General features: G+C 61.3%; 46 protein-coding genes (2 of these 46 cut by a window edge). 17 read left to right on the top strand and 29 right to left on the bottom strand.

The genetic code is table 11. The features are described from left to right. A protein-coding gene (locus tag EA473_RS10150) for an amidase (protein WP_124195548.1) crosses the window boundary here: on the top strand, positions 1-259 show its 3' end. 1,286 nt of this gene lie to the left of the window's left edge; the window shows 259 of its 1,545 coding nt (coding positions 1,287-1,545); its start codon lies off the left edge, out of view; it ends in the stop codon at positions 257-259. 286 nt (positions 260-545) lie between these two features. Here the strand turns inward: EA473_RS10150 and EA473_RS10145 are convergent, their stop codons facing one another. Beyond that, positions 546-1,583, bottom strand: coding sequence for an LLM class flavin-dependent oxidoreductase (locus EA473_RS10145; protein ID WP_124195547.1), 1,038 nt, complete (start codon positions 1,581-1,583; stop codon positions 546-548). A gap of 128 nt (positions 1,584-1,711) precedes the next feature. Between EA473_RS10145 and EA473_RS10140 the strand changes: the two genes are divergently transcribed. Next, positions 1,712-2,092 (top strand): Rid family detoxifying hydrolase, encoded by a 381-nt coding sequence (locus EA473_RS10140; RefSeq protein WP_124195546.1) that lies wholly within the window; start codon positions 1,712-1,714, stop codon positions 2,090-2,092. A 123-nt stretch (positions 2,093-2,215) separates the two neighbouring features. Here EA473_RS10140 and EA473_RS10135 read toward each other — a convergent pair whose 3' ends face one another. The 7 genes from EA473_RS10135 to ilvA all read right to left on the bottom strand — a co-directional run bounded on the left by EA473_RS10135 (position 2,216) and on the right by ilvA (position 10,103). Then, positions 2,216-2,641 carry a hypothetical protein gene (locus EA473_RS10135; RefSeq protein ID WP_124195545.1) on the bottom strand — a complete coding sequence of 142 codons (426 nt, stop codon included), beginning with the start codon at positions 2,639-2,641 and terminating at the stop codon, positions 2,216-2,218. Between the two features lie 262 nt (positions 2,642-2,903). Further along, positions 2,904-4,334, bottom strand: a complete 1,431-nt coding sequence (gene lpdA / locus EA473_RS10130; protein ID WP_124195544.1) for a dihydrolipoyl dehydrogenase — start codon at positions 4,332-4,334, stop codon at positions 2,904-2,906. A gap of 25 nt (positions 4,335-4,359) precedes the next feature. Further along, positions 4,360-5,793, bottom strand: coding sequence for an aminomethyl-transferring glycine dehydrogenase subunit GcvPB (gene gcvPB / locus EA473_RS10125; protein WP_124195543.1), 1,434 nt, complete (start codon positions 5,791-5,793; stop codon positions 4,360-4,362). Beyond that, the gene (gcvPA, locus tag EA473_RS10120; RefSeq protein WP_124195542.1) at positions 5,793-7,166 is read right to left on the bottom strand and encodes an aminomethyl-transferring glycine dehydrogenase subunit GcvPA; all 1,374 of its coding nucleotides are present in this window, start codon (positions 7,164-7,166) and stop codon (positions 5,793-5,795) included. Before gcvPA ends, gcvPB begins: the two co-directional genes overlap by 1 nt. Positions 7,167-7,170: 4 nt before the next feature. Beyond that, positions 7,171-7,545 carry a glycine cleavage system protein GcvH gene (gene gcvH / locus EA473_RS10115; protein WP_124195541.1) on the bottom strand — a complete coding sequence of 125 codons (375 nt, stop codon included), beginning with the start codon at positions 7,543-7,545 and terminating at the stop codon, positions 7,171-7,173. A gap of 2 nt (positions 7,546-7,547) precedes the next feature. Further along, on the bottom strand, positions 7,548-8,657 hold the full coding sequence (gene gcvT, locus EA473_RS10110; RefSeq protein ID WP_124195540.1) for a glycine cleavage system aminomethyltransferase GcvT: 1,110 nt from the start codon (positions 8,655-8,657) through the stop codon (positions 7,548-7,550). Between the two features lie 228 nt (positions 8,658-8,885). Next, entirely contained in the window at positions 8,886-10,103 is a 1,218-nt protein-coding gene (gene ilvA, locus EA473_RS10105) for a threonine ammonia-lyase (protein WP_124195539.1), read from the bottom strand. A gap of 1,384 nt (positions 10,104-11,487) precedes the next feature. On the opposite strand from ilvA, the gene EA473_RS10100 reads away from it, so the two are divergent. Then, positions 11,488-12,933, top strand: coding sequence for an aldehyde dehydrogenase family protein (locus EA473_RS10100; RefSeq protein WP_124195538.1), 1,446 nt, complete (start codon positions 11,488-11,490; stop codon positions 12,931-12,933). A gap of 86 nt (positions 12,934-13,019) precedes the next feature. After that, the gene (locus EA473_RS10095; RefSeq protein WP_124195537.1) at positions 13,020-14,342 is read left to right on the top strand and encodes a bifunctional metallophosphatase/5'-nucleotidase; all 1,323 of its coding nucleotides are present in this window, start codon (positions 13,020-13,022) and stop codon (positions 14,340-14,342) included. A 169-nt stretch (positions 14,343-14,511) separates the two neighbouring features. Here the strand turns inward: EA473_RS10095 and EA473_RS10090 are convergent, their stop codons facing one another. The 5 genes from EA473_RS10090 to EA473_RS10070 form a co-directional block, all read right to left on the bottom strand. Next, the gene (locus tag EA473_RS10090; RefSeq protein ID WP_124195536.1) at positions 14,512-15,417 is read right to left on the bottom strand and encodes an ABC transporter permease; all 906 of its coding nucleotides are present in this window, start codon (positions 15,415-15,417) and stop codon (positions 14,512-14,514) included. Next, positions 15,417-16,379, bottom strand: a complete 963-nt coding sequence (locus EA473_RS10085; protein WP_124195535.1) for an ABC transporter permease — start codon at positions 16,377-16,379, stop codon at positions 15,417-15,419. Before EA473_RS10085 ends, EA473_RS10090 begins: the two co-directional genes overlap by 1 nt. After that, positions 16,369-17,523, bottom strand: a complete 1,155-nt coding sequence (locus tag EA473_RS10080) for an ABC transporter ATP-binding protein (protein WP_124195534.1) — start codon at positions 17,521-17,523, stop codon at positions 16,369-16,371. The genes EA473_RS10085 and EA473_RS10080 overlap by 11 nt, the downstream gene beginning before the upstream one ends. Next, positions 17,520-18,512 carry an ABC transporter ATP-binding protein gene (locus tag EA473_RS10075; protein WP_165875250.1) on the bottom strand — a complete coding sequence of 331 codons (993 nt, stop codon included), beginning with the start codon at positions 18,510-18,512 and terminating at the stop codon, positions 17,520-17,522. Before EA473_RS10075 ends, EA473_RS10080 begins: the two co-directional genes overlap by 4 nt. A gap of 198 nt (positions 18,513-18,710) precedes the next feature. Next, the gene (locus tag EA473_RS10070; protein ID WP_243645226.1) at positions 18,711-19,193 is read right to left on the bottom strand and encodes a VOC family protein; all 483 of its coding nucleotides are present in this window, start codon (positions 19,191-19,193) and stop codon (positions 18,711-18,713) included. Between the two features lie 87 nt (positions 19,194-19,280). Between EA473_RS10070 and EA473_RS10065 the strand changes: the two genes are divergently transcribed. After that, complete coding sequence (locus EA473_RS10065) at positions 19,281-20,054, top strand: SDR family NAD(P)-dependent oxidoreductase (protein WP_124195532.1); 774 nt, start codon at positions 19,281-19,283, stop codon at positions 20,052-20,054. 216 nt (positions 20,055-20,270) lie between these two features. Here EA473_RS10065 and EA473_RS10060 read toward each other — a convergent pair whose 3' ends face one another. From EA473_RS10060 to EA473_RS10040, 5 genes are all read right to left on the bottom strand, one after another. Next, positions 20,271-21,263: an alpha-ketoacid dehydrogenase subunit beta gene (locus EA473_RS10060; protein WP_124195531.1), complete on the bottom strand. Its 993-nt coding sequence runs from the start codon at positions 21,261-21,263 to the stop codon at positions 20,271-20,273. Then, the gene (locus EA473_RS10055) at positions 21,260-22,282 is read right to left on the bottom strand and encodes a thiamine pyrophosphate-dependent dehydrogenase E1 component subunit alpha (protein ID WP_124195530.1); all 1,023 of its coding nucleotides are present in this window, start codon (positions 22,280-22,282) and stop codon (positions 21,260-21,262) included. Before EA473_RS10055 ends, EA473_RS10060 begins: the two co-directional genes overlap by 4 nt. 263 nt (positions 22,283-22,545) lie before the next feature. Beyond that, positions 22,546-23,361 carry a 5'/3'-nucleotidase SurE gene (gene surE, locus EA473_RS10050; protein ID WP_124195529.1) on the bottom strand — a complete coding sequence of 272 codons (816 nt, stop codon included), beginning with the start codon at positions 23,359-23,361 and terminating at the stop codon, positions 22,546-22,548. Between the two features lie 216 nt (positions 23,362-23,577). Further along, entirely contained in the window at positions 23,578-25,311 is a 1,734-nt protein-coding gene (locus tag EA473_RS10045) for an ABC transporter substrate-binding protein (RefSeq protein ID WP_124195528.1), read from the bottom strand. A gap of 281 nt (positions 25,312-25,592) precedes the next feature. Next, the gene (locus EA473_RS10040) at positions 25,593-26,399 is read right to left on the bottom strand and encodes an SDR family NAD(P)-dependent oxidoreductase (protein ID WP_124195527.1); all 807 of its coding nucleotides are present in this window, start codon (positions 26,397-26,399) and stop codon (positions 25,593-25,595) included. A gap of 241 nt (positions 26,400-26,640) precedes the next feature. Here EA473_RS10040 and EA473_RS10035 point away from each other — a divergent pair, with 241 nt between their 5' ends. After that, positions 26,641-27,513 carry a sugar phosphate isomerase/epimerase family protein gene (locus tag EA473_RS10035; RefSeq protein WP_124195526.1) on the top strand — a complete coding sequence of 291 codons (873 nt, stop codon included), beginning with the start codon at positions 26,641-26,643 and terminating at the stop codon, positions 27,511-27,513. A gap of 131 nt (positions 27,514-27,644) precedes the next feature. Then, complete coding sequence (locus EA473_RS10030; protein WP_124195525.1) at positions 27,645-29,318, top strand: 2-oxo acid dehydrogenase subunit E2; 1,674 nt, start codon at positions 27,645-27,647, stop codon at positions 29,316-29,318. A 64-nt stretch (positions 29,319-29,382) separates the two neighbouring features. On the opposite strand, the gene EA473_RS10025 is transcribed toward EA473_RS10030, so the two are convergent. From EA473_RS10025 to EA473_RS10005, 5 genes are all read right to left on the bottom strand, one after another. Next, entirely contained in the window at positions 29,383-30,090 is a 708-nt protein-coding gene (locus EA473_RS10025) for a MarR family transcriptional regulator (protein WP_165875249.1), read from the bottom strand. Between the two features lie 1,422 nt (positions 30,091-31,512). Next, positions 31,513-31,983 carry a (2Fe-2S)-binding protein gene (locus EA473_RS10020; RefSeq protein WP_124195523.1) on the bottom strand — a complete coding sequence of 157 codons (471 nt, stop codon included), beginning with the start codon at positions 31,981-31,983 and terminating at the stop codon, positions 31,513-31,515. Beyond that, positions 31,980-32,843, bottom strand: a complete 864-nt coding sequence (locus EA473_RS10015; RefSeq protein ID WP_124195522.1) for an FAD binding domain-containing protein — start codon at positions 32,841-32,843, stop codon at positions 31,980-31,982. Before EA473_RS10015 ends, EA473_RS10020 begins: the two co-directional genes overlap by 4 nt. After that, positions 32,840-35,128: a xanthine dehydrogenase family protein molybdopterin-binding subunit gene (locus tag EA473_RS10010; RefSeq protein WP_124195521.1), complete on the bottom strand. Its 2,289-nt coding sequence runs from the start codon at positions 35,126-35,128 to the stop codon at positions 32,840-32,842. Before EA473_RS10010 ends, EA473_RS10015 begins: the two co-directional genes overlap by 4 nt. 115 nt (positions 35,129-35,243) lie before the next feature. Then, positions 35,244-35,711 (bottom strand): CoxG family protein, encoded by a 468-nt coding sequence (locus EA473_RS10005; protein WP_124195520.1) that lies wholly within the window; start codon positions 35,709-35,711, stop codon positions 35,244-35,246. 245 nt (positions 35,712-35,956) lie between these two features. On the opposite strand from EA473_RS10005, the gene EA473_RS10000 reads away from it, so the two are divergent. The 4 genes from EA473_RS10000 (at position 35,957) to EA473_RS09985 (ending at position 40,925) form a co-directional block, all read left to right on the top strand. Then, a complete protein-coding gene (locus EA473_RS10000) occupies positions 35,957-36,703 on the top strand; it encodes an SDR family NAD(P)-dependent oxidoreductase (protein WP_124195519.1) in 747 nt (248 codons plus the stop codon). 1,220 nt (positions 36,704-37,923) lie between these two features. Beyond that, complete coding sequence (locus EA473_RS09995) at positions 37,924-39,078, top strand: Re/Si-specific NAD(P)(+) transhydrogenase subunit alpha (RefSeq protein WP_124195518.1); 1,155 nt, start codon at positions 37,924-37,926, stop codon at positions 39,076-39,078. 123 nt (positions 39,079-39,201) lie between these two features. Continuing rightward, on the top strand, positions 39,202-39,486 hold the full coding sequence (locus EA473_RS09990) for an NAD(P) transhydrogenase subunit alpha (RefSeq protein WP_124195517.1): 285 nt from the start codon (positions 39,202-39,204) through the stop codon (positions 39,484-39,486). After that, the gene (locus EA473_RS09985) at positions 39,486-40,925 is read left to right on the top strand and encodes an NAD(P)(+) transhydrogenase (Re/Si-specific) subunit beta (protein ID WP_207890167.1); all 1,440 of its coding nucleotides are present in this window, start codon (positions 39,486-39,488) and stop codon (positions 40,923-40,925) included. Before EA473_RS09990 ends, EA473_RS09985 begins: the two co-directional genes overlap by 1 nt. Before the next feature lie 326 nt (positions 40,926-41,251). Here the strand turns inward: EA473_RS09985 and EA473_RS22255 are convergent, their stop codons facing one another. Continuing rightward, positions 41,252-41,620, bottom strand: a complete 369-nt coding sequence (locus tag EA473_RS22255) for a hypothetical protein (RefSeq protein WP_165875248.1) — start codon at positions 41,618-41,620, stop codon at positions 41,252-41,254. A 527-nt stretch (positions 41,621-42,147) separates the two neighbouring features. Here EA473_RS22255 and EA473_RS09975 point away from each other — a divergent pair. After that, a complete protein-coding gene (locus tag EA473_RS09975) occupies positions 42,148-43,311 on the top strand; it encodes a mandelate racemase/muconate lactonizing enzyme family protein (protein ID WP_207890166.1) in 1,164 nt (387 codons plus the stop codon). A 6-nt stretch (positions 43,312-43,317) separates the two neighbouring features. Next, complete coding sequence (locus tag EA473_RS09970; protein WP_124195515.1) at positions 43,318-44,403, top strand: NAD/NADP-dependent octopine/nopaline dehydrogenase family protein; 1,086 nt, start codon at positions 43,318-43,320, stop codon at positions 44,401-44,403. A 120-nt stretch (positions 44,404-44,523) separates the two neighbouring features. Here EA473_RS09970 and EA473_RS09965 read toward each other — a convergent pair whose 3' ends face one another. Next, positions 44,524-45,708, bottom strand: a complete 1,185-nt coding sequence (locus EA473_RS09965; RefSeq protein ID WP_124195514.1) for a M24 family metallopeptidase — start codon at positions 45,706-45,708, stop codon at positions 44,524-44,526. Positions 45,709-46,331: 623 nt separating this feature from the next. On the opposite strand from EA473_RS09965, the gene EA473_RS09960 reads away from it, so the two are divergent. Together EA473_RS09960 and EA473_RS09955 are read left to right on the top strand one after the other, a co-directional pair. Beyond that, complete coding sequence (locus EA473_RS09960) at positions 46,332-47,765, top strand: amidohydrolase family protein (RefSeq protein ID WP_124195513.1); 1,434 nt, start codon at positions 46,332-46,334, stop codon at positions 47,763-47,765. A gap of 214 nt (positions 47,766-47,979) precedes the next feature. Then, the gene (locus tag EA473_RS09955) at positions 47,980-49,521 is read left to right on the top strand and encodes an amidase (protein ID WP_124195512.1); all 1,542 of its coding nucleotides are present in this window, start codon (positions 47,980-47,982) and stop codon (positions 49,519-49,521) included. A gap of 21 nt (positions 49,522-49,542) precedes the next feature. On the opposite strand, the gene EA473_RS09950 is transcribed toward EA473_RS09955, so the two are convergent. Both EA473_RS09950 and EA473_RS09945 read right to left on the bottom strand, forming a co-directional pair. Next, a complete protein-coding gene (locus EA473_RS09950) occupies positions 49,543-50,973 on the bottom strand; it encodes a dihydroorotase (RefSeq protein ID WP_124195511.1) in 1,431 nt (476 codons plus the stop codon). Positions 50,974-51,372: 399 nt separating this feature from the next. Then, positions 51,373-52,800, bottom strand: a complete 1,428-nt coding sequence (locus EA473_RS09945) for an amidohydrolase family protein (RefSeq protein ID WP_124195510.1) — start codon at positions 52,798-52,800, stop codon at positions 51,373-51,375. Positions 52,801-52,984: 184 nt separating this feature from the next. On the opposite strand from EA473_RS09945, the gene EA473_RS09940 reads away from it, so the two are divergent. Beyond that, positions 52,985-53,497 carry a hypothetical protein gene (locus EA473_RS09940; RefSeq protein WP_124195509.1) on the top strand — a complete coding sequence of 171 codons (513 nt, stop codon included), beginning with the start codon at positions 52,985-52,987 and terminating at the stop codon, positions 53,495-53,497. Between the two features lie 237 nt (positions 53,498-53,734). Further along, complete coding sequence (locus EA473_RS09935) at positions 53,735-55,030, top strand: cytochrome P450 (RefSeq protein WP_124195508.1); 1,296 nt, start codon at positions 53,735-53,737, stop codon at positions 55,028-55,030. Between the two features lie 49 nt (positions 55,031-55,079). Here the strand turns inward: EA473_RS09935 and EA473_RS09930 are convergent, their stop codons facing one another. Both EA473_RS09930 and EA473_RS09925 read right to left on the bottom strand, forming a co-directional pair. Further along, on the bottom strand, positions 55,080-57,194 hold the full coding sequence (locus tag EA473_RS09930) for an ABC transporter ATP-binding protein (RefSeq protein ID WP_243645225.1): 2,115 nt from the start codon (positions 57,192-57,194) through the stop codon (positions 55,080-55,082). After that, positions 57,191-57,671, bottom strand: partial view of an ABC transporter permease gene (locus tag EA473_RS09925; RefSeq protein WP_124195506.1) — the 3' portion only. The gene runs 428 nt beyond the window's last position; 481 of the gene's 909 nt are visible here — the last part of the coding sequence; its start codon lies beyond the right edge, outside the window — the gene reads right to left on this strand; it ends in the stop codon at positions 57,191-57,193. Before EA473_RS09925 ends, EA473_RS09930 begins: the two co-directional genes overlap by 4 nt.

Genomic DNA, 57,671 nt, shown 5'->3' with positions numbered 1-57,671 from the left:
GCCGATGACCGCGTTCGAACTCGAGGAGGATTTGACCCGGATCGAGGCGGTCAACCGGGCACAGGGCAAGAAAGGCCGGACGCGAAACACGATGCCGTTCGACATGACCGGCCACCCGGCGATCTCGGTTCCGTGCGGGAAATCCGACGGGCTGCCGATCGGGTTGATGCTCGTCGGTCGCCACTTCGAGGAGGAGACGGTCATCAGCGTGGCCGATGCGTTCGAGCGTAACACGGACTGGGAGGACCGACACTACTGATTCCGGACGCGGCGGGACGGATATCGAAAATCGTGGTCCTGGCTTGCTTTTGGGACGGCGGCTCGGACGGGTGTGGGACGCTCTTTTCGGTCGACTTCCGGCTGTGTATGCTATTTCTGTCCCATCCACGAACGGATCGCGAGTGTCCTGTGAACGGGTAGATCTGACCGTCTCATACAGTCTGTTGTGGGTCTTTGCCAGCCGATTGCAGACCGGCTGACGATCGACCGGCAATCAGTCACATCAGGCCGTAACATCTACCAGGCGTATCATCGACCAGACCGTATCACTCGAGACGATCGATGACTTCCTCGGAGAACATCTCGAGGTTCTGTCCGTAGCTGTGGACGTCGTTTTCGAACGCGAGCAACCCGACGTGGTCGACCCCGATCTCGCGCAGCCGATCGACGTGGTCACGACACTCTTCGGGCGTTCCGGCGATCGAGAACTGTTCGGTGACGGCGGCGGGGACGTACTCGCGAATCTCGGCCGGTAACAGCTCGTGTGGTGCCTCGAGTTCCTTGACGCGACGGGCGTCCGCTTCGTCGATGCCGATCGCCGTGAGCGCTTTCAGCGGCGCTTTGTTGACGATCCGGGCCACCAGCGGGTTGACGCCGTCGATGGCGGTCTCGCGGTCCTCGGCGACCGAAAGAAACGCCCAGCAGACGACGTCGAGGTCGTCGACCTCTCGGTCGGCTTTCGAGGCCCCCTTCTCGATGTGTTCGTACGCGTACTCCATGCCGGCGACGGAGGCCAGCCCCGCCCCGGCGATGACGCCGTCGCCTCGGAAGCCGCCCAGGCCAAGTATCGCCGGACCCCGACCGGCGACGTACACCGGGACGTCGGAAACGGGTTCGACGTCGATTCCGGTGTCCTCGAGGGCGAACTCCGGTCGCGAGATCGAGGCTTCTTCGCCGTCCAGGGTATTCGAGATGATCTTTACGGCGTCTCTGACCGTTCCGATGGGATCGCTCTGGTCGTAGCCGAGCGGATCGAGGACGATCGGCGAGCCTGCCCCGAGTCCGAGCATCGCCCGGCCGTCGGAGAGTTCGTCGACCGTCGCGATCGCAGACGCGGTAAGGGCGGGGTGGCGAGTGTAGGGGTTCGTAACGCCCGTCCCGAGACCGACGCGTTCCGTGTTTGCGGCAGCGAGTGCGAGATAGGTGTACGTGTTGTGATACAGCCGCTCGTCGCCGACGAGCAGGTTGTCGTAGGCGAGTTCGCTGTCGACGAGACGAACGGTCTCGAGGAACGGTTCGGGCTCGATTTCGTTCGGGAGCCCGGCGGTAAACGTGACCGACGAGTCGCTATCGTGGCTACCCATGACTGTTCGACAGTAATCGTGCCGTCTCCTTAACTGTTCGTGACCGACCGGCGGCACCGACGGCGGTCGACCCGCGTGGAACCGGTTTACCAAAAATACTATCTGTCCGCCAGTCGGATCTCGGATCGATGTCCAATCCAATTTCGACGGACGACGCGCCGGCGGCCGTTGGTGCGTACAGTCAGGGAAAAACCGATGGATCGCTGGTCTTTACGGCGGGACAGATTCCGCTTACGCCCGACGGCGAGTTACTCGACGACGCCCCGATCGAAGAACAGACTCGCCAGTCACTCGAGAACGTATTCGGCGTCCTGGAAGCGGAGGGGCTGTCGGCGGACGACGTTCTCAAGGTTACCGTCCTGATGGACGACATCGAGGAGTTCGACGCGATGAACGAGGTGTACGCGGAGTTCTTCGACGACGAACCACCGGCACGAAGCGCGTTCGAAGTCGCCAACCTCCCGAAGGGCGTGGGTATCGAAATCGAAGCGATCGCGAGCCACGACTGATCCGAACGAGGTCCCACCCCGGTCACGATTTCGACGCTCCGTTGATCTGCTCGCGATTCTCTACGGTACCCGGCGACGCCAGCCAGCGGCCCGCTCTCTGGGGATCACTTCCGTCGGGCTGAACTAAAAACGTCCGCGGGAATCGCTCCCCGTGTCGCCCGACAGCTGTCGTTCACGCTCGAGGCGTTGACAGCCAACTACCAGTGAATCCGGAATCTCGCCTGCAACACCGTGTAACGCGTCGAACACGATCGCGACCTCCTCGAAGCGCGGACCGCGCGCGGCCACGAGCGGGTCGACGGTCCACTCGATGAACCCCGAATCAGCCAGTATCGGGAGGTGTTCGTGGTACAACTCCTGCTCGAGCGTTCCCGGATTCGCGGGGACGTTCGGATTTATTGCACTCTCCGGCAGGGGCACCGTCCCGTCCGGCGAGGCGTCGAGCAGCGAGACGAGGAGTTGTCGTCGCGGTTCGGCCGCCACTGCACTGAACACCGTATCCCACCGCTGAATGACCCGTTTTCCGTTTTCGAACCGAACGTCCGTCATAGTACATGGTCTTTCCTGAACGTACTTAAGGATATTGTTGAGATATTACACGAGCGTTGGGACTCAGCCGCAGAGAGGGTGTTTCAACCAAACAATTTTTAAACACGTTCGCAGTCCCCATCGTTGCCCGAATACCAGGGCGCGGACGCATCCGCTCCGGCTGAAAACGGTCCCAGTTTCGCTCGAGTCGATTCGTCGTCTCGATCCCCGGCGACTCGAGTGCTACCTTTCGTCAGAATTCGCCGTCACCGTCCGTTCCGTATCAGAGCATGTGAATGCCGGCACCCTCCGTGTCGAGTGCGGCTTCCACGATGCCTTCGGAGAGCGTGGGATGAGAGTGGACCGTGTTGACGAGGTCGGCGACGGTGAGTTCGTTGGCGACGGCGAGTCCGACCTCCGCGATGAGTTCGGAGGCGGTGTCGCCGACGATCTGGCCGCCGAGAATTCGACCGGTCGATTCGTCGGCGACGATCGTTATCGCCCCGTTGGCGCTGTCCGCGGTGAGCGCTCGCCCGTTTACCCGGAACGAGTACGAACCGACGACTGGATCGTACCCTCGGTCTGCCGCCTCCGATTCGGACAGCCCGACCGTCGCGATCTCGGGATCCGTGAACACGGCCGCAGGGATCGTCTCTATCGACTGGACCGGTTCCGATCCGGCGATCGATTCCGCGACGAGTTTTCCTTCTTCGCTGCCCGCGTGTGCCAACAGCGGTTCGCCGGCGACGTCCCCGACCGCGTACACGTTCTCCTGTTCCGTCCGGAACCCGTCGGTCGTCTCGATGAACCCCCTCGAGTCGACGCTAACGCCCGCGTTCTCGAGTTCCAGTGAGTCGGTGACCGGCTCCCGACCGACGGCGACCAGGACCTTCTCGCTGGTTACCGACTCGGGTTCCGCCGCGGGTTCGTCGGGCGCACTCAACTGCAGGGTGACGGAGCCGTCGTCGTCGATGGTCCCGTCGACCGCGCGTTTGCCGAACTCGAATTCGATGCCGAGTTCGGCGGCCTGCGATTCGACGGGCCTGACGAGGTCGTCGTCGTACGTCGGCAGGATGCCGTCTAACTCTTCGACGACCGTCACGCTGACGCCGAGTTTCGCGAGCGCCATCGAGAGCTCCATGCCGATGTACCCCGCGCCGATCACGACGAGGTCTTCCGGCAACTCCTCCATTCCGAGCACCGCTTTCGAATCGAGTATCGACTCGCCGTCGTACTCGAGGCCGGGGATCTCGATCGGCCTGCTGCCCGTCGCGACGATCGCGTCGTCGAAGGAGACCCGCGTTCGGTCTCCGTCTCGATTCCGCACGACGACCGCGTCCGACCCGGCGAACGTCGCCTCGCCCTCGAGCAGATTCACTCCGTTCGACGTACAGAGCTTCTCGACGCCTTTGGTCAGGCGACGGACGATCCGGTCCTTCCAGCGCTGGATTTCGTCGAAGTTCACGTCGACGTCGGTGTAAATTCCGATGTCGTCTGCCGTCCTGGCAGACTCCGCGACGTCGGCGGCGTGGATGAGCGCCTTCGACGGAATGCAGCCGTGATTGAGACAGGTTCCGCCGAACCCGTCGCGCTCGACCAGCGTCACGTCCATCCCGAGTTGGCCGGCGCGAATCGCCGCGACGTACCCCGCCGGTCCGGCACCGATAATCGCTAGTTCTGTCTCGCTCTCCTCGTCGTAGTCGTGTTCAGTCATGATGTAAACAATAGTTCCGATGGTGTTAGTCGTCCAGCCCGTGCCACGACAGAATCGGGTCCCGCGCGGCGATGGTCTGGTCGATTCGCTTCACGGAGGTCTGGTCGGGTGCCTGCTCGAGGGCGTCGTCGTCCTCGCCCGTGACGGCGTTGAACGCCTCCGCCAGTTGATCGAGCGTGGTCTTGCTCTCGGCTTCGGTGGGCTCGGTCATCAGCGCCTCCGAGACGATTCCCGGCCACTTCGTCGTCGGCGGGTGGACGCCGTAATCGAGCATTCGCTTCGCGAAGTCGGCGGCGTCTTGCTCCCCGCCGCTTGCGACGAACTCGTGGTGGAACGGTTCGAACGGGATCTCGAGGTCGATCTGGGAGGCCAGGTAGTTCGCGTTGAGGACCGCCTTCGCGCTCGCGTCCTGGAGCCCTTCGTAGCCGAGACGGCTGATGTAGGCGTGGGCTTTGAGGAGGACGAGCCAGTTCCCCTTCGCGCCGTGGACCTTCCCGACCGTCTTTTCGGGCGTGGCCAGTTCGTACCCATCGCCGTCGCCGCTTTCACGGACGTGTGGATCCGGCAGGAACCGCTCTAGCTCCTCGGAGACGCCGATCGGTCCCGCACCGGGACCGCCGCCGCCATGGGGCGTCGCGAACGTCTTGTGGACGTTATAGTGCATGATGTCGAACCCCATGTCGCCGGGTCGGCCACGACCGAGCAACGCGTTCAGGTTCGCTCCGTCGTAGTACAACAGCCCGCCGGCGTCGTGGATGAGCGACGCGATCTCCTCGATATCGCGTTCGAACAGTCCGAGCGTGTTCGGGTTCGTCAGCATCAGTGCGGCGGTCGAGTCGTCGACCGCGGCGTCAAGCGCGTCGAGGTCGACGCGTCCGTCGTCGTCCTCGGGGAGTTCGATTACGTTGTATCCCACCAGGGCGGCGCTCGCGAAGTTCGTTCCGTGTGCACTCGCCGGAATGATCACGTCCGTCCGTTGCTCGCCTTCCCCGTTTTCCTCGTGATAGGCTTTCGTCACGAGCAATCCGGCGTACTCGCCCGCAGCACCCGCTGGCGGCTGGAGCGTCACCGCGTCCATTCCGCCGATCTCCGCGAGATACCCCTGTAGCTCGTGGTACACCTCGAGGATGCCCTGGACGCTGTCGGCGTCTCGGTCCGGGTGAGCGGACGCCGTCGGGAGCGCGGCGATGTCCTCGGTGAACTTGGGGTTGTACTTCATCGTACACGATCCGAGCGGGTAGGGACCGCTGTCGATGCCGTAGTTCATCTGGGAGAGGCGAGTGTAGTGACGCGCCAGCTCGGGTTCCGACAACTCCGGCAACTCGAGGGAGTCCCGGGTGAGATCGTCGGGAAGCCCGGTGTCTTCGATTTCGACCGTCTCGAGTCGCTTCTCCGAGAGAAGCGGCTCGTTACCCTCGCTCTCGCTGTCGTTCCAGATCGTCTGGGTGTGGTGTTGCATTAGGCCATCACCTCCTCGACGGAGCGGACGAGATCGTCCACCGCATCGGCGTTCGCGTCGGTCACGCAGATCTGAATCGTGTCGGCGTCGAGCGCGTGGATCGCGAAGCCGTTTTCGTTCAACTCCTCGGCGACGTCCCTCGCGTCGGGCTCGAGGCGAGCCTGGAACTCCCGGAAGTGGTGTCGGTCACGAATCGGCGCGGTGACCCCGTCGATCTCGTCGAGGCGCGTCGCGAGCTGTTCGGGCAGTCGGTGACACTCCTCGGCGAGGGCGACGAGTCCGGACGGACCGAGATACGCCGCGTGAATCGCCGTTCGAAGCGCGACCCAGGCCTGGTTCGTACAGATGTTACTCGTCGCCCGTTCGCGACGGATGTGCTGTTCGCGCGTCTGGAGCGTGAGGGTGTACGACCGCGTCCCGTCCGAATCTTCGGAGACGCCGACCAGCCGCCCCGGGACCTGCCGAAGGAACTCCTCTCGACAGGCGAACAGGCCGAGCCCCATCCCGTAGGCCGCCGGCAGACCGAGGACGCTCGCGTCGCCGACGACGATGTCGGCTCCGACCTCTCCCGGCGACTGCAACACCGAGAGTGCGACTGGATCCGAACCGAGACAGAACAGCGTATCGCGATCCTCGAGAAGCGAACCGATCTCCGCGAGGTTTTCCTCGATGATGCCGTCCGGCGTGGGGGTCTCGAGGTGGACCATCACGACGTCGTCGTCGATGGCGCGTTCGATCTCTTCGACCGTCGTCACGCCGTCGTCCGTCGCGAACTCGGAGACGGTCATGTCGGCACCGTCGACGTAGTTCTCGAGGACGGAGCGTCGTTCGGCTCGAAGATAGTCCGGGACCAGTACGCGCGAGCCGGAGGTCTGGCGCAGGCGAGCGGCGAGCGTCGCAGCCTCGCCGAGGGCCGTCGCGGCGTCGTACATCGAGCAGTTCGCGATCTCGAGGCCGGTCAGTTCGGCGAGCAGGGACTGGTACTCGAACAGCACCTGGAGAAAGCCCTGTGTCACCTCGGGCTGGTACTGGGTGTACGACGTGATGAACTCCGACCGCTGTGAGATGTGGTCGACGATCGACGGGACGTAGTGTGCGTAGTACCCCCGGCCGAGGAACTCGGTCGGAGTCTCGTTTTTCGACAGCGTTTCGGTGAGTTGCTGTCGCGTCTCCTGTTCGGAGGCCGACTCGATGTCGAACTCACCGTCGTACCGGATCGACTCCGGGATGTCGAACAGTTCCTCGACGGAATCCGCGCCGATCGCCGAGAGCATCTCGTCGACCTGGGATTCCGTGTGCGGAGCGTACGGAGTCCCATCGGACTCCGCGTAAATCTCTTCGGCTCGGCTCGTGAGTGTCGTCTTGCGGGACATTGTCTTAGATCTGGTCGCGATACTCCTCGGGGGAGAGGAGATGGTCCGTCCCCTCGCTCGGCTCGAGTTCCATCATCCATCCGTCGTCGAACGGACTCTCGTTGATCAGTTCGGGTTCGTCAAATACGTCTTCGTTGACGGCCGTGACCGTCCCCGCGACCGGCGAATACAGGTCTGAGACGGCTTTGATGCTCTCGACGACGCCGAACTCTTCACCGCGATCGAGTTCGTCGCCTTCCGACGGCAGGTCGACGAACACGATGTCCCCGAGTTCGTCCTGTGCGAAGTCGGAGATACCGACGCGAACGTTGCCGTCCGTCGTTTCGATCCATTCGTGCGATTCAGCGTACCGTAGTTCGTCTGGGACAGTGAATTCCATTGTTATTCCTCGGATGTGGTTTCTAAGGTGTTAAGAAACCGTTGATCGGCGATCGTTGCGCTCTTTTCTCGACCTCGGATCTCGACGCTAATTTCTGTTCCGATCTCGGCAATCTCCGTCTCGACGTATCCGAACGCGATCGGGACGTCGAACGTCGGACTCATCGTCCCGCTCGTGACGTGTCCGACCTCTTCGCCGTCTTTGCAGATGGGATAGCCGGCCCGCGCGATCGCCCGCTCCTCGAGACGGATGCCGACCATCTCCTCGTCGAGGCCGTCGTCTTCTTGCTCGACCAGCGCCTCCTTTCCGACGAACTCAGCCTTCGAGAGGTCGACGACGAATCCGAGACCGGCCTCGAGGGGCGTTCGTGGTTCCGATTCGGGGTCGAAGTCCTGGCCGGACAGCAACAGCCCCGCCTCGAGGCGCAGCGTATCTCGCGCGCCGAGTCCGCAGGCCTGGACGTCGGAGAAGGTCTGCCAGATGTCTTCGGACTCGCTCGCCGGGAAGAAGATCTCGAATCCGTCTTCCCCGGTGTAGCCGGTTCGGGCGACGAGCGAGTCGACGCCGTCGATCTCGGTTCGTATCGTCGAGAACCGTCCGAGATCGCCGACCGACTCGGCAGCCACATCGTCGACCGTCTCGACGGCGTCGGGGCCCTGAACTGCGATCAGTCCCGTTTCCTCGGTGACGTTCTCCACGTCGGCGTCCAGATCACGGCGCGACGCCGCTTCCGACCACCGGTTTGCCATCCGTTCGTCGTTTCCCGCATTTGGGACAAACAGGTAGCCGTCACGGTCCGGATAGCGATAGACGACGGTGTCGTCGAGGAGGATCCCGTCGTCGTCGAGAATACAGGAGTACTGTGCGTCACCTGCGTCTAACTTCTCGACGTCGTTCGTCGTCAGTACGTTCATCAGCTCCGTCGCATCGGGGCCATCGACTCTCACCTCGCCCATGTGGCTCACATCGAATCGCCCGACCGACTCACGGACTGCCACGTGTTCGGTGCGAATACTGTCGAACTGCACTGGCATCTCCCACCCGTTAAAATCAGTGAGATCTGCATCGGCATCACAGTGTAACTGATGGAGCGGTGTCTTGTTCAGCGGCACGTCTTATCCTTTCTGAAAGATGAATAAATAGATTTCGTATGATCAAGCCCCACCCGCACTGTAATCCAACGCTCGTACTGTTCGAACGGTACGAGAATACCGTCGGGCGGGAGAAACGACGAGACTGCCCCCGTGTTCGAACGCGGATCGTCGCAGCCGAGAAGCGACCGGCGGATCGACCCGTCCGAGAAGCGACCGGCGGATCGACCCGTCCGAGAAGCGACCGGCTTAGCTCATTCGCGTGACGTCGTATCCTTCGTCGCGAATCGCGTCGACGATCCGGTCCGTCTGCGCGGAGCCGCTCGTCTCGATGCGAAACTCGAGATACGCGTTTTCGACGCCGAGTTCTTTGACCGACCGCTCGTGGTTTACGTCTCGAATGTTGGCGCCGTACTCGGCGATCAGCTCGGAGAGGGTGGTCATCTCCCCGGGCTGGTCGACGATGTGTACCTGCAGCTTCACGAGTTGGCCACGGTGGGTGAGTCCGTGGGTCAAAATTCGCTGGAGGTCGTTCATGCTCAGGTTGCCCCCGGACAGCAACGAGACGACGGTCTCACCCTCGACGTCGATCGCTCCGGACTGCAGCGCCGCGACCGGCACCGCTCCCGCACCCTCGGTCAGTTGCTTCGTTCGCTCGAGCAAGAACAGGACGCTTTCGGCGACTGCAGTGTCCGAAACCGTCACGACCTCGTCGACGTACGTCTCGATCGCGTCGAGTGTGAGCGACGAGATGCCGCCGGTCGCGATACCGTCCGCGATCGTCTGTACGGAGTCGATCGTCTGCGGTTCGCCCTTCTGGAGACTCTGTGGGACGGTCGACGCTCCGTCGACCTGGACGCCAATTATTCGCGTTTCCGGCGAGCGTTCCCCGATAGCCGTGGCGACACCTGCGATCAGTCCACCGCCGCCGATCGGAACGATCACCGTGTCCGCATCCGGAACCTGCGAGAGGATCTCGAGCCCGATCGTTCCCTGTCCCGCCACGATGTCCGGATCGTCGTAGGCGTGGACGAAGACGCTCTCCTCGGTGACGAGTGACTGTGCGTGGTCCATCGCTTCGCGGAAGTTCCGACCGTGGAGGACGACGTCCGCGCCGTAGCTCTCCGTCGCGTCGATCTTCGCCTGTGGCGCGTTCTTCGGCATGACGATCGTCGAGCGGAGTCCGGTTTTCGTCGCGGTGAGCGCGACGCCCTGTGCGTGGTTGCCCGCGCTCGCAGCGATCGCCTCCGTCGTCCTGGGCGACGATTTCGAAACCCGTTTGAGCTTGTTGTACGCTCCCCGGGTTTTGAACGATCCAGTGCGCTGGAGGTGTTCCATTTTGAGTCGGACGTCGGCACCGATTTCCTCGTCGAGCAGCCTGCTCGTTTCGATGGGCGTTTCCCGAACGACCGACTCGTCGTCGAACCGGTCGGAGGCCGCTTCGATGTCCGATACCGTTACCGTCATGGCGTCGCTGGCTCTCCCTCCGTGCCGGCCGATCCGTCGACGATCGTCGTGTCGACGGTTCGGTCGGCAGTCGCCGTCGTTTCGTCCACCCGGTCAGGTCGGGTAGTCCGTCCGTTTCCGCTCCGCAAGCTGGCCGGAGTACGGGCTGTCATACACACGCTCTAACTGTCCTCGTTTCGTGTATTTATATGTATACCCTGTCTCGAGGGGTTCCAGGTCCGGACGTCGGTGCGAACAGATTCGGTTTGATTCTCTCTAACCCTCGAGGGACCACTCGACACGACGATACCGACCGAGTGAGGCACTATCCGCCGAATTGACGCTGATACACCCTCCAACCGATGGCCCCGAAGACGACGCAATACCCAAAACGGGGAACGACGTATTCCCCAGACCGGGCCCTCCCGGAGGGCGGCTCTCGGGGGTCGAAACGTTGCGGTGAACCGATCTACCCGCTGGTCTGATGTCTTGATGTGCGGGCTGGTCTGGTGTCCCGATATGCCAGCGCCACCCCGAACGCACTGCGATCGTATCGGATAGACGATGGCAGACGCTCGGCCCGGCGGTATTGGCATCCCTCGGGAGTACCACGACCGGCTTCCCGGCGGATCGGTCGACCGCTCGTGCGACGGAGCCGACCCTCCTCTGAACCGACCGCCGGTACGCATGATTCGTCCCTGTCCCGACCGTCGGTACGCATGATTCGTCCCTGACTCGACCGTCGGTCCGCGTAGCGTTTTACAGGCGCGAGGTCGGTTCGTTCGTTGTTTCTAGAACGCAGGTGCGTGGTGTGAACGACTTCCTGCCGAGCGGCGGCCGTCGGGGCCGGTCTGTCGTCGTTGTCGTCCATCACTGCACTCCCGCTCGCGAAACGGCGGTTGGCAGTTCAGTGTCGGTCACTCGCAGTCCTGTGTCTGTCACTCACAGTTCAGTGTCGATCACTCGAGTGCGAGCAGTGAGTACCGAGAGACGCGAGCGTGTTCCCCACTTTGGGTAACAATTGTGAACGAGATCCGGCTTCGGTTCCCTGACCGACGGTCTGGACGCGGGAAAATTGGCTCCAAAATCGGTATCCTCCCCGATGTCGTTGCGATTCGATTCGACACCCGCATCTCGAGAGGGATCGTTTTGCTCCTTTCAAATCCTGTGTGGGTGTCTCACGAGCCCGAATTATCGAAAATTGTGGCCCCTGGTACCAACCAACTCTATTACGCGCGTATTATTGTAAATCTCCAGAATGGGGAAATCGAGCCGTGCACTATCGGCCGAAACCGACCGTACTGGGACGACGTACGCGTCTCGCACATGGTTTTTCACGTTGTGTTGGTGTAAGAAACGTGTCCCACAAATATAAGAGCGCGTGACCGGTAGTAGACGACGTAACATGGCACAACGCTCTCTTGGAGAACGAGGTTATATCGTCGGTGGTGAATCCCGGTTCAGTGACGAAACCGTTCCGGTGTACAACCCCGCGACGAACGAACAGATCGGGTCGGTGCCCGAGGCGGGTGCAGATGGCGTCGACGAAGCGATCGAAGCCGCGCAGTCGGTCCAGACCGAATGGGCGGAGTACGACGCCGTCGAACGCGGACAGATCCTGACTGCGATCGCCGAACGAATCCGCGAAGAGGCAGATCGCATCGCGGAAGTCGAGACCCTGGAGGAAGGGCGCCCGGTGACGGAGTCGTATCACCAGGTACACGGTGCGTCCCACTACTTCGAGTACTACGCCGGCCTTACGGACAAAATCGAGGGTGAGCAGATACCGCTTCCCGGCGAGACCAACCGACTCGATTACACCGTTCGCGAACCGTACGGCGTTACCGGCCACATCGTCCCGTGGAACGCATCGTTCGTCCTCGCAGCACGAAGCTTCGGCCCGGCGCTCGCGGCGGGGAATACGGTCGTGGCGAAATCCCCGTCCGCCGCACCGATCTCGCTGCTCGAACTCACGGAACTGGCACACGAGGCCGGCCTCCCCGAGGGTGTGTTGAACACGGTGACGGGACGGGGGTCGACGACCGGCGACGCGCTGGTCACCGACGACCGACTCGACGCGATCGAGTTCACCGGTTCCACGAGTACGGGAAAGCGAGTGATGAAGGCGGCTGCCGAACGCGTCAACCCCGTCCACCTGGAATTAGGTGGTAAAGGGGCGAACATCGTGTTCGAGGACGCGGACCTCGAGGACGCGGTCGAAAGCGTCGTCGCCACGTACCAGAACTCCGGTCAGATCTGCTACGCTCCGACCAGAATCTTCGTCCAGGACGGCGTCTACGAGGAGTTCACCGACCTTGCTGCGACGCGGGTCGACGACCTCGCACTCGGTCCCGGCATCGACGATCCGGATATGGGGCCGCTCATCGACGAATCGGCACAGAGCAACGTCATCTCCTACGTCGACTCGGCCGTCGAGAACGGCGCTCGCGTGCTGGCCGGTGGCGAGGCTCCCGACCGGGAGGGGAACTTCTACGAACCGACGCTCGTCGATCAGGTCGAGGACGAGTCGGCGATCGCCTGTGACGAAATCTTCGGTCCGGTGTTGACGGTCCACCGGTTCGAGACGGCCAGCGAGGCCGTAGAACGGGCAAACGATACGGAGTACGGTCTCAACAACGTCGTCTGGACGAACGACCTCTCGCGTGCACACAACGTCGCACACGGTCTCGAGAGCGGTACCGTTCAGGTCAACGAGTACCCGGTTCTCTCTCCGGCCGCCGTCTCCGGTGGCTACAAGGAAAGCGGTATCGGCCGCTCGAAGGGGATTCAGGCGCTCGAGTCGTTCACGCAGGTGAAAAACGTGATCGTCTCGCTCGGCGACCTCGAGTAAATTCGCCGTTCGAGCGCACTCGATGCGCTCGATTCGCAGCCGTTCGACAACGCTTTTGTCCGGGACTCGTCTACCTCTGTTTAGAGATGACTGTTCGAATCTTGCACTTCTCCGATATCGAAAACGCCTACAACGATGCGGAGCGTCTCGGCCGTCTCGCCGGTTCGATCGAAGCGCTTCGGGACGAACGGACGCTCGTCGTCGGAACCGGCGACGACGTCGGACCGAGTATCCTTTCTATCGTGACTGACGGTCGGCAGGCGATAGACTTCTTCGAGCACGTCAGACCCGACGCTTCGACGTTCGGAAACCACGACCTGGACTACGGCATCGAGGCGTTACTGGAAGTCGTCGAGCGGTCCCCCCAGACGTGGGTCTGTGCGAACGCGCGACGAAACGGTGTAGCGTTCGGTGCGGACGCCGGCATCGTTCCTTCGGCCGTGGTCGAAGCAGGCGGCCGTCGGATCGGCGTCTTCGGCCTGCTCGACCCCGAGACGCCGGCCGTCACACCACCGTCCGTCGATATCGAGGTTACCGATCCGATCGAGGCCGCTCGAGACGCGGTTGACTCCCTCCGGGAGCGGGGCGTTGATCACGTCGTCGCGCTCGCACACATCCAGGGAATCGACGACCTCGCACGATCGGTCGACGTCGACGTCATCCTCGCGGGTCACGTCCACAGCGAACGAATCGATCGAGTCGGCGGGACGCTGATCACGCGGCCGGGCGCTGGCGGGCGGAGGCTCGTGGAGGTCACGTTCGAGGACGGCTCGTGGGCCGCCCGAACGCACGAGGTAGAGGCCGGTCCGCTCGACGAGGAACTCGAGACGGTCTTCGAACAACGGCTCCCGGAGGAGTATCGCCGCGTTCTCGCCGACATCGATCGTTCGGACGCCGGAACGGCGGTCGACGGTGAACTCGAGGACGACCTTCCGGAGCGCATCGTCGCGGAGGCCTACAGGTGGGCGACGGGAGCCGACGTCGGGATCCAGCACAGCGGCGGAATCAACGACGGCTCGCGGTTTGCTGGCGAGGTGACTGCCGCGGACCTCGTCGGCGTCGTTCCCTATCAGGATCCGGTCGTGGCGGTTTCGATCTCCGGGGACGAACTGCTGAACGTCGTTCGGTCGGAAGACGGGTTCGGACTGGGGGGATACATGTCCGGAATCTCGGTCGAGCGGCGAGACGGTGCGGTCGTCGACGTGCTGATCGGCGGGGAGCCGATCGATCCGGACGCATCCTACACGCTCGCGACGACGGAGTTTTTCCTCGAGTCCGAGGACGGGCTGGGTTCGCTGGACGGATCACGGCGAATCGAGTCCACGGCCGGCTCACAGTACGACGTCCTGATCGAGTACGTCGAACAGGTCGGCGTGGACCCAGAGAGCATTTCGGCCCTCGAAGTCTGAGACGGTTTACTGGAAGCCACTGCCGGAGCGACCGGGCGCCGCCCCGCGGTCGCTTCGGTACACAGGTACAGCAATCCGTATCAACCGAACCGGCGCGACACACTCTTCTCGAGTTATTCCGACCGCTGTCGTTCGGAACGCGAAAAATCGATCCGTGTGAACCCCCCGGCTAGTCCGAATCGTACTTCGGATCGAGCACGTCGCGCAGTGCGTCACCGAGGAAGTTCAGGCTCAACACGGTCAGCATGATGGCCACACCAGGGAAAAACGCCAGCCAGAACGAATCACCGAGATACTGCTGTCCCTCGAGGATCATGAGACCGAACGACGGCGTCGGCGGCTGGGAGCCGACTCCGAGGAACGACAGTGCCGCCTCGTCGAGAATCGCGAAGGCGAACACGATCGTTGCCTGCACGATAAGCGTCGGTGCCGCGTTCGGGAGTAGATACCGTCTGATAATCTTGAAATTGCTCGAGCCGGCGGCTCTGGCGCTCATGATGTACTCCTCTTCTTTGATACTCAGGACTGTCCCGTGAGCGAGGCGGGCGAATCCGGGCACTTGCGCGATCGAGATCGCGATGATCACGTTTCGAAGACTCGGTCCGAGGACGGACATGATAACCAACGCCAGGATGATTCCTGGGAAGGCCAGCAGTGCGTCGATAAATCGCATTAGGACCGTCTCGATGGGCGTCTTCGAGTAGAAGCCAGCAGTGAGTCCGATGGAGATACCTACGGTCATCGCGAGGATGATTACACTCAATCCAACGAACAGGCTAATTCGAGCACCGTAGATAATCCGCGTGAGGATGTCCCGCCCGAAGCTGTCCGTTCCGAACGGGTGCTGTAGAGACGGTGAGGCGAAGGTGTTCGCGTAGTTCGGATCTGCTGGATCGTAGGGGGCGACCAGCGGAGCGAATATCGCCAGTGCGATGACGATGCCGAGGAACCCGAGACTCAGGCGAGCCGTGTTCTGTCTCAACAGTTCGTGTAGCAACGTGACGTGTCGGTGCTCGACGAACGGAATCAGTTGCAAGTTGTCCGTTAATCGATCGCGTTCGGTACCGACGCTCATTAGTGTTCACCTCCGTACTTGATTCGTGGATCGACGAGCCCGTATGCCACGTCAGCAATCAGATTGAACACCAGATACGCGGTCGCATAGAGGAGGACGACCGCTTGCATGACCGGGTAGTCCCGGCCCACGACGGAGTTGAGCATCAATCGACCCAGTCCCGGCATGGCGAACACCTCCTCTATTATCACGGTCGCACCGAGCACGTACCCCATCTGGAGCATCACGATCGTGATAACGGGGATCAGTGCGTTCTTGAAGACGATCGACCGGTTTACCATCTTCTCCGGGAGTCCTTTCGCACGAGCGACGTGGACGTACTCCTCGGAGTAAATGTCCAGCATACTCGAGCGAAGAATGCGAGTCACGTGTGCCGCCAGTGCCGTTCCCAAGGCGAGAGAGGGTAACACCATCGACTTCAGCGTCAGGCTCCAGTCGGAGAACATTTGTCCGCTAGCGGTGATCGGAAGCCATCCGAGCTCAACCGAGAAGAGTTTGATCAGGAGAATCGCCAGGAAGAAATTCGGGATCGACAGTCCGACGAACGCGAGGACCGTCGCGGTGTGGTCCTTCCAGGTGTATTGCTCGACGGCGCTTATGTATCCGGCCGGAACCGCGATCATGACCGAGATGGCTACCGAGAAAAACCCGAGCATCAGGGTGACCGGAAGTCGCGACGCGATCAAACTCGCCACTGGTTGGTTAGTGGTGATACTGGTCCCGAGTGAACCGGTGAGAATCCCCTGGATCCACAGCAGGTACTGTACGTAAAGCGGTTCGTTCAGGTTGTATCGGTCTCTGAACTCCCTGATCGCCTCGTCCCCTGCCTGTCCGGAGAGCAAGGCCTCCGGTCCTCCTTCCGGCAGGTGGATGATGTAGAAGACGATGACCGATACCAGGAACAACACGACCGGTATCTGTACGACTCGGCGGAGGATGAAGTCCCGGAGATCACTGTCCATCGACGTCACCCCCGTTCGCGTTCGCACTGACTACCTGATCGGTCCCATCTCCCTCCGAATCTGCTGTCGGAGACGGTCTCCCGTCGGCGATCGTCGTCTTCGCGTACTGTTCGTACTCGCCTTCGATCGGCGGATCTCCCTCCTCGAAGTGGTGACAGGAAACGAGACGGCCGTCCTGCAGTTCGACGGGATCGGGATACTCCTCTTCGCAGATATCGCCGATGTACGCCGGACACCGCGTGTGAAACGGGCACCCGCTCGGCGGGTCGAGCGGGCTCGGTGGTTCCCCTTCGGTAATCTCGGTTTCGGCGGGGTCGTCGTCGGGATGTGACCGAGGGATCGCTCGTTTGAGTTCTCGAGTGTACGGATGCTGCGGGTTCGTGAATACGGCTTCGCTGTCGCCGAGTTCGGTAATGTGCCCGAGATAGAGTACCATCACCCTGTCGCTTATGTACCGGACCACGGAGAGGTCGTGGGCGATGAACAGAAGCGAGAGTTCGAACTCTTCCTGGATCTCCTCGAGCATCGTGATGATGTTCGACTGAACGCTGACGTCGAGGCCCGTCACCGGTTCGTCGGCGACGATCAGGTCCGGATTGGACGCGATGGCCCGTCCGATAACGACGCGCTGTTTCTGTCCGCCGCTGAGTTCGTGGGGGTACCGATCTTTGACCGTCTTCGGGAGGTCGATCTGTTCTAGGAGGTCGTCGGTTCGCTGTGCTAACTCCGCCTTGTCGAAATCGTAGAAGTTCTCGAGTGGCTCGTTGAGGAGGTGTTTGATCTTCATCTTCGGATTGAGGGCGGAGGTGGGATCCTGGAAGATGAACTGCATCTCGGTCCGCTTTTTTCGCATCTGTCGTCCGGAGAGGTCCGTGACCGACTCCCCTTTGAACCGTACGTCACCGGACGTGGGCTCGATCAACCGGAGGATGCTCTTTCCCATCGTACTTTTCCCACAGCCACTTTCTCCGACGACGCCGATGGTCTCGTTTTCCATCAGTTCGAACGAAACGCCGTCGACGGCTTTCACGTACGAATCGTCCGAGCGGCGCAACAGCGTATCGAGCAGGGATCCGCCGGATCCCGCCGAGAAGTATTTGGTGAGCTCTTCGACCTCGAGCACCGGTGTATCGCTGTCCGTCATGGTTGATCAACTTTCATGTTGTATTCCTGGTCAGTGTGGAGTAGACACGCTACCTCTCCGCCGTCCCCGTCCGGGAGAAGTTCCGGTTCGACGACCGAACACTCCTCCATCGCCTCGGAACATCGTGGGTGAAACTGACAGCCAGACGGGCGCTCCGATCCGACGGGCATCGACCCCGGAATCGTGTTCAACTCCTCTCCCATCGTGAGGTGGGGGCTGCACTTGAGGAGGTTCTTCGTGTAGGGATGTTTCGGATCGTCGAAAATACCGGCGACGTCGGACTTCTCTGCGACCGTCCCCGCGTACAGAACCATCACCCGCTCGCAGAGTTCGGCGACGAGCCCGAGTTCGTGAGTGATGACCATGAGCGCGGTATCGTTACTCGTCACGTCCCGCAACAGGTTGACGATCTGGGCCTGCGTGCTGACGTCGAGTGCCGTCGTCGGCTCGTCGGCGATGATGAGGGATGGCTCACACGAAAGCGCCATCGCGATGAGGACGCGCTGGCGCATCCCGCCGGAGTACTCGCTCGGATAGTCGTCGAACCGGTTTGCCGCGTCCGGGATACCGACGTCCGCGAGCAGAGAGATAGCCCGTTGTCGTCTGTCGTTCTCGTCGTCGCCGTACCCGTGAATCCGCATCGTTTCGACGATCTGCTCGCCGATCGTACTGGTCGGGTTCAGCGACGAGAGGGGATCCTGTGGAATCCACGCGATCTCGTTGCCCCGTATCGAGGCCATCTCGTCTTCGCTCTTCGCAAGGAGGTCCTCGCCGTTCAGGCGGATCGAACTATCGTCGGTGATCACACCCGGATATTCGACGAGCTGAAGGATAGACAATCCAGTAACGCTCTTTCCTGCACCACTTTCCCCGACAACACCGATTCGTTCGCCCTTGTCGATCGTAAACGAGACGTCGTCTACTGCGGTCACCGTTCCGTCTTTCGTTCGAAACTCGGTGCAGAGATTTTCGACTTCTAACAGGGCCATCCTGCTGAAGGCATGCAGCGCATTCCATTTATTAGTATGCATCTTCCCGTCTAGCGAAGCGCTAGGTTCTGGGGCTAGCGCCGTGGATTTCCGGGCTGAACTCGTCGATTGAATCTCTACTTTCTCCGATGGATACCGCTGTGGCGTGTCCGAATCAGTTGTTTTCGTGCGATTCTTCCTCGGAGTCCTCCAGAACCGTCAGGACCGGTTCGCGTATATCTGCTCGTCGCTGTGGCTGTATATCTCGAGTTTGTTTCCGAACGGGTCCTCACAGTAGGTGAGTTCGTACTCCTCGTCGGGAAAGATCTCCCAGACGTCGGCGTAGTGGTCCCCGCCTTGTTCGTCGATTCGGCCGGCGAGTTCCTCGACGTCTGGATCGACGAGACAGAGGTGCGCCCAGCCGGCACGCTGTGGCTCTATCGATGCACGCTCTTCGGTCTCCGCGAACTCGAGAAACTCGACAGCGACGCCGGACGAGGTCGAGAGGTGAGCGATCGTGAGTTGTTCGAACTCTCCCAGTGCATCCGTCAGTAGTTCACCGACGTGGTCGTCGTCGGGTTCGAACGTCGCCGGTGGTGAACTCACCGTGAATCCGAGGACGTTCCGATACCAGTCGATCGCGGCGTCGATGTCCGGCACCGTCAGTCCGACGTGTGCCATCCCTCGTGGGTACGTTGCCATGTCACAACCGTTCACGGAGCCGGATATTAACCTTGCCGTGACGCGAACACTCGGTATTTTTTTGGTGATACAGCGTGAGGTCCCGCTATGTCTTCGTTACTACCGGGACGGACGGCTGTCGTCACCGGCGCATCCAGTGGTATCGGACGAGCGATCGCGCTTCGATTCGCGGCAAACGGCGCAGACGTCGTGATCGCCGACGTTCGCGAGGAGCCGAGAAGCGGCGGCACGCCCACCCACGAGAAGATCGTCGAGGAGACGGGCGCCGAGGCCGCGTTCGTCGAATGTGACGTCACGTCGTTCGACGACGTTCAGACGGCCGTGACGCGTGCGGAGGAGTTCGGTGGCATCGACATCATGGTTAACAACGCCGGAATCGGCCTGTTCGGTGACTTCCTGGACGTCACCGAGGAAGAGTTCGATCAGATGATGGCAATCAACCAGAAGGGGGTCTTCTTCGGCTGTCAGGCCGCGATCCCGCCGATGCTCGAGCAGGGCCACGGACGGATCATCAACATGTCCAGTCTCGCCGGCGTTCGCGGCTGGGCACAGTCCTCGACCTACTGTATGAGCAAGGGGGCCGTGAAACTGCTCACGTACACGCTCGCCACCGAGTTCGGGGCCGACGGGATCCGGACGAACGCGATCCACCCGGGAACGATCGAGACCGAGATGACCCAGACCGATCTCGACCACGACAGCGGTGAGGACGAGGAAACGCTCGAACGAATCGCACTCAACGAAGTCGGCGCACCCGAGGACGTCGCCAACTCGGCACTGTTTCTGGCCTCGGACCTCGGTTCGTACATCAACGGCCACTCGCTGATGGTCGACGGCGGGATGGCGAACATCCAGACCTGATTCTTCCTGCCCGGGGAAACCCACCAGACACACCGATCACACTCGAGACGCCGTCGCGAAAACACCCTTTCTCCAGTCCGCTCCGTCGCGGAAAACACCTTCTCCAGTCTGCTCCATCGCGTGATTACTCGAGTCGGCGCTCCGGGACCATCGGTCCGAACCGCGAATAAGGTGGAATCGGCACTCGAGGGACCGGCCAAGCGACGGGACGAACCGTTATGCGATTCGTTCGATCGCTCGCTGGAGTTCGTCGCGTCCGGGCATGACCTCGTTCTCGAGCGTCGGGGCGGACGGAACCGGCGTGTCCGGCCAGCCGACGCGTTGCGGGGGCTTGTCGAGGTAGTAGAAGGCGGTCTCGTTCACCCTGGAGATGATCTCGGCGTGAGTCCCATAGGAGAGGGGACTCTCGTCGGCGACGACCAGTCGGCCCGTCTTTTTGACGCTCTCGGCGATCGTCTCGTGATCGAGTGGGTACAGCGAACGGGGGTCGATGACCTCGACGCTCACGTCGCCCTCGAGTTGCTCCGCGAGCTCGAGCGAGTCGCCGACGAACGCCTGCGTGGCGACGACGGTGACGTCCTCGCCTGCGCGCTCGACGCTCGCCTCCCCGATTGGAACCGTGAAGTCCTCGTCGGTGGGCACTTCGTCTTTCATCGTGTACGTCCGCTTGTTCTCGAGGAAGAAGACGGGATCGTCCGATCGGATCGCGGACTTCATCAGTCCCTTCGCGGCTGCGGGCGTTCCCGGCGTCACGACCTTCGATCCGGTCATGTGTGAGAGGAACGTGTGGGTGGTCTTCGAGTGCTGGGCGGCGGCGCTGAGGCCCGCACCCTCGGATGCACGAACCACGAGCGGAACCGTCAGTTGCCCGCCGAACATGTAGTGCATCTTCGTCATCTGGTTGAGCATCTGCTCGCAGGCGACGCCGAAGAAGTCCGCGTACATGATGTCGACGACGGGACGAAGTCCCGTGGCGGCCGCCCCGACACCGGCCCCGACGAAGCCGTTTTCGGCAAGCGGTGCGTCGCGAACGCGTTCCGCGCCGAAATCGTCGTACAGTCCTTCCGTGATGTTACTCACGTGGCCGGATTCGCCGACGTCTTCTCCCCAGATCACGACATCGTCGTCGCGCTCGAGTTCCTCGCGGAGTGCCTGGTTGATCGCCTCTCGCAGTGATATCGTCTCGGTCTGTGTGATAGTCTGGCTCATAGCTGATCCCTCCCGAGGTTCGCCCGGTGGTACTCGATGTCCGGGGCAGGTTCGGTGAAGACGTCTTCGTAGGCCTGTTCCGGCTCCGGCGGCTCGCCGTTTCGCGCACGTTCGACCGCCTCGTCGAGTTCGGCCTCGATTCGGTCTTCGATCTCCTCGAACTGCTCGGCCGTGAGTTCGCCCTGTTCGATCAGTTCGTCTTTGAACGTCTCGATCGCGTCTCGGTCTTTCCAGTACTCGAGTTCCTCCTCGGGCAGAGGCATGTCGAGTCCTTCCGAGTGTGGGTTGTACCGGAAGGTCTCGGCGACGACGATCGACGGCCCCTCGCCCTCGAGTGCGCGCTGTTTCGCGTCCGAAACGGCTTCGTAGACGTCGACGACGTCCATTCCGTCGACCGTCTCCGCCGGAATACCGTAGGCGTCTCCGAAGTCCTCGAAGTCCGTGTTGCGGAAGATGCGTTCCGCGGGCATCCCCTCGGCGTAGTTGTTCTTCTCGACCAGGTAGATCACCGGCAGGTCCCAGGCGGCACCGAGCGTGATCGCCTCGTGGACTTGCCCTTCCGAGACCGCACCCTCGCCGTAAAACGCCAGCGCGACCGAGTCGTCACCCGCGAGCTTCTTCGTGACGCCCGCACCCGTGGCGATCGGCGCACCGGAGCCGACGACCCCGTTCGCTCCGAGCATGCCGGCGTTTACGTCCGCGATGTGCATCGATCCGCCCTTGCCCCGACAGAACCCGTCGTCTTTGGCCATCAGTTCGGCGAACATGCGGCTCGGATCGAGTCCCATCGCCACGCAGTGGCCGTGGCCGCGGTGGGTGCTCGTGATGTGATCGTTCGAGTCGAGCGTCGACGTCGCCCCGACCGCAACGGCCTCCTGGCCGATGTAGAGGTGGACGAATCCCGGAATTTCTCCGTCCGCGAACAGGTTGCTGGTCCGTTCTTCGAACCGCCGTAGCTTCACCATCGATTCGAGGGCGGCTACGCGACCGTCCTCGGTCTCGAGGGGTGAATCAATCATATATCTCCCTCATACTCGAGTGAAAAGGGAAAGACGACCATATAGTTACTGGAAGTTTCCCATTCATACGGATTACTGTCCCTGTTTACCGGCGCACCCGCGACCCGGGCGGCGGGTGCGCCGGCAATGACTTACAGTAAACCGTATCTGACGGCGAAGAAAATCGGTCCGCTTCGATCCGACGAACTCGCCTGTCCAATCGACGACCCTCCTATTCACGACGGTCGGCTGCGTCTTCGGTGAGCAATTCGGTTTCGATTCCGTCAGTTTCTCGCGTAAGAGTCGCTTACCGACTCGAGCGTCTCGTGGCGTTCGGTCGAGTACTCGATCGACAGTGGGGTGACGCTGACGTTTCCATCCATGACGACCTGCCTGTCAGTTCCGACCCGATCCGGGAGGTCTCCGTTCGCCATTCGTTCCCAGACTCGGTCGGAGATGATCACCTCGTCGTTCTCTCGTTTGGCGTCCATGAGGTACGTGGGAGACGGCGTCGTGAGTTCCATGGTCGGTGACGCGTCGACGAACGGACTCGGGGCGTTGACGTTCAGGTAATCGATCGATTCGAACGCGCCGGAGCCGGTGAGATGGTCGATCAGATGCGTGGTCGCGTCGTTCGCCTCCGAGAGCAGTTCCGGTTCGATACTCCCACCCATCGCGATCGTGTTGCCGGTGATCCCCGTTTCGTCTTCTGATTCCGGGAGGTAAAGCGACGCTGCGATCGCCGGCACGCCGAAGTACGCGGCTTCCACGGCGGCGCTTACGGTCCCCGATCGGCCGATACTGTAGCTCCCCAGATTCGCCCCGATGTTGACCCCGGAGACGACGAGGTCCGCGTTCGGGACCAGCGAACGCACGCCCGCGACGACGCAATCGGCGGGCGTTCCGTCGACGACGTATCCGAGTTCGTGCTCCTCGATACCGACGCGACCGGACATCGACCGACCCACGGCGCTCTGGTTCGACTTCGGTGCGACTGCCGTCACTGTGCCGACGGTGGAAAGCGATTCCCAGAGCGTTTGCAAACCGGGACTCTCGATGCCATCGTCGTTCGTCAGAATAATTTTCGGTTCGTCACTCATACCTGTCTACCAGCTCGATATCGTTCGGTATGGGGCCTCACGTTAAGACAGTACCGCATCGGGCGAGGTCCGGTATGGACTGTGACGGGACGAATCGTTTCCCAGCCCACGTGCTATCGGCGCTGAACGAACGCGGTTTCGCCGTCGAAACGCTTGCGCCCGTGACGACGCTTTCAGCCTCGTTTCCGGAAAAAACGGTGGTTCCGAGTAACCGATTTAAACGGTGTAAACGTCCGTCAGGTCGAGCATCTGCGCCTGCGGGTAGAACAGATCTCGATCCATGTGCGTGGCGTTTGCGAGTACGCGCGGCGTCTCCAGGTGGCCGAGGAAGACCCACGGGGCGTCCGCGAGCCCCATCTCGAACCCTTCTCGGACGATTTCCTCCCGTTGTGCGCGGTCTCGCTCCGTCCGAGACTGGTTGAGCAGTTCGTCGACCTGTTCGTTATGGTACCCCATGCTGTTGAGGTTGCTCTGTTCCGGGTTCTCGAACCAGTTGAATCCCTGTTCTGGGTCGGGACTCAGCCAGGAGATCCGGCTCAGGAGCAGGTCGTACTGCCCTTCGCTTTCGATGTCCGAGTGAGTTGCCCCGTCGACCGCTCTGAGGTTGATCTCGAGGCCGGCGTCGCTGAGGACCTGCTGGAGGACCTCGGCTCCCCGGGTGGCGTCGGAGGTGTTCATGTGCGTCAACTCGAGTTCCATGTCCGGCCAGCCGGCGTCCTCGAGCATCTGCTGGGCCTGGTCCGGATCGCCTTCGACCGGGAAGATGTCGAAGTCGTACGTGTCCCGATCGTCGTCTTGCGTGACCAGGTTCTGTGACAGACTCTCCGAGAACGGATCGTCGTCCGGAACGCCGTGACCGAAGAACGTATTGTTCACGTAGGCTTCCCGGTTGATCGCGGTCCCGATCGCTCGGCGAACCTCTCGGTCATCTAGTGCTTCGCGATACTCCTCGGTCCCCTGCTCTCCGCCGATGTAGATCCAGTCGAACGACCAGCTCGGCCGCATCTTCAGGGTTACGTTGTCGTCTTCCATGAGCCGATCGACCTCGTTGTACGGCGCATACGTCGCGACGTTGAGTTCGCCGGTCTGAACCATCTCGAGTCGGGACGTCGCGTCCGGGACGACCTCGAACTCTATTCGATCCGCGTATGCGGGACCGGCGTATCCGATCTCGTCTGCGGGGAGCCCGTCCTCGAACTTCTCCATCTCGGCTCTGGCACCCATATCCACGTCGACGACCTCGTACGGGCCGACCGAGACGGGGGTTGCGGCGAACTCCTCGTATCCCATCTCCTCGGCTGCCTCGCTCGAGATGACACTGATGTTGGTCAGGAGCCCGACCTGGAGCGGTGCGTAGTGGTCCTCGGTAATGATGTCGAACGTGTACTCGTCGACTTCCTCGGCGCCTTCGAACGGCGGCACCGGGAACATGAATCGCTTGGTCCACCCACCGCCGAACCCTTCGTCGAGGAGCGTGTTGATCGTCCAGACGAGGTCTTCGGCGGTCGCTTCACCGTACCCCTTGTGGAACTCCATCCCTTCTTTCAGTTCCACCCGCAACTGCGTCTCGTCGTCATCGACGTACTCCCAGCTCTCGGCAGCTCCGGGTCTGAGACTGACGGCGTCCGCGTCGTATCTCGCCAGCGTCGGCGCGACCTGGTTTTCCTGGACGCGCGAGGGCTCTCGTGCGTGTTGCATCGGGAACAGCGTCGTCCAGTCCTGCCTGATGCCGACTCTGAGCGTCCCGCCGAACTTGTCCTCGTCGTCGACGTCGGGGTCGTCTCCCGTCCCGTTGCCGGTCCCGTTTCCGTTTCCGCCGTTCCCCTCGCCGTTACCGCCGACGCAGCCTGCTAGTCCGACCGTCGCACCGACCATCGCCCCTGCACCTGCTTGTTTGAGAAAACTTCGCCTCAACTTCCCCTCTAACGGCTCTTTGTCAAGATCTGCCATGGTTCGCGAGCAAACAAACACAACCAACTATAATAATTATTTTGCTAGCCGGACCGGTCGATTCACATTTAAATGGATCGGGCACGCCTCCGCAGTCGGGCGTTTTCTCGTCGACAGGTGGCTCGACCCCCTCGAGTCGGAACTATCGATGGTGATACGGGTTGTTGTACCGATGTAACGGTACATCCGCCGCCCGGGTCGCGGGTGCGCCGGAACTGACGTACAGTAAATCGTACGAAACGCTCGAAACGAGTCCGCAAACGAACCGCTCGAAGGAAGCGTTACTCGAGCGGGTCCGGATAGAAGTCGAACGGGACGGTGATGCCGCCGCCGCTCGCGTAGCCGCCGTCGACGGTAATCGACTCGCCGTTGACGAAGGATGCGTAATCGCTGGCGAGGAAGACCGCTGGGCCCGCGATGTCGTCAGGCTGTCCGAGTCGGCCCTGTGGGACGTGCTCGAGGAACCGCTCCATCATCTCGTCCGGAACGCCGGCCGTCATCGGCGTTTCGATCGTGCCCGGGTGGATCGCGTTGACTCTGATTCCCGTCCGACCGAGACGCTGGGCCAGCGCGTAGGTCATCAGCTTCGTCGCTGCTTTCGCCATCGAGTAGACGACGGCCTTCCCGTTGCCCTGCCGTGCGTTCAGGCTCGCGACGTTGACGATCGAGCCACCCTCGCCCTGCTCCAGCATCCGCAATGCGGCGCGCTGGGAGAAAAAGAACGGCCCCATCGCGTTGACGTTCATGACATCGTGGAAGTCCTCGGGTGTGGCGTCGAAGAAGTCGTCCGCCGTTTCGAAGATGCCGGCGTTGTTGACCAGCGCGTCGACGCCGCCCAGTTCGTCGGCGACGTCGAGGGTCTCTTCGATGTCGTCGAGGTCGGTGACGTCACACTCGACGTACGCGGCCTCGACGTCCATCTCGTCGGAAATCTTCACGTGGGTCGGTTCCCCTTCCGGCGGCTCCTCTCTAATGTCGGCGATAACGACGTTCGCACCGTTTTCGGCTGCCTTGAGGGCGATGCCGCGGCCGTTTCCGCGCGCACCACCAGTTACGACTACAGTCTGGCCTTCGAGTAAATTAGCCATAGAGGTGAATCCCGGCAACAGCTTATATACGTTCCGTTTCGAGACCCGTCACGTCCGAGAGACCGCGTTTTTCGAACGGTGGAGCCGACGTCCCGGGTAGACTCGTCCTGCTAGGGATGAACACCCGTCCGTTTCACCCATCCGTTTCCCGGTGCTAGCCGGAGCTATCTTTTTTACGGTGGGTCGATATCTACCGAATACCAACCTATGAACGTTCGAAATCCAAACCGGTCGATCGAGCATGTCGAGTAACGACCCTGCGGTCCTCGGATCCTACTGGACGCTCGCCGGCGACGCCGACCCGAACACCGACCAGCTGTGGAGCCCGTGGGACTTCCGCGAGCGCGTCGAAACGGCTGCCGACGCCGGGTTCTCCGGAATCGGTATTCTGCACCCGGACCTCGAGCGAGTCCGTGAGCAGTACTCGCTCGCTGAGATGCGTGACATTCTGACGGAGAACGGAATCGAACACGTCGAACTCGAGTTCATCGACGACTGGTTCCTCGAGTCCGACGACGACCGCCGCGAGGAATCCGACCGGATCAGATCGATGCTCCTCGAGGCTGCCGAGGCCCTCGACGCCAGACACGTCAAGGTCGGAAACATCCCGCGAACCTCCCGTCCGCTCGATCAGGTCGAGGAGGCGTTCGTCGACCTCTGTGCGGACGCCGAGGCGTACGACACCCGGATCGGCCTCGAGTACATGGCTGCTGACGGGAACTTCGAGACGTTACAGGAGGCGATCGACCTCGTCCACAGCGCCGACGCAGACAACGGGGGTATCGTCCTCGACACCTGGCACGTGGCCAAAGGCGGGGCGAACTTCGACGACCTGCGGGATATCCCACGGGAGGATCTGCTGTGGGTCGAACTCAACGACGGCTACGTCGACCCCGACATGGGCCGGACGGAAGAGACGACGAACCACCGATTGCTGCCCGGCGAAGGGGAGTTCGACGTCGTCGGGTTCGTCGAAGCCGTCAGCGACGCCGGGTACGACGGGCCGTGGGGGGTCGAAGTTCTCAACGCGGAACTCCGAACGCTTCCGATGGCGGAGCTGTACGACCGGGGCTACGAAACGACGGCGTCAGTCCTCTCAGACGCGGGTCAGTGATCCGCCGGGGCGGGGAGTAACCCACCTACGCGTTCGCTCCTGCTAGGCGAGTGGCGCTAGCGGTGTAGAGGGACGGTTCGTGGCGCCTCGTTACAACGAGTTTTATAGTACACCGAGTTCCAACTGGTGCTATGGGCTACATTGTTCGGATGCCACAACTCGGGATGGAGATGGAGCAAGGAACGTTGCTGGAGTGGACGGTCGACGAAACCGACTCGGTTTCGGAAGGCGACGTCGTCGCGGAGATCGAATCGGAGAAAACAGTCGCTGACGTCGAGGCGCGGGAGGCCGGCGTTCTCCGTCGAGCGTATCTCGAGGAGGGCGAAACCGTCGAGCCGGGCGACCCGATCGGAATCGTCGCCGGCCCGGACGAGGAGATATCCGATCTCGAGGCGGAAATCGATTCGCCGGCCGTCGACACCGATGACGAATCCGAGCCCGCGTCGGAGCCGTCCGGCGGACAGGTGGAGACGGCCTCACACGCGGCCGACGCCGCGTCGGCGTCGGTCGTTCGGGCGTCGCCGCGTGCGCGAAAACGTGCCAACGAACTGGGCGTCGACCTCTCGGACGTCGACGGGTCCGGACCCGGCGGCGCGGTCGAGGCGGCGGACGTGAAATCGGCTGCGACGGCCGCGGCCGGGTCGCCGGCCGGCGAGAGTAGCGACGGGGCCGCTCCCCTGACGGTCGCCGACGAGAAGCCGCTCGGCTCGATGCGTCGAACGATCGCGGACCGACTCAGTCAGAGCTACCGGGAGGCGGTCCACGTGACCGAACATCGGAAGGCCGACGCCGAGTCGCTGTTCGCAGCAGCAGACGCGGCCGACGAGGCCCTCGAGGTCGACGTCTCCATCTCCGACGTGCTCCTCGCCGCACTGTCTGCGACGCTCGAGGAACACCCCGAGTTCAACGCCCGATTCGAGGACGACGTCCACCGCCTCTACGACGAACAGAACGTCGGCGTCGCCGTCGATATCGACTCCGGCCTGATCTCGCCCGTCGTCCCGGATATCGGCGAGAAGTCCCTCGCCGAGCTATCGACCGCCCGACGGGAGACGACGCGCAAAGCACTCGAGGGCGAGTACTCGATGGACGACCTGTCGAACGGGACGTTCACCGTCACCAACCTCGGCGTGCTGGGGATCGAATCGTTCGATCCGATCATCAACCCGCCACAGGTCGCCATCCTCGCGGTCAACGCGGTTCAGGACGTGGCCGTCCCTGACGGGGACGACGTCGCGTTCCGTCGCCAGCTTCCGTTCGATCTCTCGTTCGATCACCGGGTGGTCGACGGAGCCGACGCCGCCCGGTTCCTGGGAACGCTCGTCGAACACGTCGAAGACCCGTGGCCGTTGCTTCCCGACGACGTCGAACGCCTCGAGGCCGCACCGACCGACACGGAGATGCCCGGCCGATCCGTCACCGCTCGACTCGACGACGGGATGGCCGGAACGATTTCGGCCGGTTCGTTCAGCGTCGGGTACGACGAGCCCGAAGACATCGGCGGCTCGGAAACCGGTCCGACTCCCGTGGATCTCTTCCTGGGCTCGCTCGCCGCGTGTCTGACCGAATCGATCCAGTTTCAGGCCGTCCGCAAGAAGGATTTCGATCTCGCGGACATTTCGGTCGACGTCAGCGCAGAACCCGAACACGGGGGCGTCGAATCGATCGACGCGTTCGTCGAGATCGATATCGATGCCGACGACGACACCGTCGACGATCTGATCGAGTACGGCAAGCGCGGCTGTCACGTCTCCCAACTCGTTAGCGACGACGTTTCGGTCGACCTCCAGTGGCGGCGTCTCTAACGGTTCGGGTTCGGATTCGCGCCGTAAAACTTCTCCTCGAGAACGACTGGCCGAGCGATCCGGTTCAGGCGAGAAGGATCTGCAACAGGTACAGTTCCTCGTCTTCGGTGATCGAGTCCGACTCCATACACGCGTGTATCACCTTGTGCAGTAGCGCGGGGTCGTCGATTTCGACGCCCGACTGATCCGACCAGCTATCGAGTTTGTTCTCGAGTCGGTCGAGACGATCGAACAGCGAGGCGATCGACTCTCCCTCTACCGGCTGGGGTTCTGTCACGGTTTCGTCCGACGAGCCGGAGGACTCCTGCGGTCGAGAATCGATCGGCGTTCCCCCGTCCGGTTTCGTTTCTCGATTCGCGACGACCGCAGCCGCGATCCGCTGTCGGTCGTCCCACTCGAACCCTTCGATCGTGTTGACGCGTTTGCTGACGGTCGCGGCGGTTATCTCGAGCAAGTCGGCGAGTTCCCGCTGTGTCGCGCTCGGGTACTCGTTGATCTTTCGAAGCGTTTCAAACTGTATCTCGCTCAACGAGTCCGGATCGATCGGCATTTCCGCTTCGGACGGTGATCGAGAGTCGGACTCATCCGATTCGGCGGCGGATTCGACGTAGCTGGCGTCCCCGTACTCGCTCAGGACGCGCTGGACGAGTTCCGGAGTCGCCCCACTGACGTTCGCAACGAGGTCCTCGACCGACGCGTTCGGTTGGGAAGCCGCCTGGTCCAGTATTTTCTGATGAATGACAGCTCTCGGCCTCGTGTCTGTGTGACTCATGTTCCCATCTACCTGATCCAGTGAGTTCATAGGTAATAAATCTACTGGAGGGCGCAGTTCTTTCGAGCCTCGATATACAACTGCTAGAGACACTCGATTGTATCACCGGGTAATCCCCGAAACCGGGAGCTTAAGACGGATTGGATCCGTATCCGGCTGGCCTTCGTGTGGACGGCCGCCCCACCACTCCTTCGGGGCTGAATCGAAAGACGCGTACAGTTTGTGGTTTAGGAACGGAATAATCGGCAAGAGGTGAGATCACACCGGAGTCAACGTACCGTTTTTGGAATGATCGACCCGAAGGCAACCGAGAATTTGCGGTGGGGACCCATCGAACTACACTCTCCTCTTTCCCAGATTGTAAACGGTCGAGCGATTGTGACAGTCTCCGGCGGGGGACGGACCGCCTTTCTGTCGTCACCGCCGACCGATGCACCTGCCGGTCACGCTCGAGCACCCGAAGCGAACGGGTCGCCGCGACAACGAATCACAACCTTTATAATGCGCTGCTCCTAGTACAGAGTTGTACAAAATACAGCAGCCATCGCCCTGCCGTTTGATATCCCGGCCGGTCTCTTCCCTGTAAACACCGGATCTAGCGGGTCGCGGGGCTCGATCGACGACGACCGGATTCAGATCGGCACACCTATTACACGAGTACGCCTGTAAATACAGTTCGCTTCCGTCCCCGCTGGACCACGGGCGGTCGCTGGCTGTGGAGGTTCCGCGGTTACAACGGTATACGGCGTCTTCTCCGGACGAGGGGCGGCTTCGAGTGAAGTACTCTCGGGTTTCAATACTACTCCATTTTATTACCCAATCGTCGAACAGCATTCCGTTGCACGACTCGCTTACCAGCAATACACGCAACCGGGATACCGAGATCGTCACCGGTCGGTGCGACCGGAGCCGAACCCCTGCTGAAGCGACGTCTCTTCCGTTGGAAGCGATCGACGTTCCATACCGGCATTAATCGCTGGTCGAAGACGGCATCCGATCCGTCGAGACTTCGTGACGGTCACCTGGGGGAAATGGCTGGTGACGTGGACCCGACCGTCGGCGATCACATTCGCCGTTTGAATATGTCAGAAGATGGTTTGTACATCTAATACAAAATTTGATTGATAGGGTCGGATGGTGTATCTCTCTCCTGACAGGTTGAGTCCCGGCGTCCCGATGGGATCGAGAACGGGTTGCACTCATACCGCACTGACGGAGAGCAGACCGCATCAGTCCCGCTGCGAAACGACTTCTGTAACGGATCGAGCGGTACGTGTCGGCGCGACGTTACCGACTGGCACCGTCATCGAAACGAGTCGCTGTACGAAATCGGCCCGTTGAGTCGTGCCGAACCGACCCGCTGCCGTGTGGGGACGAGCCTTCCCGCCGGACCGTGGGGTCGGCGTCCGGTCCGAAAATCGACTACGACCTCGAGTTTGCGACCTCCTCGACGGCGTCGACGATCTTCTCGTACCCGGTACACCGACAGACGTTCCCCTTCAGTGCGGATTCGATCTCCGCGCGCTCTCCGCTGTACTCGCCGTCCTCGAGGTAGTCGACCGCGGTCATGATCATTCCGGGGATGCAGTACCCACACTGTGTCGCGAATTTGTCCAGAAACGCCTGCTGGACGTCGTGCAGGTCGTCCGTTTCGCCCGCGAGGCCCTCGATCGTCGTCACCGTGCGTCCGTCCGCCTTCGGGGCCAGGACGAGACAGGACTTGACAGCGTCTCCGTCCAGGTGAACCGTACAGACGCCACAGCGTCCGGAATCACAGCTCGACTTGACGCCTTTCTTCCCGAATTCGTCCCGAAGAACCTCGCGCAGCGGCGTCTTCGGATCGACGTTCGTCGTTACCTGTTCGCCGTCGAGTTCGAAACTAATCTCCGTCATCGTACACCTCCAGTCCGATCGACAGTGCGGTTGATGCTCCGTTCGACGAGCGTCCTCGCCAGATGCTTCTTGTACTCCGCGCTTCCCGAGAGGTCGTCCAGTGGATCGATGTCGGCCGTCGCGTTCGACGCCGCGTCGGCGACCGTCTCTCGGTCGGTCGGCTCACCGATCAACGCGTCTTCGACGCTCGACAGTCGAACCGCGGTGTCGCCGACGGCTGCCGCCGCGATCCGTACGTCGGTAAACGCGTCTCGGTCGTCGGTCGTTCGCACTCGGGAGGCGATGCCGACCGTCGCCCAGCCCCCGCTGACCCGCGAGTGTTTCGCGTAGTTGCTCTCCCAGTCGCTCGCCGATCCGTCGAACGTGATCCCCTCGACCAGTTCGTTCTGGGCCAGATCGGCCGCCATGTAGCCGTCGTGAAACTCCTCGAGCGGGACGGTCCGTTCCCCGTCGACACTCCCGATCCGGACGGTCGCGTCGAGACAGAGCAGCGGTGGGACGATGTCGAGCGACGGATCGGCGTGGCTGATTGCGCCGCCGATCGTCCCTGCGGTCCGAACCTGCCTGTCCGCGATGACGTCGACGCTGTCGCCGAGCGTTTCGACGGTCGAGCTGACTGGGTGGGACTCGAGTTGTTCGTACGTCGTCACCGCGCCGATGGAAACGCGGTCGGGTCCCGTTTCGATACCGGAAAACTCGTCGACGTCGCTGATGTCGATCATCACGTCGGGGTCGAGCAGCCCCTGGCGGAGCAACAGCGACAACGACTGGCCGCCGGCGACGATTTTCGCGGAGTCGCGGTGTTCGTCCAGGTACCGCCGCGCCGATTCGCGGTCGACCGGTTTCAGGTACTCCGTCATCGCCGATCCTCCGAGGAGAGTTCGGTATAGACGGTCTCGGAATCGATCGGCGGATCCCGAAATCGGTTCCCCGTCGCATCCGCCAGCGCGTTCATGATCGCAGGGGCGACCGGCGGCATCGACGGAGTACCGACCCCTTTCGCTCCGTACGGTCCCGACTGTTCGTTCGACTCGACGATCTCGCAGGCGACGTCCTCGGGCATCTCCTTCGGAGAGATCACTGGATAATCCGCGAGGTTCGCGTTTTTCGGCATCCCGCGATCTAGCTGGAGCTCCGAGTAGAGCGCGAACTCGATCCCGTGTTGAATCGCCCCCTCGAGTTGCCCCTCGATCATCTTCGGGTTGATCGCGTGCCCGACGTCCTGTGAGGCGACGAACGTGAGGACGTCGACGTCTCCCGTTTCGACGTCGACCTCGACCGCGGCGAAGTGGGCCCCGTAGGAGACCGGCGTCTCGGTCGACGAAGCGCTGCCGTAGACCTCGAGTTCGTCTCCATCGGTCGGTGAGAGGAGTTGCTCGACCGGGATTCCCTCACCGTTCGGGGACGCTGCGACGCCGTCCTGGATCTCGATCGCGTCCGCGGAGACGTCGAGCGCGCTCGCCGCCCGATCGTGGAGTTCCCGCTCGAGGGCGATCGCGGCGTCCCGGACGGCTGCGCCGATGATGTACGTCGAGCGGGAGGCGATGGAGCCGAGGTGGTCGGCGAACCTGTCGGTCGTCGAAAACGGTTCGACGTCGACCCGCGAAGTGGGTATCCCGGTCTCGTGACCGACGATCTGTGCGATCACGGTGTCGATACCCTGGCCCTGATCGACCGCACCGGTGTGGGCGGTAACGGTGCCGTCCGCCGTCAACGTGAGAATCGCTTCCGAGGAGTCCTCACTCGTCGCGCCGGAGGTCGTCGGGTGGGCTCCGACGGCGACCCCCCAGCCGCGGGTAATCCGGGGATCGCCGGTCTCGTCTCTCTCGAGTTCCTCGAACCGGCGCAGTCCGCGCTCGAGGCAGTCGTCGACGCCACAGCTACCGATCGGAACCTCCGTGTGCGGGCGCACGTATCCCTCCTCGACGAGGTTCTTGCGTCGGAAGGTTATGCGGTCCAGTCCGGCCCGCGCGGCGACTTCGTCCAGGTGCGATTCCAGCGCGAACGTCAGCTGGGTCGACCCGATCGCGCGGTACTCGCCGCCGGGGACGTTGTTTGTAAACGCTGCGACGCCTTCGTACTCGTAGTTTGGAATGCGATACACGTCCAGCGGACGGTCCCGACTGTTCTTCAGGACGACGTGGCCGACCCCGTTGGGATACGCCCCCGTGTCCGTCACGACGTCGACCGACATCGCCGTAATTTCCCCGTCGGCCGTAATTCCCGTCTCGAGGGTGAACTGTGTTTGGTGACGAGTTGCGGTGGAGACGAACTCCCGCTCCCGGTCGAGTTGCAGCCTCACCGGACGATCGACCTCGCGGGCGAGCGACGCTGCAACCGGTTCGACCGTTAGCTTACGAAGCGATCTGCCGCCGAAACTCGAGCTCGCGGACGGCGGTTCTTTGATCTTTACTCGCTCCGGATCGATCTCGAGGAAGCCGGCTATCTCTCGCTGGCTTCGGCCGTGGCTCGCCAGCGTTTCGGTCAGTACGAGCGTGTCGTCGTCCCACTCGGCTATCGTGCAGTGGGTATCGAGGTTGCAGTGGCTGACCCGCGGTGTCGTGTACTCGCCGGTGACGACGTGATCGGCCTCCTCGAATCCCCGATCCGGATCTCCGACCGTCAGTTCGTGGTAGTCGTCGATGTTTTTCGTGTAGTTCTCGTTTTCGATCGTGAAGTCGTGCTGGGCGTGTTGTGCGATGTCGAGGTTGTTGGGATGGACGGTGGGGGCGTCGCCATCGACGGCCTCGCGGGCGTCGTGAACCGCGTCGAGCGGCGTGAGATCGTAGTCGATGGCGTTGACCGCCCGGTCGGCCGTCTCCGGGCCCGTCGCCGCGATGGCGGCGATGACGTCCCCGTAATGTCGAACCCGGTCGTCGAACTTCCCCATGAAATCGGGACGCGCGAGCGCACACTCGACGCCGTCGATCGCCATCGCAGGGGACAGATCGACGTCGTCGATTTCGGCGTGCGTCCGGGTCGAGTACAGAACTGCAGCGTAGAGAACGTCGTCGGGTTCGAGGTCCGATCCGAATCGAGCGTCACCGGCCACCTTGTCTTCCGCATCGATCTTCGGGACGTCACTCCCGACAACCCGCTCGGACTGGCGCTGGACCGTTCGTTCGTCCCGTCTGAGGCGTGACATGGATTCACACACTCCTCGAGTCTACATAAACGCTGTGGGATGTCGAACCGTCCCGGAACCATCCAGTCGGTCGATTCTCGGACGACGGCTCGAGGTGGAGCCCCGACATCACTGTTCACCCATCACTTGCCGCCTCACCGTTTTCCAGTTCGTCTCTGACGTTCTCGAAGAACTCGTCGATGTCGGAGCGGATCTTCCGTTTAACGAGTCGTGATCCGAGCGTCGCGAGACGACCGGTGAACTCCATGTCGATCACGTACGACAGCTCCGAGGCTCCGTCACCGCTTTCGGCGATGGTCATTTCGGCGGTGGCGTCCATCCGGCTGTTCGTCCTGCTGTCCTCACCGACCGCGTCCACTTTCACGTACGTCGGCGGTTCTCGCTCGATCATATCGACTTCCCCGTTTAGCGAGAGCGTAACGCCCGCGAGACTGCGCTCGATGACGCCCGTATACTCCGTCTCGGACTCCTGTGTAACCTCTTTTGCACCGGGGACGCAGTTGACGAGAACTTCGGGATCCGAGATCAGCGCCCACAGTTGCTCCTGTTCGGCCTCGATCGTAATTTCGTCCTCTGTTTGCATACAGCTACCATCTCACAAGCTTCTCACTTATATTTTGACGCAACCGTTCGGCCTGCTTTCCATACTGCGTGACATCTTTCCCCGACGATTCTATCTCTAGCGCGTTTACTCCTGGTGAACGAACCGACCGCTGGGAAGCGAGAGATCGGATCAGTTCGAACTCCCCGAGAGCAGTCTGCACCGCCGCTCCGGCGTGCATACCGAAGGAAAACGTATTTGAGGGTGTAGATCTGTTATCGGTTCGTATGAACTTCGAGAACGACACCGTCGTCATCACTGGCGGTGGAAGCGGAATCGGCAAGCAGATGGCCGAACGGTTCGCCGGCCACGGAGCACAGATCGCGATTGCTGACGTCGAAAACGCGTCGCAAGCGGCGTCCGAACTCGAGACGGATGCAATCGGCGTCGAGACCGACGTGACGGAGGAGGACGACGTTGCAGCGCTTCGAGAGGAGACCCTGGATGCGTTCGGGAGCATCGACGTTCTCGTCAACAACGCGGCGATCTACGCGCCGCTTGTCACACAGCGCGACCGGAGCTTCGACGAGATTCCAGTCGACGAGTGGCGCAGCGTCCTCGACGTGAACACGACCGGGACGTTCATCTGTTGTCAGCAACTCGTCCCGGAGATGGTCGACCAGGGGAGCGGTAGCGTCGTCAACATCTCCTCGGCCGTGATGTACGGCGGCGTGACGGGCTATCCACACTACGTCACGTCGAAGGGCGCGATTCCGTCGATGACTCGCGCTATCGCGACGGAAGTGGGTGACGACGGCGTTCGCGTGAACGCGATCGCACCGGGTCTCGTCACCTCGGAGGCGAGTCAACAGCTAGACGAGGAGTATCTCGATGCCGTCGCAGACCACCAGTGTCTTCCCCGCAACGGAACTCCTGAAGAAGTCATCGATACGGTCGAGTATCTGGCGAGCGAGAAGTCCTCGTTTATTACCGGGAGCACTATTCATCCCGACGGCGGCTCGAGTTTCCGCTAACTCGACGGGTCGACTTTTCGTGCGTATTCAGTGTACCCAGCGCCGGGTAACGGTCGCACGGTACCGACGGACAACAGATCGTCTCGTGCTGTCGAATCGCCTTCCAGCCCCGACAGTCGAGTGCTCGTTATTCATACTGCTAGCGGATGGTTCCTGTCGGTCGTGACTCGACCGATCGACTGGCCCTGATTGTTTTCCCACCTTCCGAAAGACGAGCGGTCGAATCGGCGACGGAAACTATACGTACGAACCGAGTAAACCGGGAAAATATTACACTCATACCACTGTAAATACTTGGCTCGCGTTCGTCGGCGGACGCGACGTCCCGGACCACAGTATCGGTACGCGTCAGCCAGATTTGATACGTCCTCGGAACGACCAACCCGCGTGTGAGCGACGGACGAGTCGGATCTGGCGTGTCTGGAGAATCCTTTCACGATATCTTCAACCTCACACCGCCTCGTAATCTGCGTGTCGCATCGACGATGGGTCGAGATCGCTTCGGCCTCGCTTTCCGTCCCGTGAACCGTCGTCATTCCAGACACTCTTCCCTGAGATGGGGAACGAATACGCACGCATGTCACTGTGTACCTCGTGAGGGCCATTCACAGTCTCCCTCGGTCGGGCCCTGGCAGGCGTCAACTTTTCACGTGATCTACCTGAGATTCAGTGTGATGCTACAATTTCTGCTCGAGGAACGCTGGGAACGGCAATTGTGGAGAGCAGACGACGGTTCGAACTCGTCCCCCTCCGCCATCTGAGCGCAACTCCGTCGAAAACCTCGGCAGTGACGAATCCGGAGTTCCCAAAGTATGGAAACAGTGTCCGACAATCCCCTTGTTTCCGCCAAATTATAAATTATGAATAATTGTAATTGGAAAACGTGAAATTCGACGTCGAACTTGGCCACCCGCTCGGCCTGCCCGGTCGCTCGCTGCTAGCGTCTGGACGACGGGGGTGAAACAGGAACGCGTTTCGACGTCGACGCGATGCCGACTGCCCGATTCGCTCGATAGGGCGTCGGGAGGGCGTCTCAGGTGGTTCTCGTATCTGGTGTTCCATTCGCTAGCGCGTGCATCGTTACCATTCGGTGGATTTAATATACGACGACAAAAATCCCGGTAGCAAGCAGGTACTATGATCGCACGAAACAGTAACAGGTGGAATGTATTCCATCGGAGTGATGGATCACTCCGCCGATTCGGTCGGGGGATTGTCGGATGATTATCGGGGTACCCACGGAAACGGCGTCGGACGAGACGCGCGTCGCGCTCACGCCGCCCGTCGCAAAGCAGCTCGTCGACGAGGGGGTGACCGTTTGCGTCGCGGCCGGTGCCGGGAACGGTTCCGACTGGTCCGACGACCAGTATCGCGAGGCCGGCTGTGAGGTTCTCGACGACCGCGAAGCGGTGTTCGAGCGGGCGGACGTCATCACGCAGGTCCGGGCGCTAGGGGCGACCGACGCGGAGTCGCTAGATCCGTATCGGGACGGACAGGTCGTTCTCGGATTGCTCGGCCCCTTCGGCCTCGAGGACGAAACCGAGATGCTGGTCGATCGCGAGATCACCGCTTTCTCGATGGAACTCGTCCCCCGGATCAGCCGGGCCCAGAGCATGGACATCGTCTCGTCGATGGACAGCGTCAGCGGCTACAAATCCGTTCTCGTTGCCGCAGAGGCGTTACCCAGGTTGTTCCCGATGGAGATGACCGCCGCGGGGACGGTCCAGCCCGCGGACGTATTCGTGGTCGGTGCTGGAGTTGCCGGACTCAAGGCCATCGCGACGTCGGAACGGCTGGGTGCGTCGACACGGGCCTACGACATCCGTCCGGAGGTCAAAGAAGAGGTCGAGAGTCTCGGAGCCGAGTTCGTCGAACTGGACCTCGAGACCGACGACGCGTCGGACGACGAGGGCCACGCGAAAGAGCAAGACGACGAATTCATCCGGAAACAACGGGAGATGATGAACCGGGTGATCGCGGATTCGGACGTCGTCATCACCACGGCTGCCGTTCCCGGCCGCCCGTCTCCCGAACTGGTGACCAACGAGATGATCGACGGGATGGACCCGGGTTCGGTCATCGTCGATCTCGCGGCCAAAGGTGGCGGAAACTGTGAGCCGACGGTCGCGGACGAAATCGTCGACTACGAGGGCGTATCGATCCACGGGCCGACGAATCTTCCGGCGACGGTTCCTCACACCGCGAGTCAACTGGTCGCCAACAACGTCAAGGACTTCCTCGATCTCTTGCTCACGGACGGCGAACTCGACGTCGATACCGACGACGAGATTATCGACTCCACCTTGCTCAGCCACGACGGAACGTACCGTGCTCCACACGAAACGGACGAAACAGACGACGAAGACGATGACTAACCGAAATCACACCACCCGAAATCCGAAACGCACAGGAACCGATCGCGCGAGTGCCCCATTCACCACTGGCTTGTCGCCGGTTCGATGGCGGCGTCAGTCCGCTGGTAGCGAGGTGACCGGTCGATGACGCTCGTATTCAACCTCACGCTGTTCGTGTTGACGGCGTTTCTGGGGTATTCGATCATCACCAAGATTCCGGCCAACCTGCACACGCCGCTTATGTCCGGATCGAACGCAATCACCGGGATTACGCTCGTGGGGGCCGTCGTCGTCGCGGGATCCGGATCGTCCAGACTCGCGACCGCGTTTGGCTTTCTGGCAGTCGTCATGGCGACGGTCAACGTCGTCGGTGGCTACCTCGTGAGCCACAAGATGTTGAACCAGTTCCACAAAGGGAGTGAGGCCTGATGATGATGGAAACCCTTCCCGAGTGGGTGATCCAGCTCGCGTACCTCCTCGCAGCGGTGCTTTTCATCCAGGGGATGCGCGATATGACCCATCCACGGACCGCGACGAGAGGAAACTTTACGTCCGCGATGGGGATGTTACTCGCCGTCGGGGTAACGGTCCTGTGGTTCGAACTCGTCTCCCCGGTGGTGTTGATCGCCGGCCTGGTCGTCGGGTCCGTCGTCGGTGTCGGACTCGCGGTTCGGGTCGAAATGACCGAGATGCCACAGTTGGTCGGCGTCTTCAACGGATTTGGTGGCGGCGCGTCGGCGCTGGTCGCCGGTGCCGAGTTGATCGAGTTCCAGACGGCGGGGGTCGTTACGTCGCTTCCGGCGGAAACGGCGATCGCAGCCGCTGCATCTGGACTCATCGGTGCGGTCACGTTCTGTGGAAGTCTGGTCGCCGCTGGCAAGTTACACGGCGTCGTAAACGGTAACGCGATCCGCTACACCGGCGAGCAGGTAGTCAAGGTCGCGCTTTTCGCGATTAGCATCCTGCTGGGTGCGTACCTGGTCGTCCAGCCTGAACTCTTCGCCGAGTATCTGCAGGGTGAGTGGGTCCCGGCGTACTGGCTTTTGTTGGGGGCCGCGTCGTTGCTCGGTATCGCGCTCGTGATCTCGATCGGTGGTGCGGACATGCCCGTCGTTATCGCCCTGTTGAACTCCTACTCCGGGCTGGCTGCTGCGGGAACGGGATTCGTCCTCAACAACACCGCCTTGATCATCGCCGGTACGCTGGTCGGGGCCGCCGGAATGATCCTGACGGTGATCATGTGCGAATCGATGAACCGGTCGCTGTCTAACGTGTTGTTCGGTGGATTCGGCGAGGAGGCCGACTCCGAGGAGATGGACGACATCTACGAGGGGAACATCACCGAAACCTCTCCCGAAGAGATCGAGATGCTCCTGGACGTCGCAAATCGAGTCGTGATCGTCCCCGGGTACGGAATGGCCGTCGCCCAGGCCCAACACGCGGTCGCCGAACTGGCCGAACTGCTCGACGAGAACGACGTCGAAGTCGAGTTCGGGATCCACCCCGTCGCCGGTCGAATGCCGGGACACATGAACGTGCTCCTGGCCGATGCGGACGTCCCATACGACAAGATGAAAGAACTCGAGGAGATCAACCCGACGTTCTCCCAGACCGACGTCGTCATCGTGACCGGCGCAAACGACGTGGTCAACCCCCAGGCGAACGAGTCCGACTCGGGTCCGATCGCCGGGATGCCGGTCCTCAACGTCGGCGATGCCAGAACCGTCATCGTCAACAAGCGGAGCCTCAGCCCCGGATTCTCCGGGATCGCGAACCCGCTGTTCGCACAGGACAACACGAACTTGCTGTTCGGCGATGCGAAGGACTCGATGCAGGAACTCGTGAACAACTACAAGGAGAACAACTGATTTCGGCGCTTTTCTCTCGCTTCGAAAGCTGCCGGCACGTTCCGGGTAATCTCCGTTCTGTCTTCGATACCGACTGCTGAGCGCTCTCGTCGACTGATGGCGTTACCAGAAGCCCAAATCCTAAAAGAGCGTCCTTCGAAGAATCAGTATCAATGTATTTCGAAACTGAAGCGTACATCGATGAATACGTAATCGATGGAGAAAATACTGGAACATTCACCGGAGATACCACCAGCCTCACCTACACCCCGGAGGATCCGGACACGTGGCCCTCGTTTTTGATCCCGACAGATAGGGTTTCCAGTATTACGGTCAAGCGAGATTCCTCACTTCAGCGCAACCGATTCCTCGGGTGGTTCTTCGCCGTCATAACTGGCGTCCTGATTCTGGCTGTCTACGTTCAAGCGTTCGCTGGACAGCTTTCGGAACCACGCGTCGATTCTCTCACAGTGTTCATGGTCTTTCTGATCGTCGGCGGAGTCGCCACCACGCGCGAGTACTTCAGCGGCGACAACCCCGACGTTATTGCCATTTTCATCAGAACCGATGACGGCGGACTCCACCTCGTCTATGGTCGGATGAGAAACACGGAATTCGTCGAAGCGTGCGGGCAACTCATCGAATCCGATATCAAAACGAGAAACCAGAACCCGAAACTCGAGCGTGAACTCGGTATCACCAGTGACTGACAGCACTCGTCTGCATACGATGGCGTTTCAAATCTGAACTGATGGGCGACCTCATGCGGTGCGATCCGATTTCGCTCGTCGGACGACGCTCGAAACGGTACTATAGTAGCCACTGAACGTCACTGCACACCCGATCGCACGACTGCTGTGCGACTGGTGTTAAATCGTTTCAGTTGTTATAGTAGCCACTGGAAGTCAATGCACACCTGATCGCACGACAACTGTGCGATCAGTGTGTAAATAGTTCCAGTTGTTACTATACTATAGCCGGCAAGCGTATCACGATGTTTCGGTAGCCAACTTCCTCTAGCGTCTACTATGGTTGAACAGCAGTAGTTGCACGGTCGCCTCTCGACCACCTTTCGATTTCGTTCGCCGTCGCTCGAGGCTGTGTGGCACTCGGAGGCTCTGTGGCACTCGGAGGCCCTGTGGCACTCGAGTGGTCTGCTTTCGCCCGCCGGTTCGAGGAGCGCTATCGGGCCGTCGTTACCCGAATGGGTAACAACTAAGTCGTCTCCGTAAGAGTACCAATTATGGCAATTCGGAACATCGAGACCTACTTCGTCAAGCTGCCACCGCGGCGAGATCACAACTGGGCGAGCAAGATGGACGACCCCATCGGCTCGCACCTGATCGTCAAACTCGAGACCGACGACGGCCTCGTGGGATGGGGAGAGACGCCGCCGACGCCCACGTGGGGCGGCGCGCACATGAAGTATTACGGCGAGACGGCCCGGACGGCCAACGACATGATCGAGGACTACTTCGCTTCGATCGTCGAGGGCCAGTCGCCGCTGGACATCGGTCCGATCCACGACGAGATGGACAGCGTCGCGAAGGGCCACCCGTACGCGAAAGCGGCGATCGACATCGCGTTGCACGACCTCGCCGGCAAGCGGGTGGACGAGCCGGTCCACGACCTGCTCGGCGGTTCCTACCGCGACCGGATTCCCGTCGCCCACAGCCTCGGCATCATGGACAACGACCGGGCCGTCGCGGAAGCCGAGCAGGCAGTCGAGGAGGGTGTGGAGACGATCAAAGTCAAAGCCGGTCTCGACGCCGAACGCGACGTCGATCTCATCCGCCGACTTCGGGAAACCCTTGGCCCCGACATCGCCATCCGCGTCGACGCCAACGAAGGGTACGAGCTTCCGTCGGAGGCGGCCCGAATCACCCGCCAGATGGAGGAGTACGACATCGCTTACATGGAACAGCCCGTCGACGACACCCGCCAGATGGCGAAAGTCGCCGAAAACGTCGAGAAGCCGATCATGGCCGACGAGGGTGCGTGGACGCCACAGGACATTCTGGACCTCGATCGTCACGACGCGGCGGAGATCTTCTCGCTTTACGTGACCAAACCGGGCGGCCTCCACCGTGCGAAGGAAGTCGGCGTCGTCGCCGAAGCGGTCGGCATGCGCTGTGACATCGGCGGGTCGATCGAGATGGGCGTCGGAAACGCGGCCAACCTCCACCTCGGTGCCGCCGTTCCGATCGCCGGCATGGCGAGTGTCAGCCCGGTCAACGTTCGCGCCGAGGATTACGACGACCAGGTCGCGGGCATCTACTACGAAGACGACATCGTGGCCGAATCGTTCACGCTCGAGGGGCCGGACGTACTGGTTCCGGAGGGTCCGGGTCTCGGCGTCGAGGTCGACGAGGAGAAACTCGAGCAATACAGCATCGACCAGCACTAGACGGATATGACAACGATTGCAATCCTGGGGGGCGGAAACGGCGGATTCGCGGCGGCTGCACATCTCCAGAGCCTCGGGCACACGCCCCAGCTCTACAACCGATCGGAAGAGACGATCGCAGCGATTCAGGAGGCAGGCGGCGTCGAGTACAGCGGCGCTGCCGGCGACGGCTTCGCGTCGGTCCCGGTCATCACGACCGACCTCGAGGAGGCCCTCGACGGCGCGGAGTTCATTATGGTGTGTCTCCCCGCGATCGCGTTCTCGGGATTGGCAACGCAACTCGCCCCCCACCTCGACGGATCGCGTCCGATCCTCCTCAACCCCGGGAGTACGGGCGGGTCGCTAGCGTTTCGCGAAACGCTTCGCGATGCCGGATGCGATAGCGTTCCGCCGATCGGCGAGACGAACACGCTGACGTACATCTGCCGGAAACGCGGCGACGATCACATTCACATCTCGTCCGTGGTCGAAAACGTCCGGTTCGCGTCCGTACCGGCTGCCGAACGGGACGCGTTCGAGGACGTCCTCGAGGACGCGTACCCGTCTCCGACGCCGGTGGAAAACGTGTTGCACACGGCGTTGAGCAACGTCAACGCGGTACTCCATCCGCCGGGAATCCTGCTCTCGGCGGCCTGGATCGAGCACACCGACGGCGACTTCCGATTTTACTACGACGCCGGCACGCCGGCGGTCGCGAACGTCATGTCGGACCTCGACGAGGAGCGTCGGGCGATCGCCGACGCCTGGGGCCTCGACGTCGAGCCGTTCCCGGAACTGTTCGCCGACATCGGTTCGACGTCGAAGGAAGCCGGCGAGAGCGGATCGTTCCTGCGAATGCTCCGCGAGAGCGAGCCAAACAAGGAGATCAAGGCACCGTCGTCGGTCGATCACCGATTCTTCAACGAGGACATTCCCTTCGGCCTCGTTCCGATGCAGACGCTCGCCCGAATCGCCGACGTCCAGACGCCGACGATCGACTCGTTGATCACCATCGCCTCGAGCATTACCCAGTCCGAATACCGCGCGGACGGGTGGACGATCGACCGACTCGGTCTGCCGGACGATATGGCCGCCGTCGAAGAAGAGCTGTAGGATCGTCGATCCCGATTTTATAGTTGGTTTTCGATCGGGAGGGACCCTGGTTTTCGATCGGAAGGAGCCGTTTCGACCGAAATACGACGAAACTAATATTCGCCGGCGTTCAGCGTGTTTCTACTCGACGATCGGCAACGTGTCCGGTGCGTCGGTGAGCTTCTCGTATCCGTCGTCGGTAACCACCACTTCGTCCTCGATCAGGAATCCGCCGCTGCCGAGTTCGTTGTACGGCGGCTCCACGCACATGACCATGCCGCTCTCGAGCGTGCCGGCATCGGTAACGATCGTCGGCGGATCGTAGATTTCGACGCCGATCCCGTGTCCGAGGTGGAACGGCTCGAATTCGCTGAATTCGTCGACGCCGGACGACCGGACGGCATCGACGCCGGATTCGAAGACGGTGCCCGTGTCGACGCCGTCGCCGAACTCGGACAGGGAGGCCTCGAGCCCGGCGTAAAGCGCCTCGTACTTGCGTTTGTCGTCGTCCTCGGCCGACCGGAACGCGAACGTTCGACCGATGTCAGAACAGTACTGGCCGTACCGACAGCCGCCGTCCCAGCGGACGAGGTCTCCTTCCTGTATCTCGCGGTCGCCCGGAAGCGGATGGGTGTAGGCGGTTCGCGAACCGAAGCCGACGGTCAGAAAGCCGTCGATCGGTTTGCCGCCTTTCTCGCTCACTCGCGTTCGCCACTCGTTGGCCAGTTCCCGCTCGGTCATCCCGGGCTCGAGAGTTTCCATCGCCTCTTCCATCGCCGACTCGGTGATCTCGGCTGATCGGCGTAGCCGTCGGATCTCCTCGTCGCTTTTCACCTTGCGCAGATCGTAGAAGTACTCCGTCGCCTCTTCGATATCGTAGCCTTCGAGTGCGTCCTCGAGTTGTGCGTAGCTCGCGGGATCGAATCCCTGCTGTTCGACCGCAATCCGGTCGCCGTCTGCGAGTTCGTCGATCGCCGTCGCCAGGGCGTCGATCGGGTCGTCGAACGATCCCGACTCCTGTAGCTCCAGAATGTCCTCGTCCAGTTCGGACAGCGAATCGCCCGTATAGATGTTCGTCGCCCCGTACGGGTAGACGCCTTCGGGATCGGCGCCCATGTCGAACAGGCTGCTCATCTCTCGGGCGGGCATGACGAGATACGGACCGCCGGCGTCGGCCGACCAGAGGCTGAAGGCTGCTTCGCCGAGTCCTGCGGTGGCGACGCTGTACATTTTCGCCGAGTAAAAGACGTTCTCGACCGACGACCCAACGAGGAGGTCGAGGTCGGATTCCGACAGTGTTCGTTCTATCTGTGTGGTCGGCATCATCGTATCTCTGAACAAGGGAAAACTGTTATAAGAAGGTTTGGCCTTTCACACGCGCCAGCGGGTACGTTTAGAACGGAAAACAGATCTGAACGGGAAACAGATCTCTCAGGGGAAACGGACAGTCGTCCGCCCTTTGGAAACGGACAGTCGTACGCCTTGGGGAAACAGACGGTCGGACGTCTTCGGGGAAACATGCGGTCGGACGTCTTCGGGGAAACATGCGGTCGTAGCGGTCGATCGGTACTCCCGGATCTATCGGTGTATGGTGACTAGATCCCCCGGCGGTGACGCTTTACACGGTCTGCTGTACGTCGGTACCGAAGCGACCGAGGGACGGCGGCCGGTCGCTCCGGTACACAGTGACAGCAATCCGTATCAGGTATCGCCACCGAAATCGGACGATGCCGCGAACTTCCTCGATTGTTCGCCGATTTCCTGGGGAATGTAATATATTCCGCACACCTCGTCTAGTTCTTTCGTATCGGAAGCTATCTGGGGGAAGGAATTGTAACGACGCCGTTGATTCCTCGACCGAGTATAGATAATCCACAACGCTAATAACAGTGGCAAACAATCACACCAAAAGAGGCGCTTCGACGCGAGTAAACAAGAGGAGTTACACAATGTCAGACCTACTAATCAAGGATATCGATACCGTATTGACCGTCGACCCAGACGACACCGTTCTCGAGGACGTCTCCATCGTCGTCCAGGGCAACGAAATCGCGGAAATCGGATCGGCGAGTGAAATCGCCGAGGACTACCCCGAGACGGACTTCGACGAGGTCGTCGACGGCAACGACATGCTGTTGATGCCCGGACTGGTCGACTCACACTTTCACCTCTCGGAACACCTGAGTCGCGGCCTGTTCCCGGACAATCTAGCGACTCGCCCGTGGGTGTTCAACTGGGCTAAACCGTACTACTCGTCCGTGGACGAGGAAGCGGAAGTCTGGAGCGTCCGGATGGCCATCCTCGAGATGATCAAGACCGGGACGACCTGCTTTTTGGACATGGGCTCACAGAACAACACCGAGCTCATCGTCGAGACGGCGGCCGAAACCGGAATGCGCGGAGTCACCGGTCGACACGCGGCCGACGTGAAACCCGACACGATCCCGCCGTACTGGTCCGAGGAGATGGTCGACCACCACTTCTTCGACACCGCGGACGACGCCCTCGAGGCCCTCGAGGAGAGCGTCGAAAAGTGGAACAACTACGCCGACGACCGAATTCGTTGCTGGGCCAACATCGAGGGCAAGGAACCGTGCAGCCCCGAACTCCACCGTGGTGCGAGTGAACTGGCCGAGGAACTCGGCGTCGGGACGACCTACCACGTCTCCTCCTCGATCGAAGAGGTCGAAGGAAGCGAGGAGAAGTACGGCATGTGGCCGATCGAGCGGCTGAACGAGATCGACGCGCTCGGTCCGAACGTCGTCCTCGCTCACGCCGTCGCGATCAAAGACCGGGAGATCGAAATGCTGGCTGAACACGACACGAAAGTCGCCTTCTGTCCCGGCACGACGTTCAAGCTAGCAAAGGGCGCGGCGAACATCGGCAAGTACCCGGAGATGCTCGACGCGGGAATCACCGTCTCGCTTGGCTGTGACGGAAACTCCGCGGCCGGTTCCGCCGACATGCACAAGCAGATGTGGACCGTCGCCGGACTGTTCAAGGACGCGCGCATGGATCCGGACATGATCCCGGCGTCGAAGGCCATTCGGATGGCGACGATCGACGGGGCGGAGGCGCTGCTGTGGGACGACGAGATCGGCTCTGTCGAAGTCGGCAAACGTGCGGACTTCATCATGTTCGATACGAACGAGATCGAGTGGACACCACACCACCGCCCGATTCAGACGACCGTCTACTCGGCGAACTCCCACAACGTAAAGCACAGCATCATCGACGGCGACGTCGTGATGAAAGACCGCGATGTCCTCACCATGGACGAAGAGGAGATCAAAGAGCAGGCCCGGATCCACGCCGAGCGGACGGCCGAGAAGTCCGGACTGGTCGACGGCGCCATCCCGACGACGACAACCCTCTACGACTGATACGGTCTGCTGGAAGCCATTTTCGGTGCGACCGCGACCCGTCCTGCGGTCGCACCGATAAATCGGTACAGCAAATCGTATGAGGGGGATCCGACCGTTTCGTCCGACCGTTTCCCTGCGGTCGGAGTCGCTCACGTGATCGAATTTTCTGTGTTTCCCCGAAAACAAACGGATATTTAATACCGAGAAGTAACAAGGATGTACCGAGAGCCCAATGAGTGATCTCCCACCGAATCTAAGAGAGCCGACGGTCGCAGACGTCAAGCGATATGCTGAACGGAACAATTTACACATCTCCGACGCCGAAGCGGAGGAGTATCGCGACCTCATCGGCTCGAAACTGACTGTCTTCGAACTGCTCGAGGGGTTTCAGGAGCCGACGCCGACGATCGCGTACACGGATCGCGATCCGGGGTACCGACCCGGCGAGGACGAGGATCCGTACAACGCGTTCGTCACCAAGTGTCGGGTAAGCGGGAACTCGAACGGGCCGCTAGCCGATTACGACGTCGCCGTCAAAGACAACGTGGCGGTCGCACACGTGGAGATGACGTCGGGATCGAAAACGCTAGAGGGGTTCGTTCCGTCGTTCGACGCGACCGTCGTCCACGAGTTGCTGGACGCCGGCGCGACGATCGTCGGGAAGACGAACCTCGACGAGTTCGCCGTCTCCGGAAGCGGTGAACTGACCGCGACGGGCCCCATCCTGAACCCACGAAATGACGATTATCTGGCCGGCGGCTCCTCCGGTGGGTCGGCGATCGCAGTCATTACCGGCGACGCCGATATCGCGCTGGGAACCGATCAGGCGGGATCGATTCGGACGCCAGCGGCGTGGTGTGGCTGTGTCGGACACAAGCCGACGTACGGACTCGTCCCCTACACGGGGGCCATTCCGGGCGGGCCCACGTACGACCACGTGGGGCCGATGGCCCGCACCGTCGAAGACTGTGCGCTCGCCATGGAGGCGATGACGGTCGAGGACGAACTCGACCCTCGTCAGCCGGCTATCAACCCTCAGAAATACGCCGACGCCCTCCGCAACGACGTCGACGACCTGACTATCGGCGTACTCGAGGAGGGATTCGAAACCATGCACAGCGAACCGTCGGTCGATCAGACCGTCCGTGACGCCGTCGACCGACTCGCCGACTTCGGTGCGGACGTCGAACGCGTCTCGGTTCCGTGGCACAGCGACGGTATTCTCGTCTGGCTCGGCGTCGCAACCGGCGAAAGCGCCGCGTTGCTTCGGGACAACGGGCAGGGATATTACATGGACGGACACTACCACACGCAGTACCTCCGGGAGCTCGCCCGGGTCAAAAAGGCCAACGCCGACGAACTCGCACCGACGGTGAAACTCAAAATGATGCTCGGCGAGTACCTCCAGTCGGAACACGACGGCTACTACCACGCCAAAGCCCAGAACCTTCGACGCGAGCTTCGGAAGGCCTACGACGACGCGCTAGCGGAGGTCGACGTTCTCGCGATGCCGACGACACCGACGACGGCGTTCGAACTGAAAGAGGACCTGACGCTTACGGACAAGGTAAACAGGGCCCAGGGGAAAGACGGCCGCACGACGAATACGATGCCGTTTAACATGACTGGACACCCGGCGACGACGGTCCCCTGTGGGACGAACGGCGACGGCTTGCCGGTCGGGTTGATGTTCGTCGGTGACCGATTCGACGACGCGACCACCCTCCGGGCTGCTCACGCGTTCGAAACGAACACGGACTGGCTCGACGAGTAAAAAACGGCGTTTTCGACTCGGTTACTCCGACGGGACGCCGCTGTCGAGGCGCGGCATGAACTCGCTGTCGCCGGGTTCGGCGACGAGCTGGTCGTCTTCGACGACGACCTCACCGTCGACGATGGTGTGGGTCGGCAGTCCCGTGAGTTCCCAGCCGTGGAAACTGGAGTATCGGGGCTCCATCGTGTGGAAGAAGTCGTCGTCGACCGTGTCGCTTTTGTCCAGGTCGACGATCACCATGTCCGCGTCGGCTCCTTCGGCGAGGATGCCCTTTCGCGGGTACATCCCCCACATCTTCGCGTTGTTCGTCGAACACACTTCGACGACCCGCTCCATGCTGATGCGGTTCTGATTGACGCCCTCGCTCATCATCACCGGCAGCATGTACTCCATCCCGTTGTTGTCGCCGGGGATGGCGTTCCAGACGTCGCCGTACTTGCCCTCGCCTTTCTCTTTGGCATCGCGGTCGTGCGGGCAGTGGTCGGTGCCGATGTAATCGATGACGCCGTTTCGAAGCCCCTCCCAGAGTCGCTTCTTCGTTCGCGCACCGCGAACCGGTGGCGAAATCTTGCCCCAGACGCCCATGTCGTCTTCGTACGTGTGTGCGAGAAACGCCGGAAGCGTCTCCGCGTGAAGCTGGACGCCGCGGTCCTGGAACCGCTTTGCGACGTCGACGCTCTCGCCGGCGCTCATGTGGACGACGTACGAGTTCGAATCGGTGAACTCGGTCAGGTGACCGATGTTCTCGACCATCATCGACTCGCCGATGTTCGGCGAGGACTCCTTCCAGGCCTCGAGGTCGTTTCGTCCCTCCTCCTGTATCTCCTCGCGGCGAATCTTCGCGAGGTCGGCGTTTTCCGCGTGGAACATCGTCACGCCGTGGTTCATCTGTGCCACCTGCTTCATCACGTGGTACACTCGGTCCTCGTAGGACTCGTCGATTCCCAGCTCCGGGGCGACGTACTTGTACCAGACGTACCGAAGCTTGTACGATCTGATCCCCTCGTCGTGAAGCCCCCAGACCTCGTCGACGTGGTGTGGTTTGTTGATGTTCGCGTGAAACGAGAAGTCGATGAAGGAATTTTCCTCGCCGGCTTTCACGTAGTAGTCCAGATCGGGGAGGTACTCCTGTTCCGAGTAGGAGAGGAAGCTAATAAACGAGGTGACGCCGCCGTGGACGGCTCCTCGAGTCTCCGTCTCGAAGTCGGATTTGAACTGTTCTTTGTAGTCGTCGGAAGCCGCGTTGATCCCGAGGTGGACGTGGGGGTCGATGAAGCCGGGGAGCAGGAAGTTCCCCTCCGCATCGATCTCCCGTTCGGCATCCGGAAGATGTGTTTCGCTCCCGACCGCGACGATTTTTCCGTCGTCCGCCGCGACACCACCCTTGAACGAGTTGTTCGCGTTGACGACTGTTGCGTTCGTGACTTTAAGATCGACTGTCGGACTGGTCATCTGGTATCAGTTCAGTAGTTGGCCCCACATTACTTATAACCTGTTCCGACTATCGTAGCCGCTCGGACGGCGAAACGTGGCCAACGTGCATTAGAATTCGTCGAAACGATTTATACGGTCTGCTGTAAGTCATTACCGCTACACCCGGTGAACGGGTCCCGGGGGTGGCGGTAAACAGTTACAACAATCCGTATCAGTGGCTACTACAGGATACCTCGTCGAGACGATGGCGACCCATTCCGTCGCCACCCCCGACTCCCCACATGCCGAATTCACCCGTCGGTTGGCCCGCTCGAGGATCGGTTCACCTATCCGAATACGATCGCGAGGGAGTTCCTCGATCCGCAATGGAGTATTACTCGTCGATCGACGAAATCCCCGCACTCGGGAAATACGCTGTTACTGCTGTGGTGAGCCGAGCCCGGATTTCTCTCCGATTCGCGCGGCTGCGTCCTCGACTCGTTCGGAGAGGGTCGGATACTCCCGTTCGACGCCGATTGCGGTGCCGTCTTCGACGACCACCCGACCGTTACAGACGACGGTGTCGACTTCGGTCCCCTGCGCTTGATACACGAGCGCGGAGACGACGTCCGGTGCCGGTTTGAGGTGTGGCTGATCGAAGTCTAGCAGGACGAGGTCGGCGTCTTTCCCCGACTCTAGCGAACCGAGTTTCGCTCCCTTTCGAATCGTTCTCGCCGCTTCGATCGTGGCCATATCGAAGACGTCCTGCGGTTGCATGACGCCCGGATCGTGGTGGTGGCCTTTGTGTGAGAGCGCAGCGAGTCGGAGGTCGGCGAGGACGTTTACGGTGTCGCTGAGAATCGAGTTGTCGGTGCCGATTCCGACCTGAACACCCAGATTCCGCATCGACGGGACGGGTGCGAATCCGTTCCCGAGCGCCATGTTCGAGGCGACGTTGTGTGCGACGCGCGTATCGGTTTCGGCGAGGATCCGGAGGTCCCTGTCGTCGACGTGAACGCAGTGGCCCAGCAGTGCGTGTTCGCCGAGGGAGTCGACGTTCCGGAGGTGTTCGATCGGCGACAGCGCCCCGTCGCTTTGTACGGGTGCCTCCGCGGTGTGGATCGTCGTCATGACGTCGTGGGTCTCGGCGAACTCGTATGCTCCGGCGAGTCCGTCGTCGGTCATCGCCTCGATGACGACGGGTGCGACCCAGATTTCGAGCCGCCCGTTCGAACTCCCGTGATGGTCCTCGACCAGCGACTCGAGTTCGTCGCGCCAGACGTCGAACTCGGCCACGTACTCGTCCTGATCGGGGTGTTCGAACGTGGGTTCCCGTGCAGTGATACGATCGATGAGCGCCTGAAAGCCGCTGTCGACCGGCCGATCACGGATGCCGCGTGCGTAGATGGTCCGGACCCCTGCCGCATCGAACGCGCGAAACTTCGACCGCAGACTCGCTTTTTCGCCGACCTGCATCTCGGCATCGTTGTCGACGAAGGTGGTTATGCCGCTGCACAGTGCCTCCTGTGAGTACAGTGCAGCCGCGATCTCGTGCTCGGTCTCCGTCATGACGGACGTACCCGGCTGTTTGACGTTGAACAGCCAGTCGTACAGCCCGCGATCGGCTGTATCTCGCCCTCTGAGGAGAATGTCCGATACGTGTGTGTGGGTGTTGATCAGGCCCGGGATCACGACGTGATCGGTCGCATCGATCTCGCGATCGGCATCGAACGAGTCTTCGAGATCCGCCGTCTCACCGACGGCAGCAATCGTTTCGCCGTCGATCGCGACGGCACCATCCGTAACGACCTCTCGGTCGGCGTTTTGCGTCACGATCGTCCCGTTTTTGACGAGTAAATCGACCATCGATACCCCAACCTTCCGGAATCAAATATAAGTGAATTCTGATGCACAGGCTGCGATCGGTGCGGTGGGGCGTGACCGCTCTGGCGCGTTCGGTCCATCCAATCGCCAATTCGGACACGTAATGACAGAATACTCTAATTATCCCTCCGCAATGTTTAATAGGTAATAGTTTATCATGGGTAATATGGCTGGCGCTAACACACAGCAAGCCGAGGAAGCGAGTAGAGAACCCGTCAACGTCAATCTTCGGTGGGGTCCGAACACGATCGTTCAGGTTCTACTCGGAATCTGGGCGGTGTGGTGGACGATCGTCTTCGCGACGAACTTCTTCGACGGGCTGATCAATCTCGGCGTTCTTGGCGAGGGATGGACGTTCGCGTCCGGGAATTACGGCTTCTTGCTCATGGTGACGGACGTCCACGGCACACCCGAAGCCCTCGTTGCTCTCCTGTTTGCGGGAGGGGTACTCTGGGAACTGCTGATTGCGTTGCTCATGTGGCAGGCGCTCGTTGGTGCGCTCTCGGGGACGCCCTCGAGAGAACACGTCTACCGGGCGTTTGTCGTCGCCATCGGCTTTTTCGGTGCGTTTATGATCATGACGGAGGTCTTTATCGCGTACGACCTCGCTAACACCCACGTTCGCCTGCTGATCGCGACGCTCGTGTCGCTGTTCGTGGTCGATCGGTTCCTGAACTAGGTCGTCACACCATCGACCTTCACCCCTTCACCGTCTACTTATTTCGGAAGTACCTCCGTCGTTATTGACATCTCTCCTCGTACGGATTCCTGTACCGATGTACCGGCGCACCCGGCGATCGGTGTGGAACTCGTTTCGGTTGTTGCTATATAGCGAGGTGCCTCTCGACACCGAATCTCGACGGTAATCAGTTCCGCGTCGCAAGCTACATGTGTCATTGGCAAGTATTAGCATGCAGTGTCAACTCAGGACTGTCCCCCAGCAGTCGGAACCGTATCGGAGTACGACGAAAACCCGTTTCGACGCCTCGAGCAGTGGGGAGAACACGGGGATGTGGTTCGAATAACCGGATCCGAAACCGACCGCCACGTGTTGTCCCACCCGTCCGATATCGAACGGATGTTTTTCGAGCATCAGGACATCCTCGAGAAACACATGGTCGGACAGACGTCCGTCGCCACCAAGAGCGTCGGCAGCGTCTACGGCGATCAGTGGCGGGCCCAGCGTAGCGTCCAGCAGCCGTATTTCGGACCGGATCGGGTTCGATCGAACTGTTCGACGTTCGGGGAGATTGCCAGAAACGTCGTCGACGAGGTCGTCACCGGCGAGCGGATCGACGTTCACGAACTGATGCGACGAACGGCGGTCAGGGTGATACTGCGAACGATCTTCGGTGACGAGCATGTTTCGGACGACATCCTCGAGTGTTCGGCTCCGATCGTCGACTGGCACGAGGCCAAGGCAGCGGACGGCGAGATACCGCCGGAGATAACGGATCGGTTCGAGTCGGCTCACGCGACGCTGGTCGATCGGATCGATACCCTGATCGAAAAACGGCGCCGGTCGGATGACGCCGGGAAACTGGACGACGATGGCGGGCTCATTCCGGTACTGCTCGCCGCCGGCCCGGACAGCGACGCACAGTACACGACCGATCGGATCCGCGACGAGATGCTCGCGAAGTTCTTCTCGGCACACAGGACGACGTCGGAACTGTGGACGTACTGTCTGTATACGATCGCCACTTCCCCAGACATCGAACGGGAGTGTCTCGCGGAACTCGAGTCGGTCGCACCGGACGGCCGACTCGGAGCGCAACACGTCGACGAACTCGAATACGTCGAGCGGGTGCTTCGGGAAGTACTGCGGCTGTATCCGCCTGCACCGGTGTTGTCACGGCAGCTGTCGGCTGACGTTTCCCTCGATGAGTACACGCTTCCGGCAGGCGACGTCGTCTACTTTCCGGCGATCACCGTCCATCGGGACGAGCGGTGGTGGGACGAGCCGGAACGGTTCGTTCCGAATCGGTTCGAAACCGACCAGCCCCGGCATTCGTTCGCGTACTTCCCGTTCGGAGTCGGACCGCGCCGGTGTCCCGGGGAGGAGTTTACGCTCGCAGCGTCGAAAGTCGTTCTCGGAGAACTCCTCTCGGCGTTTTCGTTCGAACGCGATACCAATACCGATCAGCTCGGGGACCGTCCGGCAGGGGTGTTGAACTCGCCCGTCTACCTCCGTCCCCGACGGCGAGAATGACACCGAACTGGTAGAAAAGCGCCCCGAACCGTCGAACGCCGAGGCGGCGTTACTGTGGCTCGCCCGGATCGACCATCTGTGACTTCGCGGAGACGTCGATCGTCGTTTCGTACTCGTCGGTCGGATTTCCGTCGCTATCGAACAGGTGACAGCTGATCTCGTGGTTGCCGTCGATCGTCCGTTGCTCAGGGTTCTTCGTCTCACACTCCGGCATCGCCTGTGGACATCGGGTGTGGAACCGACAGCCACTCGGCGGGTGGATCGCACTCGGAAGCTCGCCGTCCGGGTCGATCCGTTCCTCGTCGACGTCCGGATGGTGTTTCGGAATCGACGAGAGGAGAATCTCGGTGTACGGGTGATACGGTGGCTCGAACACCTGCTGGACGGTCCCGAACTCGACAATCTCCCCGAGATACATCACGCCGATGTGATCGGAGATGTGCTGGACGACGTTCAGGTCGTGGGCGATGAACAGGTAGGTCAGATCGTACTTCTCCTGCAGATCGTCGAGCATGTTGATGATCTTCGCCTGCACGCTCACGTCGAGTGCGCTGACCGGTTCGTCGGCGACGATGAAATCCGGCTCGACCGCCAGCGCACGAGCGATTCCGATTCGCTGTTTCTGCCCACCGCTGAACTCGTGTGGATACCGGTTCAGGTGGCGCTCGCTCATTCCGACGTCCTCGAGGAGTTCGACGACCCGTTCTCGTTTCTCCTCGCTGTTTGCGACCTGATCGTGGACCTCGAGGGGCCGTCCGATGATGTCCAGAACCGTCTTCTGGGGATTCAGACTCGAGAACGGGTCCTGAAACACCATCTGGACCTCCGATCGAAGGTTTCGCAGCTCCGATCGTCCCATCTCGGTGATATCGTCGCCGGAGTAGACGATCGTTCCCTCGTCCGGTTCGTACAACCTGAGGAGGACTCGACCGAGCGTACTCTTTCCGCAGCCGCTCTCTCCGACGATTCCCAGGGTTTCTCCCCTGTGGACGGTCAACGACACGTCTTCGACCGCGTGGACGTAGTCGCGGTCGCCGAGGTACTTCTCGAACCACGACTGGTTCTCGGGATCGAAGTACTTCTGGAGGCCGTCGGCTTCGATGATCGGTTCACCGAAGTTCGTCCCCTCGACGGGCGTTTCGTCGGTGGTCCGGTCCGGTACGATCGAGGTGTCGAAGTCTATCTCGTCGAGTTTGAGACACGCCGACGTGTGGGCACCACCCGCTCCGGCCGGTTCCAGGGGCGGCTCGATCTGCTTGCACTCCTCGGTCGCGTACTCACACCGCGGACGGAACGAACACCCGGACGGGTTGTCGATGAGGTCGGGCATGTTTCCGGGGATCGCCTCGAGCCGTTCTCGTGGATCGTTCAGACGCGGAACGGCGTTCATCAGCCCGACCGTGTACGGGTGTTTCGGCGAACTGAATATCTCCCCGACCGGCCCCTCTTCGATCTTCTTTCCGGCGTACATCACGCTGACCCGGTCGCACATCTCGGCGACCAGCCCCATGTCGTGGGTGATTAGCTGAATGCTGAGGCCGTGCTTTTCCTGGAGATCGTCCAGTAGATCCAGTATCTGTGCCTGTATCGTCACGTCGAGCGCGGTCGTCGGCTCGTCGGCGATGATCAGGTCCGGATCGCAGGAGAGAGCCATCGCGATGAGCGCTCGCTGTCGCATACCGCCGCTGAACTGGTGTGGATAGGAATCGACTCGTTCCTCGGGATCCGGTATGCCGACGTCCTCGAGCAGTTTGATCGTCCGTTCGCGAGCCTCGGATTTCGAGCAGTCGTTGTGCGTGAGTATCGTGTCGATGATCTGGGTTCCGACGGTGTACGCTGGATTGAGAGCGGTCATCGGATCCTGGAAGATCATGGCGATTTCGTCGCCCCTGATCGAGCGCAGCTCCTCCTGAGAGAGCGTTCGGAGGTCACGCCCTTTATACCGGATTTCGCCACCGACGATCTGACCGGGGTTGTCGATCAGCCCGATCACCGAGAGCCCGGTTACAGTCTTTCCCGCGCCGCTCTCGCCGACGACGCCGTACGTTTCGCCGCGTTCGATCGAGAAGCTCACGCCGTCGGCGGCCTTGACGGTGCCACGGTCCGTCCGAAACTCCGTCCTGAGGTTCTCGACCTCGAGCAGCGGTTCGTCGGACGAACTCACTGGAATCCACCTCCGATCGTTCCGTCTTCCTGTGCGTCGAGTGAGTCACGAAGCCCGATGCCGAGGAACGTCAAGCCGAGGACGGTGACGATGATCGCAAGCCCCGGGAAGATGCTCATCCAGGGGTTGACCGTCAGGACTTCCTGTCCCTCGCTGATCATGATTCCCCACGTTACGGTCGGTGGCTGGGCGCTCAGACCGAGATACGAGAGGGCAGCCTCCACGAGGATCGCGAACGCGAACGTAATCGTCGCCTGGACGATGACCGTCGGAAAGAGATTCGGAAACATCTCCTTGAACATGACGTTCCAGCTTCGCTCGCCGTACGCGACGGCAGCCGTCACGTACTCTTCTTCGCGGACAGAGAGAGCGCTACCACGCGTAATCCGTAACATCAGTGGCGTGTATGCGATTCCGAGCGCCAAAATTGTTCTGTTTAGGCCGGGTCCCAAGATTGCGATGACGACGAGCGCGAGC

This window comes from Natrarchaeobius chitinivorans, assembly GCF_003841505.1.
Taxonomy (GTDB): Archaea; Halobacteriota; Halobacteria; order Halobacteriales; family Natrialbaceae; genus Natrarchaeobius; species Natrarchaeobius chitinivorans.
The sequence above is the reverse complement of the archived record's forward strand: the minus strand, read 5'-3'. Positions and strand labels throughout refer to the sequence as shown.

Excerpts from the sequence above, each read along its gene's own strand:
- EA473_RS10145 (WP_124195547.1), bottom strand. The coding sequence starts at position 1,583 with ATGGGTAGCCACGATAGCGACTCGTCGGTCACGTTTACCGCCGGGCTC.
- EA473_RS10140 (WP_124195546.1), top strand. The coding sequence starts at position 1,712 with ATGTCCAATCCAATTTCGACGGACGACGCGCCGGCGGCCGTTGGTGCG.
- EA473_RS10135 (WP_124195545.1), bottom strand. The coding sequence starts at position 2,641 with ATGACGGACGTTCGGTTCGAAAACGGAAAACGGGTCATTCAGCGGTGG.
- lpdA (WP_124195544.1), bottom strand. The coding sequence starts at position 4,334 with ATGACTGAACACGACTACGACGAGGAGAGCGAGACAGAACTAGCGATT.
- gcvPB (WP_124195543.1), bottom strand. The coding sequence starts at position 5,793 with ATGCAACACCACACCCAGACGATCTGGAACGACAGCGAGAGCGAGGGT.
- gcvPA (WP_124195542.1), bottom strand. The coding sequence starts at position 7,166 with ATGTCCCGCAAGACGACACTCACGAGCCGAGCCGAAGAGATTTACGCG.
- gcvH (WP_124195541.1), bottom strand. The coding sequence starts at position 7,545 with ATGGAATTCACTGTCCCAGACGAACTACGGTACGCTGAATCGCACGAA.
- ilvA (WP_124195539.1), bottom strand. The coding sequence starts at position 10,103 with ATGACGGTAACGGTATCGGACATCGAAGCGGCCTCCGACCGGTTCGAC.
- EA473_RS10100 (WP_124195538.1), top strand. The coding sequence starts at position 11,488 with ATGGCACAACGCTCTCTTGGAGAACGAGGTTATATCGTCGGTGGTGAA.
- EA473_RS10095 (WP_124195537.1), top strand. The coding sequence starts at position 13,020 with ATGACTGTTCGAATCTTGCACTTCTCCGATATCGAAAACGCCTACAAC.
- EA473_RS10090 (WP_124195536.1), bottom strand. The coding sequence starts at position 15,417 with ATGAGCGTCGGTACCGAACGCGATCGATTAACGGACAACTTGCAACTG.
- EA473_RS10085 (WP_124195535.1), bottom strand. The coding sequence starts at position 16,379 with ATGGACAGTGATCTCCGGGACTTCATCCTCCGCCGAGTCGTACAGATA.
- EA473_RS10080 (WP_124195534.1), bottom strand. The coding sequence starts at position 17,523 with ATGACGGACAGCGATACACCGGTGCTCGAGGTCGAAGAGCTCACCAAA.
- EA473_RS10075 (WP_165875250.1), bottom strand. The coding sequence starts at position 18,512 with ATGGCCCTGTTAGAAGTCGAAAATCTCTGCACCGAGTTTCGAACGAAA.
- EA473_RS10070 (WP_243645226.1), bottom strand. The coding sequence starts at position 19,193 with ATGGCAACGTACCCACGAGGGATGGCACACGTCGGACTGACGGTGCCG.
- EA473_RS10065 (WP_124195532.1), top strand. The coding sequence starts at position 19,281 with ATGTCTTCGTTACTACCGGGACGGACGGCTGTCGTCACCGGCGCATCC.
- EA473_RS10060 (WP_124195531.1), bottom strand. The coding sequence starts at position 21,263 with ATGAGCCAGACTATCACACAGACCGAGACGATATCACTGCGAGAGGCG.
- EA473_RS10055 (WP_124195530.1), bottom strand. The coding sequence starts at position 22,282 with ATGATTGATTCACCCCTCGAGACCGAGGACGGTCGCGTAGCCGCCCTC.
- surE (WP_124195529.1), bottom strand. The coding sequence starts at position 23,361 with ATGAGTGACGAACCGAAAATTATTCTGACGAACGACGATGGCATCGAG.
- EA473_RS10045 (WP_124195528.1), bottom strand. The coding sequence starts at position 25,311 with ATGGCAGATCTTGACAAAGAGCCGTTAGAGGGGAAGTTGAGGCGAAGT.
- EA473_RS10040 (WP_124195527.1), bottom strand. The coding sequence starts at position 26,399 with ATGGCTAATTTACTCGAAGGCCAGACTGTAGTCGTAACTGGTGGTGCG.
- EA473_RS10035 (WP_124195526.1), top strand. The coding sequence starts at position 26,641 with ATGTCGAGTAACGACCCTGCGGTCCTCGGATCCTACTGGACGCTCGCC.
- EA473_RS10030 (WP_124195525.1), top strand. The coding sequence starts at position 27,645 with ATGGGCTACATTGTTCGGATGCCACAACTCGGGATGGAGATGGAGCAA.
- EA473_RS10025 (WP_165875249.1), bottom strand. The coding sequence starts at position 30,090 with ATGAGTCACACAGACACGAGGCCGAGAGCTGTCATTCATCAGAAAATA.
- EA473_RS10020 (WP_124195523.1), bottom strand. The coding sequence starts at position 31,983 with ATGACGGAGATTAGTTTCGAACTCGACGGCGAACAGGTAACGACGAAC.
- EA473_RS10015 (WP_124195522.1), bottom strand. The coding sequence starts at position 32,843 with ATGACGGAGTACCTGAAACCGGTCGACCGCGAATCGGCGCGGCGGTAC.
- EA473_RS10010 (WP_124195521.1), bottom strand. The coding sequence starts at position 35,128 with ATGTCACGCCTCAGACGGGACGAACGAACGGTCCAGCGCCAGTCCGAG.
- EA473_RS10005 (WP_124195520.1), bottom strand. The coding sequence starts at position 35,711 with ATGCAAACAGAGGACGAAATTACGATCGAGGCCGAACAGGAGCAACTG.
- EA473_RS10000 (WP_124195519.1), top strand. The coding sequence starts at position 35,957 with ATGAACTTCGAGAACGACACCGTCGTCATCACTGGCGGTGGAAGCGGA.
- EA473_RS09995 (WP_124195518.1), top strand. The coding sequence starts at position 37,924 with ATGATTATCGGGGTACCCACGGAAACGGCGTCGGACGAGACGCGCGTC.
- EA473_RS09990 (WP_124195517.1), top strand. The coding sequence starts at position 39,202 with ATGACGCTCGTATTCAACCTCACGCTGTTCGTGTTGACGGCGTTTCTG.
- EA473_RS09985 (WP_207890167.1), top strand. The coding sequence starts at position 39,486 with ATGATGATGGAAACCCTTCCCGAGTGGGTGATCCAGCTCGCGTACCTC.
- EA473_RS09975 (WP_207890166.1), top strand. The coding sequence starts at position 42,148 with ATGGCAATTCGGAACATCGAGACCTACTTCGTCAAGCTGCCACCGCGG.
- EA473_RS09970 (WP_124195515.1), top strand. The coding sequence starts at position 43,318 with ATGACAACGATTGCAATCCTGGGGGGCGGAAACGGCGGATTCGCGGCG.
- EA473_RS09965 (WP_124195514.1), bottom strand. The coding sequence starts at position 45,708 with ATGATGCCGACCACACAGATAGAACGAACACTGTCGGAATCCGACCTC.
- EA473_RS09960 (WP_124195513.1), top strand. The coding sequence starts at position 46,332 with ATGTCAGACCTACTAATCAAGGATATCGATACCGTATTGACCGTCGAC.
- EA473_RS09955 (WP_124195512.1), top strand. The coding sequence starts at position 47,980 with ATGAGTGATCTCCCACCGAATCTAAGAGAGCCGACGGTCGCAGACGTC.
- EA473_RS09950 (WP_124195511.1), bottom strand. The coding sequence starts at position 50,973 with ATGACCAGTCCGACAGTCGATCTTAAAGTCACGAACGCAACAGTCGTC.
- EA473_RS09945 (WP_124195510.1), bottom strand. The coding sequence starts at position 52,800 with ATGGTCGATTTACTCGTCAAAAACGGGACGATCGTGACGCAAAACGCC.
- EA473_RS09940 (WP_124195509.1), top strand. The coding sequence starts at position 52,985 with ATGGCTGGCGCTAACACACAGCAAGCCGAGGAAGCGAGTAGAGAACCC.